The sequence below is a fragment of the Amycolatopsis albidoflavus genome, assembly GCF_039525725.1.
Lineage (GTDB): Bacteria > Actinomycetota > Actinomycetes > Mycobacteriales > Pseudonocardiaceae > Amycolatopsis > Amycolatopsis albidoflava.
The window spans coordinates 279,152-334,995 of the sequence record NZ_BAAAHV010000031.1 but is presented as its reverse complement, the minus strand read 5'-3'; the positions used below and the strand labels follow the sequence as shown (position 1 = coordinate 334,995).

The following is a 55,844-nucleotide window of genomic DNA, read 5'->3' as shown; positions in this document are numbered from 1 at the left end:
CTCACCAGCAGAAGGGCCGCGAGAAGCAGGAACGTGCCGCCGAGCATGGACAACGCGTACGACCGCACGAATCCGGTCTGCATCCGGCGCAGCCGCCCGGACCCGCCGCCGAGTGCCGCGGCGAGGCCGTTCACCGCGCCGTCGACGCCGCGGTTGTCCACGTACACCAGCGCCCGCGCCAGCCAGGTGCCCGGACGGGCGACCAGGGTTTCGTTGAGCGCGTTGCCGTACAGGTCCTTGCGCGCCGCGCGGACCGGCCAGGCCACCCGCTCCGGCCGCTCGACCGGAACATCGCGCGACGGGCGGAACAGCCAGACCGCCAGCAGCACGCCGAGCGCGGCCAGCACCAGCGTGAGCGCCGGGACCGTCCACGAAGGAATCGGAGTGTGCTCGGCCTCCGCGTGCTCGCCGACCACCGGGGCCAGCCAGTCCACGAACCGGTTGCCCAGCGCGAAGAACGCACCGGCGCCGACCGAGCCGACGGCCAGGATCGCCATCGGGACCCACATGATCGGCTTGGACTCGTGCGGGTGGAAGTCGCGTCCGTCGCTGCTCTTGATGTCCTTCCAGCGCTGCTTGCCGAAGAAGGTCAGCATCATCAGCCGCGTCATGTAGAACGCCGTCAGCCCGGCGCCGATCACCGTCGCGAGGCCGAAAGCCCAGCCGCGCCAGCCTTCCTGGCCGAACGCCGCCTCGATGATCGCGTCCTTCGTGTAGTACCCGGTGAGGAACGGGAAGCCGATGATCGCCAGGTAGCCGAGGCCGAAGGTGACGAAGGTGATCGGCATCTTCTTGGCCAGGCCGCCGAACTTGCGCATGTCGACCTCGTCGTTCATGCCGTGCATGACCGAACCGGCCCCGAGGAACAGCCCGGCCTTGAAGAAGCCGTGCGCCACCAGGTGCATGATGCCGAGCGCGTAAATGCCCGGCCCGAGGCCGACCGCCAGCATCATGTAGCCGATCTGGCTGACCGTCGAGTACGCGAGCACCTTCTTGATGTCGTCGTAGGCACAGCCGACGACGCACCCGAGCAGCAGCGTGACCGCGCCGACGAGCGTGACCACCAGCCGTCCGTCCGGCGTCGCGGTGAAGATGACGTTGGAGCGGGCCACCAGGTACACGCCCGCGGTGACCATCGTCGCCGCGTGGATGAGCGCCGACACCGGGGTCGGGCCTTCCATCGCGTCCGGCAGCCACGCCTGCAGCGGGAACTGGCCCGACTTACCGCAGGCGCCCAGCAGCAGCAGGATCGCGATGGCGGTGATCGCGCCCGGCGGGATCTTGCCCTGCGCCACGCCCTCGAAGACCTGCGCGTAGCCGGTCGACCCGACGTACTTGAACATCAGGAAGATCGCCAGCGCGAGCCCGACGTCGCCGACGCGGTTCATCAGGAACGCCTTCTTCGCCGCGGTCGCCGCGGACGGGCGGTTCTGATACCAGCCGATCAGCAGGTACGAGGCGAGACCCACGCCCTCCCAGCCGAGGTACAGCGTCACGAAGCTGTTGCCCAGCACCAGGATCAGCATCGAGGCGACGAACAGGTTCAGGTACGCGAAGAACCGGTACCGGCCCTCGTCGTCGGCCATGTAGCCGATCGAATAGAAGTGGATCAGCATGCCGACGCCGGTGATCAGCAGCACGAACGTCAGCGACAGCGCGTCGATGCGCAGCCCGAAGTCCACTTGCAGCTGGGTCACCGGGATCCAGGAGTAGATCTTGGTGTCGGTGACCGAGTGGCTGTCGGTGGAGAAGAACAGGATCACGGCGTACACGAAGGCGAGCGTGACGGTGGCACAGCCGAGCAGGTGCCCCCACGCCTTCGCGCGTTTTCCGGATAGCAGCAGAACCAGGGCGCCGAGGGCGGGAAGGGCCACCAGCAGCCACGATGATGCGGTCACTCGGTCGTCTCCCTCAGTACTTCAGCAGGTTCGTGTCGTCGACCGAGGCCGAGCGGCGGGTGCGGAAGATCGCCATGATGATCGCCAGCCCCACCACGACCTCGGCGGCCGCGACCACCATCACGAAGAACGCCATCACCTGGCCGTGCAGCCCGCCGTTGATGCGGGCGAAGGTGACCAGGGTCAGGTTCACCGCGTTCAGCATCAGCTCGATGCACATGAACACGACGATCGCGTTGCGGCGGACCAGCACGCCCACCGCGCCGATGCAGAACAGCAGCGCGGACAGCAGCAGGTAGTAGCTCGGGGTCACTTTCCTTCCCCTTCTTCTTCCTCGGCGGGCGCGGCCTTTTCGGCTCCGCCGACCAGTGCGTGCGCGTCGGGCTTGGGGCCCTCGTCCGCGATGAGCTTGCGCTCGCGCATGAGCCGGATCGCCGAGGTGGACTCGATGATCTCCGACAGCGATTCCGGCGCGACCGAACCGTCCGGCAGCAGCGCCGGGGTCGAGACCGAGCTGGCGGTGGCGAACACGCCGGGACCGGGCAGCGGCGACGGACGGTCGTGCTGGCCCTGGAAGCGCAGCTTGACCAGTTCGCGCTGGGAGAGCTTGCTCTTGCCGCTCCGGCCGGTGAAGGCGAGCACCATCGCGCCGAGCGCGGCGGTGATCAGCAGCGCCGAGGTGAGCTCGAACGGGAACAGGTACTGGGTGAAGATCAGCCGGCCGAGGCCGCCGGGGCCGCCGCCGGTCTGCTGGTACGGGTCGAGCGGTTTGGCCGGGGTCACGTTCACCATCGCGCGGAACACGCCCGCGGCGATCAGCGCGGCGAGCCCGATGCCGAGCACCGACGCGGCGAGCCGTTGCCCGCGAAGGACTTCGACCACCGAGTCCGAGCTGTCCCGGCCGACCAGCATCAGCACGAACAGGAACAGCATCATGATCGCGCCGGTGTAGACGATGATCTGGGTGAACCCGAGGAACGGCGCGGACTGCGTCATGTACAGCGCGCCCAGCGTCAGCATCGTGAGCACCAGCCACAGCGCCGAGTGCACGGCGTTGCGGGAGAAGATCATCCCGAGCGCGCCCAGCAGCGAGAGCGGGCCGAGGATCCAGAACGCGATGGCCTCGCCGGTCGTCACGGACGCGTCGACGCCGGACGCCGGCGCCTGCGCGAGAAGGGCGGCGATCACTTCTTCGCCTCCTGCTGCTGCGCGTTCGCGGCCAGCTCGGGACCGTTCACGTAGTAGTCCTGCTCGTTGTCGCCGAGCCGCATCGGGTGCGGCGGCTGCTCCATGCCCGGCAGCAGCGGGGCGAGCAGGTCTTCCTTGGTGTAGATGAGCCGCTGCCGGTCGTCGTCGGCGAGCTCGTAGAAGTTGGTCATGGTGAGCGACCGGGTCGGGCACGCCTCGATGCACAGGCCGCAGCCGATGCAGCGCAGGTAGTTGATCTGGTAGTCCGCGCCGTAGCGCTCGCCCGGCGAGTACCGCTCTTCGTCGGTGTTGTTGCCGCCCTCGACGAAGATCGCGTCCGCCGGGCACGCCCACGCGCACAGCTCGCAGCCGACGCACTTCTCCAGCCCGTCCGGATGCCGGTTGAGCTGGTGGCGGCCGTGGTAACGCGGCGCGGCCGGAGCGCCCGCCTCGGGGTACTCCTCGGTCGCGACCTTCTTGAACATCATCCCGAAGGTGACGCCGAATCCCTTGATGGGATTGAGGAAGTCAGTTGCCGCCATCTTCTGTTCCTTCCTGTGCGGCCGCCGCGGTGACGCCGGCCGGCTTGCGCCGCGCGGCCTTCGCCTCCGCCTTGGCCAGCGCCTTCTGCCGCGGCGTCGCGTCCGGGACCCGCAGGTCCAGCGGCGGCAGCGGGTAGCCGCTTCCGGCCAGGTCCACGTAATCCGATTCGGGCACCTTCTTGTCCGGCAGCGCGAGGCTCAGCAGCACGAGCACCACCAGCACGATGCCGACGCCGACGAGGATCTGCGGCCAGCTCCACTGGATCGTCTTGATCGCGACCACGACCACGATCCACACCAGGTTCACCGGGACCAGGACCTTCCAGCCCAGCCGCATGAACTGGTCGTACCGCAGCCGGGGCAGCGTGCCGCGCAGCCAGATGAAGCCGAACAGCAGGATGAAGGTCTTGGCGAAGAACCAGAGGATCGGCCACCAGTTCTGGTTCAGCGCCGAATCGTCGCCGACGAACGGGAACCGCCAGCCGCCGAGGAACAGCGTGGTGCAGAACGCCGAGACGATCACCATGTTGACGTACTCGGCGAGGAAGAACATCGCGAACTTCATCGAGCTGTACTCGGTGTGGAAGCCGCCGACCAGCTCGGATTCGGCCTCGGGGAGGTCGAACGGCGCGCGGTTCGTCTCGCCGACCATCGAGATCACGTAGATCACGAAGCTCGGGATCAGCATGTAGAAGTACCAGCCGTGCGTCTGCGCCTGCACGATTTCCGAGGTCTGCAGCGATCCGGAGTAGAGGATCACCGCGACGATCGAGAGGCCCATCGCGATCTCGTAGGAGATCACCTGCGCCGCCGAGCGCATGCCGCCGAAGAGCGGGTACGGCGAGCCGGAAGCCCAGCCCGCCAGCACGATGCCGTACACGCCGACCGACGAGCAGGCGAGGATCACCAGCACGCCGACCGGGAGGTCCATCAGCTGCAGCACCGTCCGGTGCCCGAAGATCGAGACGACCGGGCCGAACGGGATGGCCGACAGCGCGATCAGCGCGGGGACCGCGGAGAGCACCGGCGCGAGGAAGTACACCTTGCGGTCGGCGGTGTCCGGGATGATCTGCTCCTTGAACGGGAGCTTGACCGCGTCGGCGAGCGACTGCAGGTAACCGCCGGGGCCGACCCGGTTGGGGCCGGGCCGGTTCTGCATCCGGCCGATCGCCTTGCGCTCCCACACGATCAGGAAGATCGTCAGGACCGGCCCGATCAGCAGGACCACGACCGCCTTGATCAGGACGAGCCACCACGGGTCGTCGGCGAGCAGCCGGGCGCGTTCGGCCGCGTCCGGGTACTCGGCGAGGAACTGCGTGAGCTGCGGGCTCACTGGTCACCTCCGGAGATCTGCACGAGCGCGCCGTGTCCGGCGGCGAGTGCGGCGCGGACGGCCGAGCCGTCGGAGTTGCCGGGCAGCCACACCACGCCGTCCGGCAGGTCGGCGACCTCGACCGGCAGGGTGATCGACCCGCGCTCGTTCGACACCCGGACGGTTCCGCCTAGTCCTTCGGCGGTCTTGGCCGAAAGACGCGCGACCGGCGGCCGCTGGGTGCCCTTGAGGTGCGGTTCGTCGTCCTGCAGCGAGCCGTTGTCGATCAGCTGCCGCCAGGTGGCGAGCACTGCCTGGCCCTCGCCCGGCTCAGAGCGCCCCAATGTGGCATTGGGTGCGTCAGATGCACCGAACGCCACATTGGGTGCGTGGGATGCACCCAATGCCACATTGGGGCGGTTGCCGAGGCGAGCGAAATCGGCGGCCGCGGCGGCCGGGGTCTGGGTGAACAGGTCGGCGTCCATCTCAACGGCCAGGGTGTCGAGCACCCGGCCGTCGGAGAGGGAACCGGTGCCCTCCAGCGTGATGTCGAAGTCGCGGCGGCGGCCTTCCCAGTTGAGGTAGCTGCCGGACTTCTCGACCGCCGGGGCGATCGGCAGGACCACGTCGGCCCGTTCGGTGACCTCGCTCGCCCGCAGTTCCAGGCTGACCACGAACCCGACGTTGTCCAGCGCGCGGCGGGCCAGGTCCGGGTCCGGCAGGTCGTTCGGGTCGACGCCGCCGATCACCAGCGCGTCCAGTTGCCCGCCGGAAGCGGCCTGAAGGATGCCGGTGACGTCGCGGCCCGGCTCGGCCGGAAGCTCGGTGCCCCACTGCTTGCCGACCTCGGCGCGAGCCGCGTCGTCGGCGACCGAGCGGCCGCCGGGCAGAAGCGTTGGGACACAACCGGTTTCGAGTGCACCCCGATCGCCCGCGCGGCGCGGGATCCACGCCAGCCGGGCTCCGGTGCGAGCGGTGAGCCGCAGCAGCGCGGAGAACAGACCGGGGATTTCCGCGGCCCGCTCGCCGACCAGGATCACCGCGCCTTCGCCGCTGAGCGCCGTGTCGACGTCGGCCGCGTGCTGCGCGATGCCGTCTACTGCCGCCGCTTCGCCGCCGGGAACGCAGGCCAGCAGTTCGCCGAAGGTCTTGCGCACCGAGGAGGTCGTCCACTGTCCCAAGTGGACAACGCGGGTGCGGTTCTTGCGGGCCGCCTTGCGCAGCCGCAGGAACACGATCGGCGCTTCGTCCTCGGGCTCGAACGCCACACACAGCACCGTCTTGGCCTGCTCGAGCTCGCCGAACGTCACGCCGGTCTCCGGCGTGGTGCCCACGACAGTCGAGCCGAGGAACGCCAGCTCCTCGTCCGAGTGCGCGCGGGTGCGGAAGTCGATGTCGTTGGTGCGCAAGGCGATCCGGGCGAACTTCGAGTACGCGTAGGCGTCCTCGACGGTCAGCCGGCCGCCGGTGAGCACCGCGGCGCCCTTGCCCTCGCGGGCTTTCAGCAGCCCGGCCGAGGCGATCCGGAGCGCGTCGGTCCAGGACGCTTCCTCCAGCTCGCCGTTCTCATTGCGAACGAGCGGACGGCGGATCCGGTCACCGGCCTGGACGTAGCGGAACGCGAAGCGGCCCTTGTCGCACAGCCATTCCTCGTTCACCTCCGGGTCGTCGCCGGCCAGCTTGCGCTGGACCTTGCCGCGCCGGAAGTCGGTGCGCTCGGCGCAGCCGGACGAGCAGTGCTCGCACACGCTCGGCGACGACACCAGGTCGAACGGCCGCGACCGGAACCGGTACGCCGCGCTGGTGAGCGCGCCGACCGGGCAGATCTGGATCACGTTGCCGGAGAAGTAGCTCTGGAACGGCTCGCCGCCGGTGGTGCGGGAGGCGAGGTCGAGCACGTCGGCGGTTTCCGCGGTGCCGATCTGCTGATGCGCGCCGCGTTCGAGCAGCGCGATGAACGGGTCGCCCGCCACCTGGTCGGAGAACCGGGTGCAGCGCTGGCACAGCACGCAGCGTTCCCGGTCGAGCAGCACCTGCGACGAGATCGGCAGCGGCTTCGGGAACGTGCGCTTCGTGTCGACGAACCGCGATTCCGCGCGGCCGTGCGCGAGCGCCTGGTTCTGCAGCGGGCACTCGCCGCCCTTGTCGCAGATCGGGCAGTCCAGCGGGTGGTTGATGAGCAGCAGCTCCATCACGCCCTGCTGCGCCTTGTCCGCGACCGGCGAGGTGAGCTGGGTCTTGACCACCATGCCGTCGGCGACCGTCATCGTGCACGAGGCCTGCGGCTTCGGCATCGGACGGCCGCCCATTTCGACCTCGACCAGGCACTGGCGGCACGCCCCCGCCGGGTCGAGCAGCGGGTGGTCGCAAAACCGCGGGATGCTCGTGCCGAGCCGCTCGGCGGTGCGGATCAGCAACTCGCCCTTGGGCGCGATGACCTCTTCGCCGTCGATGGTCAGCTTGACGTGGCCCTCGGGGACCGGCGTCTCAGCCGTTTCGGGCTTGTCGGGCGCGATCGTCATGCCTGCGCTCCCACCAGTTCTCGCTTAGCGCTTTCACACAGGGCCAGGAACTCGTCCCGGAAGTACTTGATGCCGCTCTGGATCGGCGACACCGCGCCGTCGCCGAGCGCGCAGAACGAGCGGCCGAAGATGTTGTCGCACACGTCCAAGAGAGTGTCGATGTCCTCTTCGGTGCCGTGCCCCTCGACCATCCGCTCGAGGATCTGCGCCAGCCAGTACGTGCCCTCGCGGCACGGCGTGCACTTGCCGCAGGACTCGTGCTCGTAGAACTGCGTCCACTTCATGACCGCCCACGGCACCGAAACGGTCTCGTTGAAGACCTGGACCGCGGTGGTGCCGAGCATCGAACCGGCCTCGGCCGCGCCCTCGAAGTCGAGCGGGACGTCGAGGTGCTCGGCGGTGAACATCGGCGTCGACGAACCGCCCGGCGTCCAGAACTTGAGCGGGATGCCGTCCTTCATGCCGCCGGCCAGCTCCAGCAGCTCGCGCAGCGTGGTGCCGAGCGGGCATTCGTACTGGCCGGGCTTCTCGACGTGACCGGAGATCGAGTAGATCTTCGGGCCGGGCGACTTCTCGCGGCCCATCTCGCGGAACCACGACGAACCGGCGTTGATGATGTACGACGCGCTCGCGATGGTCTCGACGTTGTTCACCGTCGTCGGCGCCGCGTACAGCCCGGCGGCGGCGGGGAACGGCGGCTTGAGCCGGGGCTGGCCGCGGCGGCCTTCGAGCGAGTCCAGCAGCGCCGTTTCCTCGCCGCAGATGTACGCGCCGGCCCCGGCGTGCACAGTCAGCTCGAGGTCCCAGCCACTGCCGAAGATGTTCTTGCCGAGGTAGCCCTTCGCGTACGCCTCGCGCGCGGCCGCGTTGAGCCGGCGGATGCAGTGCAGCGCCTCGCCCCGGACGTAGATGAAGCAGTGGTGCGACCGCATCGCGTACGAGGCGATGATGCAGCCTTCGAGCAGCGAATGCGGGTCCGCCATCATCAGCGGAATGTCTTTGCAGGTACCGGGTTCGCCCTCGTCGGCGTTGATCACCAGGTAGTGCGGCTTGTCCTCGTTGGGCGGCATGAACGACCACTTCACGCCCGCCGGGAAGCCCGCGCCGCCTCGACCGCGCAGACCGGAATCCTTGACCACCTGCACGAGCTGCTCTGGCGTGGCGGCCAGCGCCTTGCGCGCCGCGGTGTAGCCCTCAAGCGCTTCGTAGGTCTCGATGCGCCAGGATTCCGGGGACAGCCAGCGCTTCGTGAGAACCGGAGTGATGGGATCTGCCATTACTTCTTCTCCACTTCGGGAAGCGGAACATCCTGCGCGCCGGGGGCGGACCAGCCGCGGTCAGCGGCGATCTGCGCGCCGCGCAAGGTCTCGACCGCCTGCGACGGACCGTCCACCGCACTGCGGTAGGCGGCCTCGTCCTCCGGCCAGAACCCGGCGAGCTGCCGCTCCGCGCCCTTGAAGTCAGTCAGCGCCGCACCGCGCGTCGGGGCTGGCTTTTTGCCTGCCTGCAACGCATCGACGAGCGCGACCGCCTGCTCCGGCGTCTGGTTGTCGAAGTACTCGTAGTTGACCTGGAGCACCGGCCCGAGGTCGCACGCGGCGAGACATTCCGCGTGCTCCAAGGTGATCGAGCCTTGTTCGCCCGGAGTGCCCGCGGTTTCCTCGTGCCCCAACGGCTTTTCGGCGGAACCGAGGTGCGCCTGGAGCTTCTTGTAGATGTCGTCGCCGCCCAGCGCCGCGCACAGCGTGTTGGTGCAGACGCTCACCAGGTGCTCGCCGCACGGGCGGCGCTTGTACATGGTGTAGAACGTCGCGACCGCGCTGACCTCGGCGTCGGTCAGGTCGAGGTGCTGCGCGCAGAAGGCGATGCCTTCCTGGCTCACGTAGCCCTGCACCGACTGCACGAGGTGCAGCATCGGCAGCAGCGCCGACCGCGACATCGGGTAGCGGGCGATGATTTCCTTCGCCTCGCGGTGCGTGTCGGCGTCGAACACGTCCACGGCGGGCGCGTCAGCGAGGATGCCCTCGGCGACGGCCGGGTCGGGCGCGATCGCCGCGACGTCGGTGTCCGAGCCCGCCGCGGCGTACGTCTTCGTCGCGTCGTGCGGACCCGGCTCCGGGACTGCGGTCGGGTTCGTCATCGGTCAACTCCCCCCAGAACCGGGTCGATCGAGGCGATCACGACGACGAGGTCGGCGACCAGGCCGCCCTCGGCCATCGCGGGCATCGCCTGCATGTTCACGAAACTCGGCTCCCGCAGGTGCACGCGCAGCGGGCGGGTGCCGCCGTCGGACACCAGGTGCGCGCCGATTTCGCCGCGCGGCGATTCGACCGGGGCGTAGACCTGGCCCGGCGGCACGTGGAAGCCCTCGGTGACGAGCTTGAAGTGGTGGATCAGGGATTCCATCGACTGGCCCATGATCTTCTTGACGTGGCCGAGCGAGTTGCCCATGCCGTCGCTGCCGATGGACAGCTGCGCCGGCCAGGCGATCTTCTTGTCCTCCACCATGACCGGGCCCGGCTCGGCCATCTTCGCGACCTGCTTCATGATCCGCAGGCTCTGGTGGATTTCCTCCAGCCGCAGCAGATACCGCGCCCAGCTGTCCGCGTCGGTCGAGGTCGGGATGTCGAACTCGAGTTCGTCGTAGCGCGAGTACGGCTCGGTCTTGCGCAGGTCCCACGGCAAGCCGGCGGCGCGCAGCACCGGGCCGGTGACGCCGAGTTCGAGGCACGCGTCGAGCGGCAGCACGCCGACGTCCTTGAGCCGGTTGCGCCAGATCGGCTGGCCGGTGAACATCTTGTCGTACAACGGAAGCCGCTTGTCCATGATCTTGCAGAAGTCGAGGACCTTCTCGGCCCAGTCCTCCGGCAGATCCTGGGCGAGCCCGCCGGGCCGGATGAACGCGTGGTTCATCCGCAGGCCGGTCAGGTACTCCAGCAGGTGCATGGCTTCTTCGCGCTCGCGGAAGCCGAGCGTCATCGCCGTGGTGGCGCCGAGATCCATGCCGCCGGTCGCGATGAACACCAGGTGCGAGGTGATCCGGTTGAGCTCGAGGAGAAGCACCCGCAGAATCTCCGCGCGCGGCGGAGCCTTGATGCCGAGCAGCTTCTCGACGGCGAGGCAGTAGGCCATCTCGTTCGACAGCGGCGCGAGGTAGTCCGCGCGCGTCACGAAGGTGACGCCCTGGGTCCAGTTGCGGAACTCCGCGCTCTTCTCGATGCCGGTGTGCAGGTAGCCGACGACTGCGCGCAGCTGCGTGACCGTCTCGCCTTCCAGCTCCAGCACGAGCCGGAGCACGCCGTGCGTCGACGGGTGCTGCGGGCCCATGTTGATGACCATGCGGTCGTCATGCTGGGCGTCGCCGAGAACTTCGTCCCAGTCCCCGCCGGAGACGTGGTAGACGGGGCCTTCGGTGGTGTCGCGGACTTCGGCGTACTCGGCTTCCGTCGCTTCGTCGTTGATGGTCACGAGTACGACCTCCGCTGGTCCGGCGGCGGGATTTCCGCGCCCTTGTATTCGACCGGGATCCCGCCGAGCGGGTAGTCCTTGCGTTGGGGGAAGCCGTCCCAGTCGTCCGGCATGAAGATGCGGGTCAGCCCGGGGTGGCCGTCGAAGACGATGCCGAACATGTCGTAGGCCTCGCGCTCGTGCCAGTCCGCTGTCGCGTAGACCGGGACGAGGGACGGGACGTGCAGGTCGTCCATGTCCATGGTGATCTCGAGCCGGATCCGGCGGCGGTAGGTCATCGACAGGAAGTCGTAGACCGTGTGCATCCGCTGCGGGACGTCCACGCCGTAGTCGACGCCGGTGACCGCCAGCAGCATTTCGAACCGCAGGCCCGGGTCGTTGCGCAGCACCTTCGCGATGTCGGCGAGGTGCTCGCGGCTGACGTAGAAGGTGATCTCGCCGCGGTCCACAGTGGTCTGGAGGATCGCCGACGGCGGGATCTTGTTGTCCGCCAACGCCGCCATGAACTCGTCGGCGAACTCGTCGAACCAGCCGCCGTACGGGCGCTCGGCGGGCGGCGGGCTGTACGCGGGCAGCCGCAGGCCGCCGTAGCCGGAGGTGTCCCCGCTGCCGCGGACACCGAACATGCCCTTGCGCTCGCGCCCGGCGACGACCGGTTCGGCCGCTCCGGGCCCGTGCGCTTCGAGGCCTGCTTCGGGCCGCTCCGCGCTGGACTGCGGGCCGCCGGTTTCGGGAGTCTCTTCGGGGTTCTCAGGCACCGGTGCTCACTTCTTCGCGTACTTGATCGAGGACGGGATCAGCTCGGTACGTGCCCCGCTGGCCGCGCGAATCGCGGCGCGGCGGGCGTTGATCGGCTCGTCCTGGATCTTGGCGTGCAGCTTGAGGATCGCGTCGAGCAGCATCTCCGGCCGAGGCGGGCAACCGGGCAGGTACATGTCGACCGGCACGATGTGGTCGACGCCCTGCACGACGGCGTAGTTGTTGAACATCCCGCCGGACGAGGCGCAGACGCCCATGGAGAGGACCCACTTGGGCTCGGCCATCTGGTCGTAGATCTGGCGCAGCACCGGGGCCATCTTCTGGGTCACCCGGCCGGCCACGATCATCAAGTCGGCCTGACGCGGAGTCGCGGAGAACCGCTCCATGCCGAAGCGCGCGATGTCGTAGCGCGAACCGCCGACCGACATCATCTCGAACGCGCAGCAGGCGAGCCCGAAGGTCGCCGGCCACAGCGAGTTCTTGCGTGCCCAGTTGACCAGTCCCTCGAGGCTGGCCAGCAGGATGCCGTTGGGGAGTTTTTCTTCCAGGCCCATGGGTTCAGTTCCAATCCAGGCCGCCGCGCCGCCACACGTAGGCGTACGCGAACCCGACCGTCACGATGAACAGCACGATCTCCACCAGGCCGAAGACACCGAGGGCGTTGGCGTTCACCGCGAACGGGTAGAGGAACACCATCTCGATGTCGAACAGGATGAAGAGCATGGCCGTGATGTAGTAGGCCACCGGCATCCGGCCGCCGCCGACCAGCGGCTGCGGCGACGGTTCGATGCCGCACTCGTACGCCGCGGTCTTCGCACGGTTGTACCGCTTCGGCCCGACAAGCGGCCCCAGCAGCACGGAGAACACGGCGAACCCCGCCGCGAGCACGAAAAGCAGAACGAGCGGCAGATACACGTTGAGTCCGGGCGCCGCCGGTCCGGGATCGGCCTGCGCCAGCACGGGCACCATCAGCACGGGGTCTTCGCCATCCTTTCCGCGCCGCTGCGGGTTGTTCTCGGGTGGTGGTCCGAGTTCTCGGTTGCGCACCCTAAGGGAGCTGGGTCACACCGCCGAGGGTCAGGGCGCCCTTACGGCCCGTGTCCGACCCACCACCTGCTTGTGAAATAGTTCACAAGCGACGAGTCGCGGTTGTGAAGCGATTCACAAAGCATGGGGGGAGTGTAGGACGTGAGTCACACTCTTGTCCCGAGGGGTTACGGACTAAGGCGGCCCTAACTTGACCGGAGGGTTTCCCAGGCCCACCCCGGCCCGCAATGGCGAGACCAGCGGTAAAGCCCGATTCAAGAACCGCGCCGAGACTCCCGGGCGACTCGATCTTGTGACGTATCACACTGACCGGCCGGACAACCATTGCTCCACCCGGGTAACAGCAAGCACCAGAAACCCGTGCGACAGCACGGATAACGTCCCAACCAACCGCCACCGGTGCACCCGCTATCAGTGCACCCAGCCCCTCCCCCGCACCCCGATACGAAGCTCTCCTGCGGTCTGGGGGTGCTTGTCAAGGCATCTTTCCCGCCTTGACAAGCACCCCCAGACCGTCAGCACAATCAAGCTTCGGGGTGCCCCACGCAACCACCAGCGATGTCGCCGCCAGGCGACGAGCCCTCAACGAGGCCGAGGCGTAACCCGAGCCAACGCCGCGATCAACCGATCCACCCCATCGCCCCCACGAGCGTCGTAACACCCGGAAAGCCCCTTGTACACCAAGGGAAGCAGCCTATTAACCCGCAACCCATACTTAGTAGCCGCGTGCATGATCTTCGGCTTGCCAATCAACTTCGCGAACACATTCCCAAGCCGGTAATACCCGCCCATCAGCTCACCAACAGCCCGCGGATACCCCTCCAACGCCCGCTCCCGAGACGGCCCCTCCGGCCGAGCCAACGCCTGCACCACAGCCTCAGCCGCAAGCTGCGCCGACTCCATAGCCGCGGAAATACCCTCCCCGTTGAACGGACTCACCATGCCGCCGGCATCCCCAAGCAACAGCAGCCCATCGCGGTAATGCGGAGTCCGATTGAACCCCATCGGCAACCCAGCCCCACCGACCTTGCCGATCGCGTTTTCCTCGCGATAACCCCACTCCTCAGGCGTCCCGTCAAGCCACTGCCGCAGCAACGCGCGATAGTCGGTGTTCCGAAACGACGCCGAAGTAGACAACATCCCCAGCCCGACGTTGACCGTCCCGTCCCCCAGCGGGAACGCCCACCCATACCCAGGCAGCAACTTCGGATCCCGAGGATCAGACCGATCCCACAGCTCAAGGTGCCCCTCGATGAACGGATCATCATGCTTCGGGCTCTTGTAATACCGCCGCACAGCGACCCCCATCGGCCGCTTCTCGTTCTTATCAATCCCGACACTCAACGCAAGCCGAGCCGACACCCCGTCACAGGCAAGCACCAACGGAGCCCGATAACTAACGGGCGTCTTCTCCGGCCCGACCTTCGCCTCGACCCCGACCACCCGACCGGAAGCATTGGTAATCGCCCCGGTAACCGTGGTCCGCTCATACAACCGAGCCCCCGCCTTGACCGCGGTCTTAGCGAGCAGGTCATCGAAGTCATGCCGAGTCCGAGACACCCCGTAAGGCGGGTAGTCAGTGAGATCAGGCCAATCGAACTCAAGCGTCAGATCCCCAGTAAGAATCCGCAGCCCCCGGCTACGAACCCACCCGGCTTCCTCACTGGTATCAAGCCCAAGATCGATCAACTGCTTCACACCACGCGGCGTAAGGCCGTCCCCGCACACCTTCTCGCGCGGAAAGACAGTCTTCTCCAGCAGCAACACATCCACCCCGGCCCGAGCGAGGTAGGTGGCCACGGTCGAACCAGCCGGTCCCGCCCCGACCACGATCACTTCGGCGTCGTGGTCTGGGCTGCGGCGGCGCGAAGTCGTCATACGCCTGAGTTTAGGCAGGCTTGCGCGCCCGGTGGATCGCGACGACGCCGAATGTGAGGTTCAGCCACTCGACCTCGGTCCATCCGGCACTCGCGATGATCTCGCCGAGGCCGCGCTGATCGGGCCAGGCGAGCATCGATTCGGCCAGGTAGGAGTAGGCCTCGGGGTTCGTCGAGGACCGGCTGCCGACCCAGGTGAGCAGCTTGAGGATGAACCGCCGGTAGATGAACCGGATCGGGGCGAACGAGGGCGTCGAAACCTCGCAGATCACCAGCCGGCCGCCCGGTTTGACCACGCGCAGGATCTCCGCGAGCGCGCCCTTGGTGTCGACGAAGTTCCGCAGCGCGAGCGAGATCGTGACGGCGTCGAAGCTGTCGTCGGCGAACGGCAGGCACATCGCGTCCGCGGCGACCATCGGCACGTTCCGGTGCAGGCCCGCCTTGAGCATCCCGACGGAGAAGTCGGCGGCGAGGCACCAGGCGCCGCCGCGTGCGTACTCGACGGTGGACACCCCGGTGCCGGCCGCCAGGTCGAGCACCTTCTCGCCCGGCTTGGCGTCGAGCACGCGCGCCGTGGTGGTGCGCCAGCGCCGGTCGAACCCGAACGTCATGAACGAGTTCGCCCGGTCGTAACCGGACGCGACGCCGTCGAACATCGCGGCGACTTCGTGCGGATCCTTGTCCAGGCTCGCTCGGGGCATGGGTCCGAGATTAGTCCGTCCGTGCCGCGCGGTCGCGCGGGAGCAGGACGCTGGCGGCGATCAGCCAGGCGAGCCCGCCGAACCGGCCGACCGGGATCAGCGGATACAGCGCCGGAGTCAGCAACGAGAGCGAGGCGAGCACCGCGGCCGCGGCGACCACCAGCCCGGCGACCGACAGCCAGCGCGGCAAGAGGTTCAGGAACAACGCGGGCACCGCGATCCCGGCGATCAGCAACGCAAGCGGCACCACGAACCCCGGGCCGCCGGACGCGAACGCGAGGCTGGTCAACGCCCTCGCCACCGCGGGTGTGTCACTGGCCTGCGCGGCGGTCCAGGTGATCAGCCCGCTCATCGCGAGCGCCGCCGCGGACAACACGCCGCCGGTGAGTCCGATCACCGCTCCCGGTGCCGCGACTCCGAGCCGCCGCTGTCTGCGATAGGCCGTCGCGGCCCACACCGCGAGCGGAACCGACGCGCCGAACACCGCGAACGCGAGCAGCTGCACGACGCCCTGGTTGCCGCCGAGATACGCCGCGACCTCGGCCGCGCTGGAATCCGGCCGCGTCCCCGCCGCCCCCAGCGCCGCCGACGCGACGGTCAGCGCCCCGAACGCCAGCGCCGGCGCCAGCAACGGCGGGCCGCCCTGCTGTCTGGTCATGGTTGTCATGGAAAACCTCCAGGTCAATTAATTTCACTGCTAGAACGATTACACTGGCGTAATGGATTGTCAAGCGATACGGTTCAGGACATGCAAGGACCCCCCGCGTTCGGCAGCGCCTTCCTGCTGGCCCAGTTGGGCGCACACGCGACCCAGCGCTTCGCCGAACGCATCGCGGACCTGGGCCTGACGCCGCCCCAGACCGGACTGCTCCGCGCGATCGCGCGCCGCCCCGGTGAGAGCCAGCAGGTATTGGCCGCCGAACTGGGCACCCCTCCGACCCGGCTGGTCGCGCTGGTCGACGGCCTTGAGCAACAAGGCCTGATCGAACGCCGCCGCAACCCGCAGGACCGTCGCCTCTACGCGGTTTTCCTCAGCGACAAAGGCCAAGAAACGATGGCCGAACTGGCGAAAGCCGCCGCGGCACACGAAGACGAGATGACGGCGGCACTGTCCACAGAGGAACGTTCAGTGCTGCGCGGACTGCTCGGCCGGGTCGCCGAGGACCGCGGGCTCACCCCAGGCATCCACCCCGGCTACCGCGGCTAGTTGTCCGTGAAGGGCTCCTTGAGGGAATCTGATTCCCTCAAGGAGCCCTTCACGGACCTTTGTCAGCCCAGCGCGGCGAGCATTCCTCGCACCGAGGTCGGCCACGCGAACTCCTCCGCCCGCGCCCGCGCGGCCGCGCGCCGAAGCTCCTCCGGGCTGTCCAGCAACCCGGCTACCGCAGTGGCGAACGCTGGCGCGTGATCGTCCACCGCCGCCCCGCAACCGGGCCGCACGATTTCGCGCAGCGCGGATGACGCCGAAACCACCACCGGCGTACCCGAAGCGAGTGCCTCCAAGGCCGCTAGCCCGAACGTCTCGTGCGGCCCGGGAGCGAGTGAGACATCCGCACTGGCCAGCAATCGAGCCACCTCCCCGCGCCCGGCCAAGAAGCCGAGGAACGTCACCGGCAACCCCCGGGCACGCCGTTCCAACGCCCGCCGCCGCGGCCCGTCCCCCGCGATCACCAACCGCACCCGCGCCCCGGACTCAGTCAGCTCGGCGACCGTATCCACGCTCCGCTCAACGTGTTTCTCCGGCGACAACCGACCACAATGGACAATCAATGCGTCCGCGCCACTGGCCAACGCCGACCGCCACCCGGAATCCCGCATCGACGGCGCGAAGGTAGCCAGATCCACCCCTAACGGCACCCGCCGGACGTTAGGCGCGGCGATCCGTTCGAACTCCGCGTGCGCGAAGGCAGTAGTGCAGACAACCGTGTCGTAGGAGGCGGCCATCCGCCGATTAGCGACATCCGCGACGTGCCGGGCCATCGCCCCCGGCAAGAAAAACTGCTCCAGCAACCGGTCCAGCCGCTCGTGCGAGATCACCATGCTGGGCACGCCGTTCCTCCGGGCCCAGACGCCCATCCCCCGCAACGTCAGCCGGTCCGACACCTCCAGCCGATCCGGCTCCAGCCGCCGCAACACCGTCCGCACCCGCTGCGGATCGACCGCGCGATAGCCGCCGGTGCCGGGAATCTGCAAGGCGGGCAACGAATACCGGCACACCCCGGTCGGCAGGCTTTCCACCGCGTACCGCCGCCCCGGCACGACGAGCGTCACCCGATGCCCGCTGGCGACATACCCCGCACCGAGGTGGTTCAGCGCCGTCCGCAATCCGCCGGACCGCGGTCCGTAGAAGTTCGCCAGCTGGACGATGTGCATGGCTCAAGCCGCACGCGCGACTCGGCCCTGTACCGCTTCGTAGTGCCCAACTAGCTCCCGGCACACCGCGGGCCACGTCCGGCCCAGGACCACTTTCCGCGCCTTCTCGCCCAGCCGCGCCCGCAATGCCGCGTCCCGCAGGTCGTTGACCTTGGACACCAGCGCCGGGCCGAACGACTCGCGATCAGCGGGCAGCAGATACCCGGTCCGGCCAGGCAACACGAGGTCTTTGGGGCCGCCCGCGTCCGGCGCGAGCACCGGCAGCCCGGACGCCATCGCCTCCTGCACCGCCTGACAGAACGTCTCGTGCGGCCCGGTGTGCACGAAAACGTCGAGGCTCGCGTACGCGACCGACAGCTCGTCGCCGTACTTCGCGCCGAGGAAAGCCGCTCCAGGCAACCGTTCCCGCAACGCCGGCAGCTCCGGCCCGTCGCCGATCACGACCACGCGCACGCCCGGCATCCCGGCCAGCACGGTCAGCCGGTCGACCTCCTTCTCCGGAGCGAGCCGTCCGACGAACCCGACCAGCAGTTCGCCGTTCGGCGCGAGCTCCGCGCGCAACGCCGGATCCGCGTGTGCCGGGGAAAAGCGGCTGATGTCGACACCGCGCGCCCAGCGGTGCACGCGCGGAACCCCGTGCAGCTTCAGCTGTTCGATCGAATCCGACGATGGCGCGAGCGTCCGGTCGGCTCGCGAGTGCAGCCGGCGGACCCAGCGCCAGGCCGCCCGCGCGCCGATGCCGAAGCCGTACGACGTGGCGAACCCGGCGATGTCGGTCTGGTAGACCGCGATCGACGGCACCCGCAGCCGCCTGGCCGCGGCGAGCCCGCGCGCGCCGACGACGAACGGCGAGGCCAGGTGCACGACGTCCGGGCCGAAATCGGCCAGCGCGGTCAGCACGGTGCGCGTCGGCAGGCCGATCGGCAGCGAGTTCACGCCGGGGAAGTCCAGTGCCGGAATGCGGACGACCGGAGCGCCGCGGTAGCTCGACGGCCCCGGCCCCGGCGCGACGACCAGCACGTCGTGCGCGGATTCGACCAGGTGCTCGACGACCCGCAGGACGGAATTCGTCACGCCGTTCACCTGGGGCAGGAAACTTTCGGTGACTATGGCGACTCGCACGGCGTCACTGTCGCAAAACCGCAGGCAGGGCGGGCCAATCCCGCGTAACCGACCGGCCAACGGTGGCGAAACACTCCGCAGCGTCCGCGATCCGGCGCCGACCGTCGAAGAATTCGCCACGACATGTCATCTTCCGGTCGTGTCCCGGACACCAGGAACACCCAGACTAAGCAGGCATGACCCTCTTGTCCTCCAGGCCGTCGCGGCCCGTCGAACCCGGGCTGCTCTCCCGAGCGCTCGAGGTCGCGGGGCGGCTGGCGAACGACGCCACCGACGTGATCACCGCGACCGCCGGCCGCGGTGCGCACCCGGCGACGCTGGATTCGCCGTTCGACTGGGTCACCGACACCGATCGGATCCTGGAACGGCACACCCGCCGCGTGCTGACCGCGGAGTTCCCCGGAATCCCGGTGGTGGGCCACGAATTCGGGGCCGACCACGGCGCGGACGTCGCGGAATACCGCTGGGTGGTCGATTCGGTGGACGGCACCGCGAACTACGTCGCCGGAGTGCCTTGGTGCGCTTACAGCCTCGCCCTGGTCGACGCGAGCGGCCCGGTGGTGGGCGTGGTCGCGGATCCGTACCGGGCGCAGATCTACGCCGCCGCCCGCGGACGCGGGGCCCGGGCGAACGGGAAACCGCTGAACCTGGTGGACCGTTCGGGTACGGCGGGGGCGATCGTCTGCACCGAACTGGCGCGCAAGGGGCCGTGGCCGGGGATGGGCGAGTTCATCGAACGAGCGGCGGCCGCGCACGCCGGGGTGCGGGTGCTGGGGTCGGCCGCGCTGTCGATCGCACAGGTCGCGCTGGGGCACGCGGCCGCGGCGGTGTTGCACAGCTACCACGAATGGGACGTCGCGGGGTCGGTCGCGATGGCGATCGAGGCGGGTGCGGTGGTGCTGGACAAACACGGCGAGGACGCCGCGCTGCCTACGGACGGCCTGCTGGTCGCCGCCCCCGGCGTGGCTGATGAGGTCCTCGGCTGGTGGCAGGAAACCGTCGGCACCTGATGCCTGAAGTCCGTGAAGGGAACCCTGAGGGACTCAGAGTCCGTGAAGGTTCCCCTCACGGACCTCGCCGAGCCGCCCGAGCTACGCCTTCGCGGGGATCGGTTCCGGAGCGGCGGCGGACCGGTCCCGATTGATCAGCCTGCGCAGCCACCACAGCAGCGGGCCCGCGACCAGCCACGTGATCAGCACCGTCATCCCCACCGGCAGCAGCGTCAGCGTCGCGGTTCGGCCGGCGACCCGGGTCAGCTCCGGGCTGGTCGCGTCGTACTCGATCGCCACCAGCTGGCCCGCGGCGAGACCCGACGGGTACAACACCCCGGTCGGCGGACTGTGCACGATGCCGTCCGGGGTCTGGTACTGGATGATCGTGCGGTCGAACGCCACCGACTCGACCGTCGCGGTCGCGGTGCCCAGGTGCGATTCGATGGCGTTGTCGTTGCGGAACGCGGCGAAAACCAGGCTCACGCACATCACGGTGAGCAGCACGGCTACGCCCAGCACGGCGAACCACGCGATCCGCCGTGCCTTCACACTCCTGGCTGCCACACCGAGAGTTTAGTCGGGTGCGCCGACCAGCTCGGCACTCGGCAGCCAGTGCGCCCGGTACATCACGTGCAGGTTGTACGCATTCACCAGCAGCCGAGACGTCCAATGCAGCTGAAAACACTTGTGGTGCGGCGATTCCTCGCCCGGTGCCGAACCCGGGGCGCCGAACGCGAGAGCGAAGAAGTCCTCGGCGGTGTGCCGGAAGACCGCCGCGCTGCCGGTCAAGAACATCGTGTCCGCGTGGTACCGGTCGAGCAGCCGGTCCCGCGTCGGCCATTCCGGCCATTCGATCGGGCGCCGATCGGCCGGGATCCGCACCGTATGCGGCCGGGGCGGGCCGAGTGCCGCCCGCAGCCGCGGCCACTGCGAGGGACGCAGGTGCGCGGTGTGCTGGCTCAGCACGAGATCCAGCGGACGACCGGAGAACTCCGGTTCCGCGGGAATCCGTCCGGAGCGCAACGGCAGGTGGATGATCGTGTGCCGGGACCGCGAGGCCAGCAGCCACAGCACGCCGATCCGGTATGCCGCGCTGCGGTCGACGTACATCTCCACGTGCGACATCTCCATGCCCGGCGCGAGCTCGAACAACACCGCGGTATCCAGAGCGGGAGCAGGGCGCAGCACCCGCCACTCCCGGCCGTCGAGCCGAGCGTGGCGGAGCTGCGCCCGCACTTTCATGGCCACCGAATCCTCCTTGCCGAGAGCGGAACTCTCCAGGATCCCGCAGCCAGGCAAGCGAATTTCAGTGCCGGTCGGCCTCCGCCAGCGCACGGTGGTTCGCCTGGATCTGGTCCCACGCCTTCGGCTTCGCCGGAGCAGCGGCGAACGCACGGGCCGCGACCGTCCCATTAGGACCAACCGCGGGCTTGCCCTTGGTGAACAGCCAGGTCTGGAACAGCTCTTGCAACGGCTTGCCCGACACCTTCTCCGCGAGCGCCACGAAGTCCGGGATCACCGCCGCCTTGCCCGCCTTCGCGACCTGCCACTGCTGGAGGATCGAGAAGAACGCGTCGTCGCCGACCGTCTTGCGCAGCGCCTGCACGGCCATCGCGCCCCGGTCGTACACCGCGCGGTCGAACTGCTTCGGCTCGCCTGGGTCGCCCGGCAGGACCTGCCAGAACGGGTCGTCGGCGGCGTAGGAGTCGTACGCGTACTGCGCGAGCTCCGCGGTCGTGCCCTCGCCCTGGTGCTCGGACCACAGGTACTCGGCGTAGGACGCGAAGCCCTCGTTCAGCCAGATGTCGCTCCACTTGCCCAGCGAAACGTTGTCGCCGAACCACTGGTGTGCGTTCTCGTGCGCGATCAGCGTGGTGTTGGCGCCGGCGGCGAAGTTGCGCGCGCCGTAGGTCGGCCGGGTCTGGTTTTCCAGCGAGAAGGTGATCCCGCTGGTCACGACGCCGCCCTCGGCCTCGAACGGGTAAGGCCCGAACTGCGACGCCAGGAACTCGTCGACCTCCGGCGTCCGCTCCACGCTCGCCTTGGCCGCGTCGAGCGAGTCGCCGAGATCCGCGCCGTAGGCGGTGATGAACGGCTTGCCGTCCGGCGTGGTGGACTGGACCACGTCGTACTTGCCGACGATGAACGACGTCAGGTAGGTCGCCTGCGGCTTGGTGCTGCGCCAGTTCCACCGCGTCCAGCCAGCGCGCTTCTTGGTCTTCTTGACCAGCGTGCCGTTCGTGATGGCGGAGAGGCCGTCCGGAGCCTCGATCGACACGTCGTAAGTCGCTTTGTCGGTGGGGTGGTCGTTGGAGGGGAACCACCACTGCGCGCTCTGCGGCTCGTCGACGCCGAGCGCCCCGAAAGCGCCCTTCTTCCACGTGTTCAGGCCGCCGACCTTCTCCGTCGACGGGCTGTCGGAGTAGCTCACGACGACGGTCGCGGACTGGCCCTTCAGCAGCGGCTGCGCCGGGGTGATCACCAGCTCGCCGTCGCCGTTTTGGTTCGTGAACTGCGCCGGCCGGTTGTTCACCAGCACCTTCGACGCCTTGAGCGCGAAGTCCAGATCGAAGCGCGACAGGTCCTGCGTCGCGGTGAGCAGCAGCGTCGTGGTGCCCGACAGGACGTCGGTTTCCGGCTGGTAGCTCACGCGGATGTCGTAGTGCTGCACGTCGGTGCCGCCGTTGCCGGCGTTCGGGTAGTACGGGTCGCCGACGCCGGGCGCGCCCGGTGCCGGCACTGCCGAAGCGGTGCCCGCCAGCAGCACCGTCGCGACTCCAGCCGCAACCGCCCCGATCCCGGCCCGAGTTCTCGATCGCATTGTTCCTCCAAGGTGGCCAATGCGACCGAACGTATCCACGTCAGCACCGCACAGGTACGTCCGAAGGACGGGTTCTTACCCACTGGGAAGATCAACCGGATTCGGCGATCCACCACGCGATGGCGATCGGAATGCCGTACAGGATCGGGCCCGCGTAGAGCCCCGGCCACGGTCCCCAGCCGCGCCGCACGGCCAGCCCGGCCGTCGCGAACGAGCCGGCGATCGCCGCGAACCAGCCGACCCACGGCAGCGAGGCGACCGCCTGCTGCCCGGCCGCGCTGCAGATCGCCCTGCTGTCCCCGGCGAAGCAGTTGTCGCTGGCCATCACCAGAAACGACGAGAAATACGAGCACACCAGCCCGATCAGGGCCAGTGCCGCCACCGCCGCGCTGAACCAGGCCCACCGGCCTCGCGGCCGCAGGTCCGCCTCGGTCAAGAAATCCCCCATTTTTCGCCGGCCCCCCGCCGGTTAAACCGTCCCCACCGCTTCCGCGACCGCGGATTTCAGCCGCGCGTGGAGATTCCGGTGCTGCGCCCGGTCGACCCGGACCTCGACCACTCGCAGGCCCGGCGCCGGCTCCAACGCGGCACGGAACTCTTCGACCGTCTCGGCCAGGACGTGCGGCACCCGGTAGCCCGCGCACAGCGCGCCCAAATCCGCGCCATGCGGCGTGCCGAAGACGCGCTCGAAGCTCGCCGAGTGTTCCGGCGCACCCTGCTCCAGCAGCGAGAAAATGCCGCCGCCGTCGTCGTTCAGCACCACGATCGTCAGATCCGGCAGCTGCTCCGCGGGCCCGGTGAGCAGGCCGGACGCGTCGTGCAGGAAGGTCAGATCGCCGAGCAGCGCGTACGACGGAGCGCGGTGCACAGTGGCCGCGCCGATGGCCGTCGACACCGTGCCGTCGATCCCGGCGACGCCGCGGTTGCGGTGCACCAGGACGTCCGGACGCAGCCGTCCGGCCAGCGCGACATCGCGCGTCGGGTTCGAGGAGCCGACCACCAGCAGCGCGCCTTCCGGCAGCGCGTCGACCAGCTCGGTCGCCACCCGTACGCCGCTCGGCCACGGCTCGGCGGCCAGCGCCGTCGAAACCGCTTGGCTGGCCGCGGCGTCCGCACGCTGCCAGCTCGCCAGCCACTCCGGGTCGGCGGGCTTCGTCGGCTCGGCGAACCACTGCCCGACCTGGCGGACGTTGTGCGCGGGGGCAGGCCAGTCCGAATCCGGACGCACCAGCAGCACCTCGACCTCGGGATCCGACAGCACCTTCTGCACCTGCCGGAACACCGTCGGACGGCCGAGGCACAGCACCTGCTCGGGACGGTGTCGCGAGATGAACTCCTCGACGCCCAGCAGCCAAGCGCCGGACGACATCGCGGTCGCGCCGGACAGGCCCAGCCCGCCGGTCTCCGAAACCACCGGCCAGCCGTGCTGTTCGGCCCATTCGCTGGCCGCCTGCGCGCCGGTGTCGCACGCGATCACCAGGCCGTGCCGCGCCGAGGGCACCACGAACGAGGGCAGCGCGCCGAAGTCCGGCAGCTCGGTCCAGCGTTCGCCGTCCGGACGGCCTTCGAGCGATTCGTACCACTGCCCGTCATCGTCGAGATCCGGCACGAGCGGCTCGCGGAACGGGATGTTCAGGTGCACCGGCCCGCAACGCCATTCGCCGTACGCGGCGTTCCACGCGCGGCAGATCTGGCTGCGCCAGTAGGAGTTCTGCCCGGCCCGGCGCTCGGCCACGGCCAGCTCGTCGAAGTAGCGGACAGCGTCGCCGTACAGCTCGTATTGGTTGATCACCTGGCTCGCGCCCGCCGAACGCAGCTCAGGCGGACGGTCGGCGGTGAGCACGATCAGCGGCACGCCCGCCCGGTCTGCCTCCAGCACGGCCGGGTGGAAGTTCGCCGCCGCGGTGCCGGAGGTGCAGACCACCGCCGCCGGACGGCCGGTGCGCGCCGCGATGCCGAGCGCGAGGAACGCCGCGCCGCGTTCGTCGATGCGGACGTGCAGCTTCAGCCGTCCCGAAGCGGCGGCGTCGTAAAGCGCGATGGACAGCGGCGCGTTGCGAGATCCTGGACACAACACCACGTGCGACACGGTGTTGCGGACGAGTTCGTCGACGATGACCCTGGCCTGCGCGGTGGACGGGTTCACCGGCAAGCCCCTGCTAGGGCGCCGTCCGACGGGCTCTTCCCCGGGGCGGCGTCAGGCACAGCGATCATGTCCACAGGTCCTATTCTCCCAAACGTGGATGACGCCCGAGTTTCCGAGCTGTTCGACCCCGCCGCCTGGTCCGAGGTCGAAGGGTTCTCCTTCACCGACATCACCTACCACCGTTCGCGAGACGCCCGCTCCGGCAAACGGGTGGTCCGGATCGCTTTCGACCGTCCGGAGGTCCGCAACGCCTTCCGCCCGCACACCGTCGACGAGCTCTACCGGGCGCTCGACCACGCCCGGATGAGCTCGGACGTCGGGTGCGTCCTGCTCACCGGCAACGGCCCGTCGCCCAAGGACGGCGGCTGGGCGTTCTGCTCCGGCGGTGACCAGCGTATTCGCGGACGCTCCGGGTATCAGTACGCGAGCGGGGAGACCTCGGACACGGTCGACCCGGCGCGGGCGGGCCGGCTGCACATCCTCGAGGTGCAGCGGTTGATCCGGTTCATGCCGAAACCCGTGGTAGCCGTGGTGCCCGGCTGGGCCGCGGGCGGCGGGCACTCGCTGCACGTCGTGTGCGATCTCACCCTCGCCTCGGCCGAGCACGCGCGGTTCAAGCAGACCGATGCCGACGTCGGCTCGTTCGACGCGGGCTACGGCTCGGCGGGCCTCGCCCGGCAGGTCGGACAGAAGTTCGCGCGGGAGATCTTCTTCCTCGGCCGCGACTACACCGCTGAGCAGATGCACCGGATGGGCGCGGTCAACGAGGTCGTTCCGCACGCCGAGCTGGAGCGGGTCGCGCTCGAATGGGGCTGGACGATCATCGGCAAGTCGCCGACCGCGCAGCGGATGCTGAAGTACGCGTTCAACGCGATCGACGACGGGCTCGTCGGACAGCAGCTGTTCGCCGGCGAAACCACCCGGCTGGCGTACATGCAGGACGAGGCCGTCGAGGGCCGCGACGCGTTCCTGGAGAAGCGCGACCCGGACTGGTCCGACTACCCGTACTACTACTGAGATAGGTCGTTCCTCGTGCACGTGGTGTGGCTCGACGGCAGCGCCGACGCGCTGACCGCCCTCGACGCGGCCCTGGCGGCGGCCCTCGACGGCGGCCCGGCGGTGCTGCCGCTGAACTCGGCGGATCCATCGGCCCCCGCGCTGCTCGAAGCGATGGCCCCGGAGCAGCCGGTCGAGCCGGACACTGCCGTGGTGATCGCCACGTCCGGGTCCACCGGAGCGCCGAAGGGCGTGCTGCTGTCGCCGCGAGCGCTCACCGCGTCCGCGACGGCCACGCACGCCCGGCTCGGCGGCCCCGGGCACTGGCTGCTCGCCACCCCCGCGCACTACATCGGCGGCCTGCAGGTCCTGATCCGGGCGCGCCTGGCGGGCACGAAACCGGCGTTCCTGACCGGCGTCGGCTTCCGTCCGGACGAGTTCGCCGCCGCGGCCGCGCCCGTGCTCGCGGTGAACGGCCCGCGCTACACCGCGCTCGTGCCGACCCAGCTCGTCCGGCTGCTCGACGACGGCGGCGCTGGCCTGGCCGCCGCGAAGGCGTTCGACGGCATCATCCTGGGCGCCGCCGCCACCTCGCCGAAGCTGCGCGCGCAAGCGGCCGAGGAAGGCGTGCGGATCGTCCCCTCGTACGGGATGAGCGAGACCGCCAGCGGCTGCGTCTACGACGGCATTCCGCTCGACGGTGTGCGCGTGGAGCCCGATGCTGACGAGCGGCTGTGGATCTCCGGGCCGGTGCTGTCGCACGGCTACCGTCTCGCGCCGGAATTGACCGCGGAGTCGTTCCGGGACGGCTCTTTCCGGACCTCCGATCGCGGCCGGCTGCTGCCGGACGGCCGGGTCGAGGTGCTCGGGCGCGCGGACGACGTGATCAACACCGGCGGGGTCAAGGTCTCCGCCGCCGCGATCGAACGCCTGCTCGGCGCCCAGCCCGGGGTGCGGGACGCCTGTGTCGTCGGCATTCCCGATCCGCAGTGGGGCGAGGCGGTGGTCGCGATGGTGGTGGCTTCGGCAGACGAGGCCGCGCTGCGAGCCGCCGTCCGCGCTGAGATGGGTGCCGCCGCGACGCCGAAACGCATCGAGTTCACCGACGCGCTCCCCTTGCGCGGCCCGGGAAAGATCGATCGCCAGGCAGTGGTCGCCGCCCTCCGAACGCACTGAGACGCACTGAGCGGGTTCACCGAACGGGTGAAGATCGCATGGCGTTGAATGGACCCCATGGCGACAGTCAGTGAGTGGATCGAAGGCGCGCGGCCGAGGACGCTGCCGAACGCGATCGCGCCGGTCGTGGCCGGGGTCGGAGCGGCGATCGCGCTCGACGCGTTCTCCTGGTGGCGTTCGCTGCTCGCGCTGCTGGTCTCGCTGTCGCTGATCATCGGCGTGAACTTCGCCAACGACTACTCCGACGGCATCCGCGGCACCGACGAACACCGCGTCGGCCCGCTGCGTCTCGTCGGCTCCGGCGCGGCGAACCCGAAGGCCGTGCTGCGCGCCGCGCTCACCTCCCTCGGGCTGGCCGGAGTGCTCGGCCTGACGCTCGTCGCGCTGAGCGGATACTGGTGGCTGCTCGCGATGGGCGCGCTCTGCATCCTCGGCGCGTGGTTTTACACCGGCGGCAAAAAGCCTTACGGCTACTACGGTTTGGGCGAGCTCGCGGTCTTCGTGTTCTTCGGCCTGGCCGGCGTCCTCGGCACGGTTTACGTGCAGGCCGGCCGCGTCAGCTGGGACGCACTGGGCTGCGCCGTGGCCGTCGGCTCGTTCTCGATGGCCGTGCTGGTCGCGAACAACCTGCGCGACATCCCCACCGACATCGAGTCCGGCAAACACACCCTCGCGACCCGCATGGGCGACGGCGGAACGCGCAAGCTTTACCTGACCCTGGTGACGGTGCCGTACGCGCTCACCGTGCTGATGGGCGTCTGGCATCCGCTGCTGTTCATCACCTTCGTGACCGCGCCGCTGCTGCTGAAGCCGATCAAGGCCGTCGGCGGTGGCGGCAAGGGCCGTGAGCTGATCCCGGCCCTGCGCGACACCGGTATGGCGATGCTCGCGTGGGCGGTGCTGAGCGCGGTCGCGCTGGCGCTCTAGCGGCCGCCTCGGTAGCGGCCCGGCGTTGTCCCGATGATGGCGGTGAACGCCGAGATGAAGCCGCTGGGATTGGCCCAGCCGCAGGCGTAAGCGGTGCGGACGGTGTCGTGACCGTCGGCGAGAAGCACCAGCGCGTGGTAGACGCGGAGCTGGGTGCGCCACTCGTAGAAGGTCATGCCGAGTTCGTCGTGGAACAGCCGGCTGAGGGTGCGCGAGCTGGCCCCGATCGCCTTGCCGAGTTCGGCCAGCGTGGCGTTGTCCGCCGGATTCTCGTGCAGCCTCTCGGCAATCGCCCGCAGCCGGTCGTCCTGCGGCGCGGGCAGTTGCAGCGGCGGGTCGGGTGCTTCGCGGAGTTCGTCGACGAGGACCCGGTGGAGGCGAGCACGCGCGGAGCCGCTGTAGCCGGAACCCTCGTAGTTGCGCGGCCCGGTCAGCGCGAGCAGGACCTCGCGAGCCAGGCCGGACGTCCGGAACACCGCTGGCCGATCCGAGACGAGCTGGGCCAGCGACGGCGCGAGAAAGACGATCCGGATGTCGGTGTCGCCGTGGGCACGATGGAAATGCGGGAACCCGGCGGGCGTCCAGGCGACTCGGTTGGCGGGCGCGAGCGACGTGCCGTACTCGGTCTGCACGACAAGAACGCCGCGAGCCGCGTAGACCAGGTGTCCTCGCTCGTGCGACTGCAGCTCGCTGGTTTCGCCGGACGGCCAGAGATGCCTGCCGCCGGACGGCCACAGGTACGAAGTGATGGTTTGGCGGGGAACGGGCATCAGTTGGCATTCTAGCGTTAACAAGCCAGCCGGAGTTCTTGAAAGGCTTTCTCTCGAAGAACCTGTTGCTGTTTAAGGGAGAAATGCAATGTCGACGTTCGTTCTCGTCCCCGGTGCTTGGCACGGCGGCTGGGTTTTCGAGGAGGTAGTGCCGCTGCTGGAGCGCGCCGGGCACAGCGTGCACGCCTTGACCCTGACCGGTCTGCGGCCGGACGACGACGCCGCGACGGTCGCGGGCGCCAACCTCGACACCCACGCCGCCGACGTAGTGGACCTGCTCGATCGCGCCGGCATCACCGACGCGACGCTCGTCGGCCACAGCTACGGCGGGATGGTGATCGCCGCCGCGGCCGACCGGGCAGGCGGCCGGGTCTCCCGGGTGGTGCATCTCGACGGCTACGTGCCCGACGACGGCGATTCGTGCTGGTCATCGACCACCGAGGCGTACCGGCAGGCGTTCGTGGCCGGCGCCGCGGACACCGGGTACGCCGTCCGGCCGCCGGAACGCGATGGCCGGGATGCCCGCCGCCGTCCGCATCCGCTCGCCTCGCTGCTCCAGACGATCCGGCTCACCGGGGAGTTCGCCAAGGTTCCCCGGCGCGAGTTCGTCTACTGCTCCGGATGGGAAGGCACGCCCTTCACCGAACTCCGGAACCGGCTCGAAGCCGACCCGCGGTGGCAGGTCCACGTTCTCCCCACCGCCCACAACGCGATGCGCGAAGACCCGGAAGGCGTCGCGAAACTGCTGAACGACTAACCCGAAAACCGGCCGGTGAGCAGGAACTCGTCGAACCGCGCCCCTGCTCGCCGAGCCGTTCGCGGTCCCTCTAGCGACCGACCGCGATCGCCTGCCACTCCACGAACTCCGCCAACCCGTGCGAGCCGTACTCGCGGCCGATCCCGCTGGCCTTGAACCCGCCGAACGCCGCGTTCCCGTGCCGCGGCGCGCCATTGACGTGGAACGTCCCCGTGCGCACCGCCCGCGCGACCTCGACGCCGTGCTCCGCGTCAGCCGTCCACACGCCGCCGCTGAGGCCGTAGTCGGAGTCGTTCGCGAGCCGGGTCGCCTCCTCCTCGGTGTCGAACGGGATCACCACGAGCACCGGCCCGAAGATCTCCTCGCGCGCGATCCGCATGTCGTTCGTTACGTCGGCGAACACCGTCGGACGCACGTAAAACCCGTTCGCCAGCTCGGGATCCGCGAACGGCTCCGCCCCGCCCGCCGCGATCCGCGCCCCTTCCTCGACGCCTAGCCGCAGGTACGACAGCACGCGCTCGTACTGGTCCTGGCGCACGATCGGCCCGACGAACGTGTCCGGCTTCGCCGGGTCGCCGACCACCAGCCCGTCGGCCATTTCCGCTAGCGCCGCCACAACCTCGGCGTATCGCTCGCGCGCGGCGAGGATGCGGGTGTGGGCCACGCACATTTCGCCGTTGTTGGCGAACGTCGCGGTGCGGATCCCCTCGGCGACGGTTTTCGGGTCCGCGTCCGCGAGCACGATCGCCGCGGACTTGCCGCCCAGCTCCAGCCCGACCCGCTTGAGCTGGGCTCCGGCGAGCGACGCGATCCGCCGCCCGGCGGCCGTCGAGCCGGTGAACGCGATCTTGTCCACGCCGGGGTGCGTCACCAGGTGCTCGCTCACGTCGCGGTCAGCCGCGAACACGCTCACCACGCCCTCGGGGAAACCGGCCTGCTCGAAGATCTCCGCCAGCACCATCGCGTCGAGCGCGGTTTCCGGCGCGGCCTTCAGCAGCACCGGGTTGCCCGCCAGCAACGCCGGGATCAGCTTCACCAGCGCGGCCGAGTGCGGCGAATTCCACGGGATCACCGCCGCGACCACGCCGACCGGCGCGGCGCGCACGATGGTCCGGTTGCCCGCCTCGTCGGTCAGCGTCTCTTCCCAGGAGAACTCGCGCGCGAGCTTGAGCCACGCTGCCGTGCGCTCCGGGAGGTTGCGCTGCGTCCAGCCGGTGAACCAGCTCGGCGAGCCGTTCTCCGCGGTGACTAGTTCGGCGATCTCGTCCGCGCGGGCGGCGTGCAGCTCGTTGAACCGTTCGACCAGGCGTAGCCGCTCGGCCAGCGGAGTTCTGCCCCACGGTTCAAGCGCCCGCCGGGCCGCCGCCACCGCGCGGTCGACGTCAGCCACCGCTGCCTTCGGCGCGATCCCCACCAGCGCCCGGTCGTGCGGCGAGCGGATTTCGAAGGTGTCGGCGGTCGCGGGTTCGGTCCAGCGGCTGCCGAGGAAGAGCTGGTCGTAGGTGCGCATCGGGTTCTCCTGCCCTAGTTAACGGAACACTGCTCTCTTGTTCTCGAAGTTAACAGCGCACTGTTCTTTTATCAAGAGAGCAGTGTCCTGTTACACTTTCCGGCGTGTCCGAGTTCCAGCGCGCCCGCAGTCCTGAGCAGGTGGAAGCCCGCCGCGAGGCGATCCTCGACGTGGCGGAAGAGCTGATGACGGAGTCGTCCGTCGGCGAAATCAGCATGCGCGAACTGGCCCGGCGGGTGGGCTTGTCGGCGTCGAACGTCGCGCGCTACTTCCCCACGCGGGAGGCCGTCTACCTGGAGGTGCTCGACCGCGCCCGCGGCGCGTGGCTCGATTCGCTCACCCTGGACGGCGACCTGTCGGAGGTCGCCGCGACCCTCGCCCGTTCACTCGCGACGCGACCGATCCTGTGCGAACTGATCAGCGTGCTGGCGAACGTGCTGGAACGGAATGTCTCGACGGAGACCGCGCGGGATTACAAGCTGCGGTCGGCGAAGCACAACGCCCGCACCGCTGACCTGCTGCACGCCGCGCTGCCAGGTCTTTCCGCGGAGACCGCGCAAGAACTGTCGTCCGCGATCTTCATGTTCACCGCGGGAATGTGGCCGCTGGCGCACCCGAACGAAGCCGTCCAGGAAGCCATCAAGGATCCGCGCCTGGCCGGCTCCCGCCTCGACTTCGAGGACCGGCTGCGCCGATTGATAGTCGTGCTGACGCTGGGCTACCAGGACGTCAGGCGTCGAACCGGCCAGTGAGCAGGAACTCGTCGAACCGCGCCCGATGCGGCGCGAGATCGATCCCTTGCTCGCCAAGCCATTCGTCGGAGTAGTACGTGTTCGCGTACCGCTCGCCGCCGTCGCACAGCAGCGTCACTACCGAACCCGCCTGGCCTTCCGACAGCATCCGCGAGATCAGCTGGAACGCGCCGTACAGGTTGGTCCCGGTCGAACCGCCCGCCCAGTGCCCAGTGCGGTCGCGCAGCAAGCGGATCGCCGCGAGAGAACCGGCGTCGGGCACCTGGAACATCTCGTCGATCACGCCGGGCACGAACGACGGTTCGCAGCGCGGCCGTCCGATGCCTTCGATCCGCGACGGCATTCCGGTCGCGTAGTCCGCCGCGCCGGTTTCCCACGCGCCGTAGAACGACGAGTTTTCCGGGTCCACCACGCAGATCTTCGTGGTGTGCCGCTTGTACCGGACGTAGCGGCCGAACGTCGCGCTCGTCCCGCCGGTGCCCGCGCCGACGACGATCCACGACGGCACCGGGTGGCGTTCGGCGCGCATCTGCGCGAACACCGATTCGGCGATGTTGTTGTTGCCGCGCCAGTCCGTCGCGCGCTCGGCGTAGGTGAACTGGTCGAGGTAATGCCCGTTGCACTCGGCGGCCAGCCGCTCGGCCTCCGGGTACATCGCCGGCGCCGCGTCGACGTAGTGGCACTCGCCGCCGTAGAACTCGATGAGCGCGATCTTTTCCTTGCTCGTCCGCCGCGGCACGACGGTCACGAACCGCAGGCCGAGCATCCGCGCGAAGTACGCCTCGGACACCGCGGTCGAGCCGCTGGACGCCTCGACCAGCACGGTGTCCGGGCCGATGTGCCCGTTGACCAGGCCGTACAGGATCAGCGAGCGCGCGAGCCGGTGCTTGAGCGAGCCGGTCGGGTGCACCGACTCGTCCTTCAGGTAAAGATCGATGCCCCATTCCGGGGGCAGCGGGAAAACGTGCAGGTGAGTGTCGGCGCTGCGGTTGGCGTCGGCCTCGATGATCCGGACGGCTTCCCGGACCCAGGCGCGGCTGTGCGGTTTGCTCATGCCGCGGAATCGTCGGCCGGGGTCTCGCCGCGCAGCTGCGACCGCAGCTGGGCACGAGCACGCGCGCGGGATTCGTTGCGCTTGGCCAGACCGGCCGTCACGCGCTGGTTCAGGCCGCGCAGCAGCAGCAGGCCGAGGGGAAGGCCGACGACGAGCCCAATCAGCAAAGAGACCAGCAGCGGCACGCCGACCAGCGAAAGCACGACCGCGACCACCGCGACGAGCGCGAACCGCGCGATCAAGTACACCGTCAGGTCACGGGGAAGGTGGTCCGGTGTCTCGCTCACACCGAAACAGGCTACGCCCCGCTTGCCGGGTCTTCGTCCAGGCCCGCGTTGTTGGGGCGGCCCTCGAAGCGGGTGGAGAGCACGACTGTCGTATTGGTGCGGCCGACGCCGGGGATGCGGCGCAGCCGGCCGAGGGTGAGCTCGAGCTCGTCGACCGTCGAAACCCGCACCTTGACTACGAAGGCCTCGTCGCCCGCGACCGCGTAACAGCTCTCCACCTCGGGCAATTCGCCGAGCGAAGCCGCGACGTCCTCGTCGGTGGCGGTGTCGGTGGGATGGATGCCGACCAGCGCGGTGACGCCGAGGCCGACCGTGTTCGGGTCGACCATCGCGTGGTACCCGGTGATCACGCCCGCCGCCTCGAGCTTTCCGACGCGTTCGTGCACCGACGACGCGGAGAGCCCCACCGTCCGGCCGAGGTCGGCGTAGGTGGCCCGGCCGTTGGCCCGCAGCTCGGCGATGATTTTCCGGTCCAGCTGATCCACCGGCCCATTATGCGGCGCGGGCCCGCGACCGGCTCATCCCGGTAGGTCCCGGATTGTCTCCTGCGTCACAGCAACCTCGGCCGCGGATGGCGCCTGCACCCGGCCTTTGCCTGGTCTTTACCCGAATCTCGGCGCACCTGGTGGGAAAATGCCTGGTCAGCGGGACGCGAACGGGCCCTGAGCGATCCTGAGAATCTGCTGAGTTATGTCCCTTTTGCACTTTAAGGGCTCTTTACCCAAGGACAACCGTTCGAGTACCCGACGGGTGAAGTGCCACGATTGCCGCGTTGGCCACCCGGGCGCGACGGGCGAAATCGCCCGATGCCCCCGGTATAGCAAGTTGGGCGTTAAGGAGGCGGAAAATGACCGCAACCATGGGCGGACGGTTGCTCACCCCGGGTGAGGTGGCCGCTCTGTTCCGGGTGGACCCGAAGACCGTGACCCGCTGGGCCACCGCGGGCCGCATCGGCTCGATCCGGACGCCGGGCGGACACCGCCGGTTCCGCGAGTCCGAGGTGAACGACCTGCTGGCCGAACTCACCACGGACGCCAGCGAACCGACCCGCAAGATCTGATTCGCGGGTCACGCAGACGACGAAGGGTCGTGAGTGGCAAGGGGTGCCTCCCGCATCGCTTGCCGGTCACGACCCTTCGCCGCGTTCCGAGCCTGCCGCGCCCGCCGTCCCGTCCCCCCGTTCAGCCGAATTGCGGCTAACCTGGGGGGCCAGCACGACGGAAGGACCTCGGGCATGATTCCTTTGCTCGCAGCGGTGGGCGCTATCACCATCGCCGTTCTGTTGTGGCGGGCACTAGGCGCGCAGCGGATCAGTGTCCCGCAACGCCGTCCTGCCGTCGCTCCTGACGACGATCCCGAATTCCTGCGCAAGCTCTCTGAAGAGCAGCGCAACCGACGTCCGGACGACAGCGACTCCTGACCGCTGGCTCAGGAAGAGAATCCGTCGGCCACAGTCGCCGCCAGTTCCAGCAGCGCCAGCCGAGTGTCTCCGCCCAGGCGCTCCAGCTCGATCTCCGCACCCTCCTCCAGATGCGCGTCGAACGGAATCCGGCACACCGACCGCACCTTCGCCCCGAAGTGCGCGGCCAGCTTGTCCAGATCGACCGAGCTCCCCTTGGGCCGCACCGAGTTGATCACCACGACCGACCGTTTCACCAGGTCGCCGTATCCGTGCGCCTCGAGCCAGTCCAGCGTCGCCGAAGCACTGCGCGCCCCGTCCACCGAGCCCGACGACACCACCACCAGCGAATCCGCGACGTCGAGGACGCCCTTCATCGCCGAGTGCATCAGACCGGTGCCGCAGTCGGTGAGCACGATGTTGTAGAAGTGCTCCAGCAGGTTCACCGTGCGCCGGTAGTCGTTCTCGGAGAACGCCTCCGACACCGCCGGATCCTGTTCGCTCGCCAGGATTTCCAAGCGGCTCGACCCCTGCGACGTGTAGGACCGGACGTCGCTGTAGCGCGTGATCTTGTCCGCGTCCCGCAGCAGGTGCCGCACAGTCGCGGTGGTCTCGATGGCGATCTTCTGCGACAGCGTCCCGCGGTCCGGGTTCGCGTCCACCGCCACCACGCGGTCGCCGCGCAGGGACGCGAAGGTCGCGCCGAGCGTGGTCGTCGTGGTGGTCTTGCCGACGCCGCCCTTGAGGCTCAGCATCGCGATCTTGTAGCACCCGCGCAGCGGCTGGTTGACCCGCGCGATCAGCTCGCGCCGGCGCGTGTCCGCGGGGCTCTCCCCCGGGTTGACCAGCTTGCCGGTGCCCAAGTACACGGCCTTGCGCCAGCCGGACTGCGGCGTTCGCTTCTGCTGCTTCACCAGGTGCGCGGTGGCCAGCTCGTCCGCGCCGGAGGCCGGCTGCGGAAGCCCCTGCCCCGCCGCGGGAACGGCGCCCGGAGCGGGAACCGGCGTGCCGGCCGGAGCGGCGGGCTGCTGCTGGTACCCGCCCGGAGCGGCATACGGCTGCTGCTGAGCGGGAGGCTGCAACGGCGGCAGATTCTGGTCGTAATGCGCCTGGTAGCCGCCCGGCTGCGGCAGCGGCTGGTACGCCCCCTGCGGCGGCGGGTCGACGACCTGCGTCGGCTGCGCGTCGTAAGGCCCGGTGCCGGGGTGCGGCGTCGAGTCGGTGCGTTCTTCGGAGAACATGGCAGCCGGTTCCTGGGCCTGCTCGGACTGCTGTTCCCCGGCAGTCTCTTCACTGGGTCCGGTCACCGTTGCCAACCTCCCGGGTACGTCGAAGGGCCCCTGGCGACGACGGTAGTCGCCCGAGGCCCGGTCCGGGCGGTGGACCCCCGGCTCAGCTCACTCCGGCGTAGGAATGCAGTCCGGCGGTAACCAGGTTGACGAAGAACAGGTTGAAGATCGTCACCGAGAACCCGACGATGTTGATCACCGCCGCCCGCGTCCCGCGCCAGCCCGCGGTGGCCCGGGAGTGCAGGTATGCCGCGTAAACGACCCACGCGATGAACGCGACGGTCTCCTTCGGGTCCCAGCCCCAGAACCGGCCCCACGCGGCCTCGGCCCACACCGCGCCGCACAGGACGCCGAAAGTAAAGATCGGGAACGCGACGATCGTGGCGCGGTAGGCGATCCGGTCGAGCACGTCGGCGGCGGGCAGCTTCGGGCCGAAACCGGCGAACTTGGCCGGGTCGCGGTCGTGCGCGGTGCGGAAGAGGTAGAGCACGCTCGCCACGCCCGGCACCAGGAACACGCCGGAGCCGATGATCGCGGCGGACACGTGGATCACGAGCCAGTACGACTGCAGCGCGGGCACGACCGGCGCGGCCACCGTGTACAGCATCGTGCCGTTGATGAACATCAGGATCACGACGGGCAGCAGCAGGAAGCCGGTGAGGTGGCGGACCGGGAACTTCTTGATCACCACGAGCCACGCGACGACGGTGATGAAAGTGACCGCCATGCCGTACTCGTACATGTTGCCCCACGGCGCGCGGTGCACCGCGAGTCCGCGCAGCACGATCGCCGACAGCTGCAGCAGCGCGCCCAGCACGAGCAGCGCCGCGCCCATCCGGCCGATCCGCTCGGCGCGGCCGACCGCGCGCGGGGCCTCGGGCTCGGCCGGGACGTCGCCGTCCTCGATGCTCGCGTCGTCGGAGTCGTTGGTCTCGGGTCCGCCCGCGCCGACCAGCACGCGCTGGCGGCTGCGCTCGGCGGCGAGACGGCCCTTGGCCCCGAACGCCTGCTCGAAGAGCGTGAACAGCAGCGCCAGCACGTAAATCGCCACTGTCGTCGTGTACAGCAGGTCGCTGTACTGCGAGAGAGTCTCGTTGATTTCCATGCCTCAGCTGCCCTTCCGGCCCGTGACCAGCCGTTCGCTGATCCGCTGGAATTCCTCGCCGTATCCGGCTTGATCCGTGCGCGCGAGCCCCGCGACCTCGATCACGGTACTCGCGCTCTCGTCCTTGCCCGGCCGCACCCGCACCCACACGCGACGCCGCTTGACCAGCAGCGACGCCCCGAGCCCGGCGAACATCACGATCGCGAAGCCGAGCACGAAGCCCTGCGTCGGATCGTGCGAGATCTGCAGATTGACCCACTTGTTGACGCCGTCGAAACGCACCTTCGTGCCGTCGTCGAGCGTCAGTTCCTGGCCGACCGCCAGGTTCTTGCGGGCGACCCGCTTGAGCCGGCCGTCCTGGACGCGGGACTGGTCGACCGAGAACACCGACTGGCCGCGGCCCGCGTCGAGACCGAGGTCGCCGCGCAGCACGTCGACCGCGACCATCGGGTTGTTCAGCTGCGGCGCGGTCGAGGTGAGCACGCCGCCGTGGATGAACGACGACGGCGCGAAGAGGCCGGTGATCGCGAGCTGCTTGGTGCGCCGCTGGACCTCGTCGGTGACGCCGGGCTGGTCGAACTTCGTCGCGCCCTCGGACAGCATCGTCGCCGGGTTGCTGAACATCCACTGGGTGTTCTGGGTGCGCTTCTCGCCGTTCGGGAAGGTCACCGTGAACTGCGGCGAATAACCGTTGCCCAGCAGGTAAACCCGGTCGCCGACGGTCCGCAGCGGCTCGTTGACCTCGAGGTCGTACGGCTTCCACGTGCCGGTCTGCAGGTCTTCGCCGGACTGGTACTCGATGTGCGAGTGGTAGTAATCGGCCTGGTTCGTGGCGGTGTAGCGGGCGGTGAAGTCGTTGACCTTCACGCAGAACGGGTTGAGGTCGGTGCCGTCGACGCGCAGCCCGGCCTCGAACGAGTCGTAGTTGTAGATGCCCGAGTTGCAGAACTGGCCGCCGTTGGCCTGCACGATGACCTGGCCCTCGTAGCTGTAGAGCTTGCCGAGGGCGAAGAAGACGATCAGGCCGAGCATGCCGAAGTGGAACAGCAGGTTCCCGGTCTCGCGCAGGTAGCCGCGTTCGGCCGAGACGCTGAACCCGCCGCCGTCTTCCTCGCGCTCGACGCGCCGCCAGCCGGACAGCTGCTTGCGCACGTCCTCGCGGATCGTCTCCGGCGTGCGCGCGGTGCGGGCGATCCGGTGGTGCGGCATGCGCGCGAGATTGCGCGGCGTCAGCACCGGCTTGGCCCGCATCTGCTTGACGTACTCGAAGCTGCGCGGCGTGAGGCAGCCGATCAGCGAGATCATCAGCAGGATGTAGATCGCGGAGAACCAGACGCTGGAGTAGACGTCGAAGAACTCCAGCTTGTCGAGCAGCGAACCCCACCAGCCGTGCGCGCTGATGTATTCGTCGACCTTCGGCGCGTTCAGCCGCCGCTGCGGCAGCAGCGCGCCGGGCAGCGCGGCGAGCGCCAGCAGGAACAGCAGCACCAGCGCGGTGCGCATGGACGTCAGGCCGCGCCAGGTGTTGCGCAAGAAAGCCAGCGCCTGCTTCGCCGCGGACGGCCGGTACGGCTGAGGGTTCTTCGGGGGCGCTTCGGTCGTGGTCACAACGGCAGCTCGAGATCGGAGGCGACGGAGTTGCGGAGCCAGCCCATGACGTCTCCCCACAGCCCGGTGACCAGCAGGATGCCGACCACCATCAGCAACACCCCGCCGAAGATCTGCACGCGGCGGCCGTTGCGGCGGAGCCAGTCGGTGGCGCGCACGGCCCAGCGGGCGCCGAGCGCGATCAGCAGGAACGGAACGCCGAGGCCGAGGCAGTAAACGAGCACCAGCACGTACCCGCGAACCGCGGCCCCGCCGGTCGCGCTGGCGAGGCTGGTGACGGCGGACAGCGTCGGCCCGATGCACGGCGTCCAGCCGAGCCCGAACACCGCGCCGAGCACCGGAGCGCCCCAGAGGCCGCCGCCGGGCACGCGGTGCGAGCGGACCTCGCGCTGCAGCCCCGGGATCCAGCCGATGAAGACCAGGCTCATGAGGATGGTGAGGATGCCGCCGATGCGCTGCAGCAGATCCTCGTTGACCAGCAAGGTGTTCGCGAGCCAGACCAGCGTGCCCATGGTCGCGACGAACACCACGGTGAACCCGAGCACGAACAGGCCCGCCGCGCCGAGAACGGCGTAGCGGCCCTTTTTGCGCTCCTCGCCGTCGCGCACCGCCGGGGCGTCCGCGCCGACGAGAGCCGCGAGGTAGGCGAGGTACCCGGGCACGAGCGGCACCACGCACGGCGACGCGAACGAGATGGCCCCGGCCAGCAGCGCAACACCCGCGGCGAGCAGCAGCGGCCCGGAGAGCGCCAGCTCGGACACGGAGTTCACGCACTTGAGAGTAGGCAGTGAGCTGGACGTGAGGCGGGCGGGGCCTGCTCACAGGACCTACGCCACAACGGGGGCGGGACCTTGGTCCTGTGGTCCTGTGCCGCCCCAATGTGGCGTTGGGGCGGAACTGGGCGGGCTGAGGCGGAGCGGGCCAGGGCGGAGCGCGGGTGGCGGCTACTTCTCCGCGCTCAGCCGCTGCACCACCGGCACCAGGTCCGAAGCCAGCACCTGCCGCAGGAACACCGCCGCCACGCGGTGCTGTTTGTCCAGCACCAGCGTCGACGGGATGATGTTGCGCGGATATCCGGCCAGCTGCAGCAGCACGCGCCCGGACGGGTCCCAGATCGACGGGTACGTCAGGCCGCGGTCGCGCACGAAATCCTGGGCCACGTCGCGCGCCGGGTCGCGGACGTCGAGTCCGATCACCTGGGCGCCGAGCGGGGCCATCTGCTTGCTCGCGGTCTCCAGCTCGGGCGCTTCGGCGCGGCACGGGCCGCACCACTGGCCCCACAGGTTGATCACCAGTGCCTTGCCGGGGAAGTCCGCGATCGAGAGCTGTTTGCCCTCGTGCATCAGGTCGTCGCCGGCCAGCGTCGGGGCCTGCTGGCGCTCGTTCAGCGGATAGGTGATGTCGACCTTGCCGCCGGGCGAGACGAAGGTGAAGGTGCCGCCCGAGACGACGGCGTCCTTGCCGGTCGAGCAGCCCGTCACGACCAGCGCGACGGCCAGCACCACCCCGAGCAGCCGCCGTTTCATGCGCCGGTCACCTTGGGGTCGGTGGTGCCCGCGGGCTCGCTGTAGACGATCTCCAGCAGCTCCTCGCCGTCGAAGACCAGGCTGGTGAGCGACGCCAGCGAGCACTGCCGCTGCCGCGGGTCGTGCCACAGCCGCTTCGCTTCCAAGAAGCGGCGAAGCGTCCAGATCGGCAGCTGGTGCGACACGCACAGCGCTTCGCGCCCTTCGGCCTTTACGCGCGCACGGTGGACCGCGCCGAGCATGCGGTGTGCGATCTCGACGTACGGCTCGCCCCACGACGGCTTAAAGGGATTCACCAGGTGCGGCCACGCTTTCGGCTGCCGCAGCGCGCCGTCGCCCACTGCCACGCGCTGGCCCTCGAAGACGTTCGCCGCTTCGATGAGACCTTCGTCCGTCGCGATGTCGAGACGGTGGGCGCCCGCGATGGGCGCTGCGGTCTCCTGCGCGCGCTGAAGCGGCGAAGCGACGACGTACGCGAGGTCGTGCCCCGCGACCGCCTCGGCGACAGTGAGCGCCTGGCGCTGCCCGCGCTCCGAAAGCCGGAAGTTCGGCAGCCGCCCGTAGAGGATCTTCTCCGGGTTGTGGACCTCGCCGTGCCGCAGCATGTGGACAACGGTGGTCACGGGCGAACCGCCTCAGCCGCCGCGCGCGCCGCCGCCGGCAGCGCAGCCTCGATGACGCCGAACGCTTCGTCGTCCATCGCGGCGTTCACGAAGTACACCTCGTACGCGCTCGGCGGCGGGTACACGCCCGCTTCGAGCAGTGCGTGGAAGAACGCCGGGAAGCGCCACGTCTCGGAGGCCTGCGCGTCCGCGTAGGTGCGTACGGGCTTGTCGGTGAAGAAGATGCTCAAGAGGTTGCCCGCGTACTGGACAGTGTGCGTGACACCCGCTTCGCTGAGCGCCTTCTCGAAGAGCCCGCCGAGACGCTTCGCGTTGGCGTCGAGCTTCGCGTACACAGGGTCGTCGGCTTCGCGCAGCGCGGTGAGACCGGCGGCGACCGCGACCGGGTTACCGGACAGCGTGCCTGCCTGATAGACGGGACCGCCGGGCGCGAGCTTCGCCATGATGTCCGCGCGACCGCCGAACGCCGCCGCGGGAAGCCCGCCGGACATCACCTTGCCGAAGGTGTAGAGGTCGCCCGCGACGCCTTCGAGGCCGAACCAGCCGGCGCGCGAGACGCGGAAGCCGGTCATCACCTCGTCCATGATCAGCAGCGCGCCGTTTTCGTGCGCGAGGTCACGCAGTGCGGCGTTGAAGCCGGGGTCCGGCGGCACCGCGCCCATGTTGCCCGCGGCGGCTTCGGTGATCACCGCGGCGATCTGGCCCTCGTTCTCCGCGAAGGACTTCCGGAGCGCGTCAAGATCGTTGTACGGCAAGACAATCGTGTCCGCGGCCTGCGCGCCGGTGACACCCGGCGAAGTCGGCAGCCCGAGCGTCGCGACGCCAGAGCCCGCTTCGGCGAGCAGTGCGTCGACGTGGCCGTGGTAGCAACCGGCGAACTTCACGATCTTGGCGCGGCCGGTGAAACCGCGGGCCAGCCGGATGGCGCTCATCGTGGCTTCGGTGCCGGAGTTGACCAGCCGGACCTGCTCGACCGGGCCGACCCGGCCGATGATCTCCTCGGCCAGTTCGACCTCGCCGATGGTCGGCGTGCCGAAGGAGAGCCCGTGCTCCGCGGCCGCGCGGGCGGCGGCCACCACCTTGGGGTGCGCGTGCCCGAGGATCATCGGGCCCCACGAGGAGACGAGGTCGACGTAGCGGTTGCCGTCGGCGTCCCACAGATGCGGGCCCTCGCCGCGGACCATGAACCGCGGCGTGCCGCCGACCGAGTTGAAGGCGCGCACCGGCGAGTTCACCCCGCCCGGAACGGCTGCCTTGGCGCGTGCGAACCATGCTTTGGACTGCTCGGTGCCAGTGCTCACCGCCCCAGTCTTGCAAATCCTCCGTTCGGGTGTCGGCGGCGCCCAAGCTGCCACCCGATTGCCACCCGGCACACCGGCCTTACCCCTCTTAAGATGGGCGCGCATGGACGGGGCGAGCCATGGAGGAGACGTGACGGCGCCCACACACCGCCGGAACCCGTGGCTGATGCTCGCGGTGTTCTTCGGGCTGGTCGGCGTCATCGCACTGGTGGGAGCGCTGGCCGCGACGACCGCGCCGGACGCCTACAACCGGTACGTACTGCCGGAGTGGGCCCCGCCCTCGTCGCTGTTCAGTCCGGTGTGGACGGTGCTGTACGTCGTGCTCGCCTTCGCCGGCTGGGTTTATTGGCGCACCGACGGCGAGAACCAGGGCTTCGCCGCGTACGGCATCGGCCTGCTGTTCAACCTGATGTGGATCTCGCTGTTCTTCGCGGGCGGTTCCACGCAGGTCGCGTGCGTGGACATCGTGCTGCTCGATTTCACCGTGATCGTGACGATCGCGCTGTTCTACCGCCGATCCCGCACCGCAGCACTGCTGCTCGTTCCGTATCTGGCGTGGCTGCTCTACACGACCGCGCTGAACGTCGCGATCATCGCGCTCAACGACGTTCCCTAACGGCCCGGCTGCGCCACGATCGCCTGCGCGGTCACCGAACCGTCCGATCCGGTGCGGCCCTGAACGGTCACCGTCTGGCCCGGTTTGAGGTCGCTGAGCTTGCCCGGCTGGGTCACCCCGACCGTCGTACTGTCCGAAGTGGACACTGTGACTTCGCTGCCCTGCACGGTCTTCAGCGTGACAGTGCTGCCGTCGACCTTCTCCACGGTGCCGACCGTCCCGCGACCGCCTGCCGTGCGCCCGCCGAAGCCTGCCCCCTGTTGCCCGGAACCCGCCCCAGTACCCGGACCGGCGGCCGTTCGGGCGCTGGAAGAGCCGCTCGACGGGCCGAACGCGGCATGCGTCCACGCGCCACCGGCGAACGCCAGCGCCAGCACGAGCAATCCGGCGAGCACGAGCGTCGGCTTGCCGAACGGCCGCGCGACCTGCTTCAGCTCGGCGGTGAGATCGCCCTCGACGGCGGGCTCGGCGATGAGGTCTTCCGGGCGCGGCGCGGCGGGCTCCTCCGGCGGGGTCGGAATGGGCTGGGTGGTCGACGCGGACATGACGCTCCTACTCGTGCCGGAGGGCGTCGATCGGCCGCAGCCGCGAAGCCCGGTTCGCCGGGAAACTGCCGAAGAAAAGCCCGATCAGTGCGGACACCGCGAACGCCAGCGCGATCGACGACGGCACCACCACCGGCTGGATGCCCGCGATGCTGAACCGGCTGCCGACCACCCCGATCAGCACGCCGAGCAGTCCGCCGAACAGGCTCAGCATGGTCGCCTCGGCGAGGAACTGGCCGAGGATCGCCGAACGCGGCGCGCCGATCGCCTTGCGGATGCCGATTTCGCGGATCCGCTCGGTGACCGTGACGAGCATGATGTTCGTGACGCCGATCCCGCCGACCAGCAGCGAGATCGCCGCGACCGCGCCGAGCAGCACGGTGAACGTCTGGATCGCCGACGTGCGGGTCTGCAGCAGCTGCGCGGAGTTCTGGATCTGGAAGTCCGGATTCGCCGAGGCCTGGATGCCGTGCCTGGCGTCGAGAATCGCGGTGACCTCGGCTTGCGCGAGCCCGATCGAATCGGCAGTAGTCGCCTGCACCGCGATCTGGTTCAGCCCGCCGTAGCCGGCGAGCGAGTTCTGCACCGCGCTGATCGGGGCGATCGCGACGTCGTCGGCGTTCTGCAGCCCGGTGCTGCCCTTGGTCTGCAGCACGCCGATCACGGTGAACTGGATGCTGTTGATCAGCACGTTCTTCCCGACTGGTTCGGCCGTGCCGAAGATCGACTGTGCTGTCGTCGGCCCGAGCACCACGACCTTGCGCGCCTGCGTCACGTCTTCGGCGCTGAACAACTGGCCGTCGGCGATCTGGCGGTTCGTGGTGGTGAAGTAGCTGGGTTCGGTGCCGACGACGCTGGACACGTCGTAGGAAGTCTGCCCGTACGTCGCGGTCGCGCTGGTGTTCACCACCGGAGCCGCCGCCTTGACGTCCGGCGCGCCCACCGGGTCGACCAGCGCGTGCGCGTCCTGCACGGTGAGCGGCCGGACCTGGCTGGACTGTCCGCCGCCCCGAAGCGGCGACACGTTGACCACGTCGGTGCCGAGTCCCTGGATGCTCGCGGTGATCGCCGCCGAAGCACCGTTTCCCACTGCTACCAACAAGATCACCGACGCGACGCCGATGGTGATGCCGAGCGTGGTGAGCACCGACCGCAGTTTGTTCGAGGCGAGGCCGCGCACCGCGAACCGCATGATCTCGACGAAGTTCACGCGACCACCCCGGCGCGGACCTCGTCCGACACGATCTGCCCGTCGCTGACCCGGACGACGCGGTGCGCGTGCCGCGCGACTTCGTCCTCGTGCGTGATCACCACGACCGTGCGGCCGAGTGCGTTGAGCCGGTCGAAGACGCCGAGGACGTCGACAGTGCTTGCGTGGTCGAGGTTTCCGGTCGGTTCGTCGGCGAGCAGCATCGCCGGCCCGCCGACCAGCGCCCGTGCCACCGCGACGCGCTGCTGCTGTCCGCCGGACAGTTCGTTCGGCAGATGCTTGGCCCGATCGGTCAGCCCGACCATCTCCAGCGCGGCCAGCGCCCGGCGTCGCCGCTCGCCCCGCTTGAGTCCGCTGTAGACCATCGGCAATTCCACATTGGACAACGCACTGGTGCGCGGCACGAGGTTGAAGGACTGGAAGATGAAGCCGATCTTTCGGTTGCGCAGCAAGGCAAGCTGGCGTTCGTTGAGATCGGCGACGGAGAATCCGTCCAGCAGATACCGGCCGGAGGTAGGCGTGTCGAGACAGCCGAGCATGTTCAGCAGCGTCGATTTCCCGGACCCGGACGCGCCCATGATCGCCACGTACTCGCCCGGCCACACCTGCAGATCGACCCCGCGCAACGCGTGCACCGCGGTTTCCCCGCTGCCGTAAGTCTTGCGCAGTCCGGAGACCGCGATCACCGGCTTCATCCCCGGCCCCCGCCGACGTTGCCTTGGCGGCCGCCGCCGAATCCACCCTGCTGGCCGCCGCCGAACCCGCCGAGACCGCCAGTTCCGCCGGTGCGCTGCTGACCGTTGGAACCGCTCGACGTCGTCGGCGACGCAGCGGTGAGCACCACGCTGTCGCCCTCGTTGAGCCCGGACTTGATCTCCACAGTGGACTCTCCGCGCACGCCCACCTCGACCTGTCGCGTAACCGGCTGCCCGTTCTGCTCCACCGTGACCGCGTTCGTCGTCCCACTGGTCCGCACCGCCGCGGCCGGAACACTCAGCACGCCATCGGCTTCCGCGACCGTGATCACGACGCTCGCCGACTGACCGGGCCGCAGCCCCGAGGGCGGATTCGTCAACGCCAGCTTCGCTCCGTAGCTGACGACATTGCTGCTTGTGGTCGGCGTGAGGTCGATACTGGAAACGGTCGCCTGCAACGGCTGATCCGGCGTCGCGTTCAAAGTGACTGTGGCTTTCTGACCGGTTTTCACCTTGCTCACGTCAATTTCCGCCACCGAGGTGTTGACGACAAGATTTCCCATGTCAGTGATATCGATAAAACCGCTGCTGCTACTGCTGCTGCTTGACGACGACTGCTGGCCGGATTGCCCACCGGAGCCGGAACTGGAACTCGACGAAGACGCACCCGCGGAACTGTTGCTGGAATTGCCCCCGCTGCCCGTTTGCTGCCCGACCGTCCCGTTAATCGCGGTGACCGTTCCCGCCCCCGGCGCGGTCAACGTCGTCGCGGAAACCGCCGTTTCCGCGTTGTCGACGTCCAATTGCGCTTGATCCACTTTGGCCTGAAGCGACGCGGTGCTGGTCTGCGCCTGGGTCGCGGTCTGGTTCGCCGGCGGGTTGTCCTGCGCCGTGGTGAGGTTGTCCTCGGCGACCGCGAGATTGGCCTTGGCGACCTGAAGCTGTTTGCTGGCCTGGGAAGAGTCGATCGTGGCGAGCTTCTGCCCGGCGCTCACGACGTCGCCGACCTTCACGTCGATGCTGGTGACCTTGCCGGAGGTCGTGAAGTTCGCGACGCCGGTGTACGTGCTCGCGATCGTGCCCGCCGCCGAAACGGTCTGGGAAACGTTCGCGCGCCGCACCGGAGTCGTGCGGGTTTGTGCCTGCGCTGTCGAACTCGCCGGCGAAAAGGCCTGGTAAATCCCGAAAGCCGCGCCGCCGAGCAGCACGACAAGGACTCCGTTGATCACCCAGGTTCGTGTGCGCAGCCGCGTCATGGCCGCAAGACTGCGGGGCCTGCTTAGCAGTTAGCTGTTGGTTCCCTGTGGGACAGCTGTGTAAGTCAGTCCTTTTTCTTTTTGTGCCGAGCACGCACCGCGAGCAGCAATTGCCGGACCGCGTCCACGACCAATACCGCCGACAGCGTGCCGAGCCCGAGCGCCCCGGCGATATGCCCGCCGAAGTACCGCTGCGACGTCAATTGAGTGCCGTCGCCCGCCGTGGTGACGACCGTGACGATGCCGGCGTGCCACAGCGCGAACGCCGCCCACAGCACCAATCCGGCCACCACGACCTCGCCGAGCGCGACGAACGCGCGCCACGGCTGGTTCAGCTTCGTCTTCGGCTGCGTTTCCTCCGGCGGCCAAAGCCCGGCTCCGGTCGGCTGGGGCAGATCGATCACGGGGTCCAGCCTTTCAGGTTCGCCGTCGTTCCGCGTCCCTCGTGGGGGTTCAGTTCCGGGAGTCATCGGCCTGCTCCTCGGCATTCGGGTGGTTCTTCGCGGCCAGCTCGGCGAGCGCGGTCTTCAGCGCTTCGACGTCGCGGGCCCAGGCGAGCACCACCGTGCCGTCGTCCAGCTCCACCGGCAACTCGTCGTACTTCCGCGGCACCGACCAGCCACCGCCGAGAACGCGCGCCCCGACCGGCGCCCCGACGTCGCTCACCGAGGCGATCTTCTCGGCGGCCAACGTCTCCCGCCCTTGCCGCAGCCCTTCGGTGGTGACCTCCAGTGAAAGGAACCGCCGCCGCGCGTACACCCACGGCAGCGTCAGCGCGACCAGCGCGACACCGATCAGCACCCAGCCGACGACGTGCGTCGGCCCGGCGGTGGCCAGTTCGGCGAGCGCGCCCAGCAGCGCGAACAGCGGCCCCCAGACCAGGGCCGACCAGCCGACGCCAGGCTCCGAGTACAGCGTCCTTTCCGCCATTACAGGTTCTTGCCGACCTTCGGGAAGTAGCCCGCGACCTTCGGCAGGTACAGCAGGATCAGCATGGCGACGAGCACCAGCGACGCGATGAGCGAGAAGAGGCTGCGGATCACCCCGAGTTCGAACACGATGCCGAGCACCGCCAGCAGCGTCGCGATGCTGCGTGCGGACCGCGTGCCCTCGCGGGCCTTCCAGGCGAACAGCACGAGCAGCGCGCCGAAGCACAGCGCGCCGATCAGCATTGCCCACACGAAGAAATTCACGTTGGTCTGAGCCTGCTCGATGGTGAGCGCGTGGCCAGGCTGCTGCGGCTGCTTCATCGCGGCGTCAACGAGCAGATGCTTGAAAAAAATGATGACGATCTGACTCGCGACGACGACGAGCGCGGCCAGAATGGCGAGCGCGAACGCGGCATGCACCTCCAGCGGCGGCTGAGCCTTCGGCGCGGTCTCCCCCGGCAGCACCGGATCCGGCGCGCGCCCGCGCTTGCGGCGCTCGTCGTCGGTGAGCCCGGAAAGATCGTCCGAGGTCACGCTGGCTGGCTTCGGGGTGTTCTCGTCCTTCTCGGCCACCCGAAAGACCCTACCCGGGCTCAGTCCAGCCAGGCCGCGGCCTCGGCCGCCCAGTAGGTCAGGATGACGTCCGCCCCCGCGCGGCGGATGGAGGTGAGCACCTCGAGCACGGTGCGCTCGCGCTCGATCCAGCCGTTCGCCGCGGCCGCCTCGACCATCGCGTACTCGCCGGAGATGTTGTACGCCGCGACGGGAACCGGCGAAATGTCGGCCGCCGCCTTGATGATGTCCAAATAGGACAGTGCAGGCTTGACCATCACCATGTCCGCGCCCTCGGCGAGGTCGAGTTCGAGCTCCCGCATCGCCTCGCGCGCGTTGCCGAGGTCCTGCTGGTAGGTCTTGCGGTCGCCCTTGAGCTGCGAATCGACGGCCTCGCGGAACGGCCCGTAGAACGCGCTGGCGTACTTGATCGAATAGGCGAGGATCGCGGTCTCGCTGTGCCCGACCTCGTCGAGCGCCCGGCGGATCACGCCGACCTGCCCGTCCATCATCCCGCTCGGCCCGAGCACATGCGCCCCAGCCTCGGCCTGCGCGACACCCATCTCGGCGTACAGCCGAAGCGTGGCGTCGTTGTCGACCACACCGTCCGCGTCAAGAACTCCGCAGTGCCCGTGGTCGGTGAACTCGTCCAGGCAAGTGTCGGCCATCAGCACGGTCGAGTCACCGAGCTCGCTGCGCAGATCCCGCAACGCGACGTTGAGAATGCCCTTCTCGTCAACCGCGCCGGATCCCTCCGGATCCCGCTTCTCCGGAATCCCGAAGAGCATCAGCCCGCCGACCCCAGCGTTGACCGCGTCGACAGCGGCCTTGCGAAGAGTGTCGCGAGTGTGTTGAACGACGCCCGGCATGCTGGCGATCGGCCGCGGCGCGTCGAGCCCTTCGCCGACGAACATCGGCAGGATCAATTGCCGTGGCCGCAACGTGGTCTCACTGACCATCCTGCGCATTGCCGGAGTAGTACGAAGCCTGCGGGGTCGCTGCTCAGGGAACACACATCCAAGGTACTCCCGCGCTCAGACAATCTCTTCGGCGAGGGCGCTGGCCCGCGCCAGCCGACGGTCCGTCGTGAGCACCTTGGCGCCCAGGCTCGCGGCCAATTCGATATACAGCGCATCGACAAGCCGCAGGTCTCCGCGCCGCCCCCAAGCTCCTTTCGCCAATTCGACGACCGGGTGCCGGGTGAGCGGCAGGCTGGCCAACGCCTGGAGCGCGGCGTCCACTGTCGAAGCCGTCAGCACTCCGGCACGGCACAACCGGCCCAGCGCGGAGAGGACTTCAGCGTCCAGATGCGCCGGAGCGTGCAGCACCGTGCCGCGAAGCCGCGTCTTCACCTGGTTGCCGCGGCAGGTACCCGCGAGCACATCCACCAGCGCCGACGCGTCGAGAACCGCGATTTCTCCTGGCGCTTCAGGCATCCGCGCGATCACCGAACTCGTCCTTGGCGGAATCGAGCGCGGCCATGGCGACGACGTGCGGCACCTCTCGGCTCGGCGCGGGAAGCGCGTCGAGCCAAGCGTCCGTGGCCTGCCGCTGCAACGCGTCGGACAGCGCCGACTGCACGAGCGCGCTGACGTTGAGATCAGCTTTTTTCGCTCTGGCGGCCAGCTCATCCGGCACGTAGACGTTCATCCTCGCCATACACACATCATACACACTCGGGCTTGCGGGCCGGGAAAAGCAGTGAAGGGCTCCTTGAGGGAATCTGATTCCCTCAAGGAGCCCTTCACGGACAAAACCTCAGCTGCGTCGGGTGCGCTTGGCCTTCCGCGGCGGCGGCAACGCGCCCTCCGCACGAAGCCGCGCGGCGTGCTCGGCGAGAGCGTCCACCAAATGCGGCACATCAGCCTTCTCCGGCTGAACATCCACCCGCAGACCGAATTCCACCGCGGTCTCGGCGGTCTTCGGCCCGATGCACGCGACCAACGTGCGCGTGTGCGGCTTCCCGGCGATCCCCACCAGGTTCCGCACGGTCGACGACGAGGTGAAGCAGACCGCGTCAAACCCGCCGGTCTTGATCATCTCGCGGGTCTCGGCTGGCGGCGGGGCGGCCCGCACGGTCCGGTAGGCCGTGACGTCGTCCACTTCCCAGCCGCGTTCGACCAGGCCGGCCGACAGGATCTCGGTGGCGATGTCCGCACGCGGCAGCAGGACGCGATTGACCGGGTCCAGCACGTCGTCGTACGGCGGGAACTCGGCCAGCAGGCCCTCGGACGACTGCTCGCCCGTCGGGACCAGCTCCGGGATGATGCCGAACGAGCGCACCTTCGCCGCGGTCGATTCGCCGACGCAGGCGATCTTCACGCCGGAGAACGCGCGCGCGTCCAGGCCGAACTCCTCGAACTTCTCCCACACCGCGCGCACCGCGTTGGTGGAGGTGAAGACGATCCACTGGTAGCGGCCGTCGACCAGGCCCTTGACCGAACGCTCCATCTGCGCCGGGCTGCGGGGCGGCTCGACCGAAATGGTCGGCACCTCGTGCGAGGTCGCGCCGTGGCCGCGAAGCCGCTCGGCCATCTCGCCCGCCTGCTCCTTGGTGCGCGGCACCAGGACCTTCCAGCCGTACAGCGCGCGCGACTCCCACCAGGACAGCTTCGAGCGCTGCCCGGCGGCCTGCCCGACCGTCACGACCAGCGGGCCGACCAGCTCGCCCGCGTCGTTCGCGACCGAGGCGAGGGTGGTGTCCAGCGTGCGCTGGGTGTTGATGGTGCCGTTCGCGGTGACCGCGACCGGGGTGGTGGCGGGCAGCCCCTTCTCGGTGAGCTGGCTGGCCGCCTCGGCGAGGTGCGCCGACGTCGCGTGCAGCACGATCGGGCCGGCGACCGCGGCCAGCGCGCCCCAGTCGACCTCGCCGCGGACGTCCGCCTCGGTGTAGGTGCCGCCGAGCGCGACACCCGCGTACGCCGGCACCGCGGTGCCCGGCGCGACGCCCGGGATGACGTCGAACACGGCGGAGGTGCGGGCGACGGCCTGGACCTCGGCCACGACGGCCGGGCTGGTCAGCGGGTCGCCGGAGACCAGCCGCAGCGCGAGCCGGCCCGCCTTGGCCTCGGCGGTCAGGTCCTTGGCGACGTCGGACGGTTCGCCGACGGCGGGCCGGACCTCGGCACCGGGGGCGGCGAAGGCGAGCACGCTGGCGGGCACGTCCGGGTCCGTCACCACGACCTCGGCCTTGGCCAGGAGTTCCTGGGCGCGGACGGTGAGCAGCCCGGCGTCCCCGGGGCCCGAGCCCACGAAGGCGACGCGCCCGGCGGTCTTGCGAGCAGGGGTCATCGTTGGTGTTCTTCTCCTCTTGGGCGGCCGGTGCTCCGGCCGCGGATGTCGGGCAGGTCGTGCGGGTGCGTGACGGCTGGCGTCACAGGGCGGGGCCGAGCAGCGCCCCGGCTCCCAGGTCAAGCAGTTCGGCGGCCAGTTCCCGGCCGAGCTTCTCCGGCTCGCCGATCCCGGCGATCGCGGAAGCCCGAACCATGTCGACGCCGCCGTTCTCGCCTTCGACGGCAGCGGTGCCGCGCAGCGAGATGCGTTCCACCACCGCGCCCTCGTCGTCGAGGTCCTCGACGATCTCGGCGAGCGCGCCCACCGGCGCGCTGCACCCGGCTTCGAGCGCGGCGAGCAGAGCCCGTTCGGCCGTCACCGCGACCCGCGTGCTCTCGTCGTCCACCGCGGACGCGAGCAGGTGCTCGATGTCCACGTCGGCGGCCCGGCACTCCAGCGCCAGCGCCCCCTGCGCGGGGGCGGGCAGCATCTGGATCGGGTCGAGGGTTTCGGTGATCTCGTCCACCCGGCCGACCCTGGCCAGTCCGGCACGCGCGAGCACCACGGCATCCAGCTCGCCGTCGGTGACCTTGCGCATGCGGGTATCGATATTGCCTCGGATCGGCACGATTTCCAAACCGAGACCCAGCGCGCGCAGCTGAGCCATCCGCCGCGCCGCCCCGGTGCCGACCTTCGCGCCCGGCGGAAGCTCGCCGAGGGTGAGGCCGTCGCGCGCGATCAGCGCGTCGCGCGGGTCCTCGCGCGGCGGCACCGCGGCCAGCACGAGGCCGGCCTCCGGCGCGGTGGGCAGGTCCTTGTACGAGTGCACGGCGACGTCGATCTCGTTGCGCAGCAACGCTTCCCGCAGCGCCGAGGTGAACACGCCGACCCCGATCTGCGAGATCGGGGCGCTGGAGAGGTCGCCGGGCGTGGTGACGGTGACGATCTCCACCTCCGCCCCGGTGGCGCGGATGGTGTCGGCGACGATGCCGGTCTGCGCGAGGGCGAGCTTGCTGCCCCGCGTGCCGATGCGAATGACTCTGGTCACTTACCGCTTCTTCTCGGATTCCGGCGCTGTCGGGCTCGCCACGGCCGCAGGAGCCTGCGGGTCGAGGCAGAACAGTTCCCGCAACGCGTTGGCGTAGTCGGTGTCGGCCGTCTCGGCGGCCAGCTGCTTGACCCGCACCGTCGGCGCGTGCAGCAGCTTGTCGACCACGCGGCGAACCGTGCGGCCGACCTCTTCGCGAACCTGGCTGTCGAGTTCCGGCAGCCGGTTGTCCAGGCGGAGCAACTCCGCGTCCACCACCTCGGCCGCGCGCCTGCGCAGCGCGGTGACCGTGGGCGTCACTTCGGCGCTGCGCTGTCCGGCGAGGTACTCGCGCACCTCGTCGAGCACGATGCCGTTGGCTTTGGCGGTCTGCCGGTCGGTGGTCGGGGCGCCCGCGTCGCGCATGCGGCGCTGGATCGTCTCCAGGTCCACCACGGTGACGTCGGCGAGGTCCGCGACCGCGACGTCGACGTCCTTGGGCAGCCCGAGGTCGCACACGACCAGCGGACGCCCGGCGCGCGCGGGCACGTGCCCGGCGAGGAAGACCGCGTCCTGCGCGCCGGTGCACGCCACGACGAGGTCGACCTGATCGACCGCCTCGGCGAGTTCGGTCAACGGCACCGAGCGCGCCGGGATCCCTTCGGCGACGACCTTCTCGGCCAGCCGGACGGCGTTGGCTTCGGTGCGGTTGGCCACGGTGATCTCGGCGATCCCGGCCTTGCGCAGCTGCGACGCGGTGAGCGCGCCCATCGAACCGGCCCCGACGATCAGCGCGTGCTTGCCCGCGATGTCACCCGCGGCGGCCAGCGCCTCGGACACGACGGACGCGCCGAGCTGGTCGAGCCCGGTCTCGGAGTGCACGCGCTTGCCGACCCGCAGCGTGGTCTGGATCAGCTCGTGCAGCGTGCGGCCGACGGTGCCGGCGTCGCGCGCGGTCGCGTAGGAAGACCGGACCTGACCGAGGATCTGCGTCTCGCCGACCACCATCGAGTCGAGGCCCGAGGCGACGGAGAACAGGTGCTCGACGGCCGCGCCCGCGTAGTGCACGTACAGGCTGTCGTACAGCTCGGCCGGCTCCATCCCGGCCTTGCGGGAGAGCACGTCCGAGACGTCGTTGACGCCGCCGTGGAACGTCTCCACCACGGCGTAGACCTCGATGCGGTTGCACGTCGAGACGAGCATGACCTCGCTGATGTGCTCCGCCTGCTGCAGGTCGTGCAGGACCTTGGTCAGCTCGTCCGCGGGGATCGCCGCACGCTCGAGCGTGCCGAGATCCGCACTGCGATGGGAGAGCCCGACCGCCAACACGCTCATTCAGCGCACCACCATTCCGAGACCGCCGTCCGTACCGGCGCCGTTACGTCCGCCGCTGCCATTGTCGGCGGCCCCGCCGGTTCCGGGTAACCCGGTATTCCCCTGGTTTTCCCCGGCGGACCCCGCGCTCGCCGCGCTGTCGGCGCGCCGGGCCACGTGGAACGAGAGGATCTGCAGTTCGACAGCCAGGTCGACCTTGCGGACCTCGACGTGTGCCGGCACCTGGAGCACTACCGGCGCGAAGTTGAGGATGCACTGGACGCCGCCTGCCACCAGCCTGTCGCACACCGACTGCGCGGCGGTAGGAGGTGTGGCGATGATCCCCACGGAAATCTCCCGTTCGGAGCAAACGCGCGGAATGTCGTCCATGTGCGAGACCGGGAGACCCCCTACGGGGACGCCGATCAGATCGGGGTCGAGATCGAAGAGCGCCTCGACCGGGAAGCCGCGGCCCGGGAAGCCGCCGTAGTTCGCGAGCGCGTGGCCGAGGTTGCCGATCCCGACCACGGCGACGCGGTGCTGCCGGGTGAGGCCGAGGATGCGCTCGATCTGGCTGACGAGCACCTGCACCTCGTAGCCGACGCCGCGCGTGCCGTAAGAGCCAAGGTAGGAGAGGTCTTTGCGGAGCTTGGCGGAGTTCACGCCCGCCGCCGCGGAGAGTTCCTCGCTGGAGACGGTGGTCGCGCCCTGCTCGGCCAAGCCGGAGAGAATCCGCAGGTAGACGGCCAGCCGGGCGACGGCGGCCTCCGGGATCTGCTTCGCGCGGACCGCGGTGTCTTCCGCGTCGGAGACGGCGGGCATCTCGGCGGTCGGCGCGTTGTCGGCGTCCGGCGCGGGACGAGAGGTCCGGGCGGCGCGGCGGGTGCGGGGCTTGGCGTCGTTCTCGGCGGGGGTTTCGGCTGAGGTCTGGGCTGCCGCGGCGGCTCGGGAGGTCGCGCGACTGCCTTCGGCTGACGCTGCGGCTCGGCTGGTCGCCCGGGTGGCGCGGCCGTTGCCATTGCTGGACGCGGCGCGGCTCGCTTCGGCTGATGCGGCGGTCGCGCGGTCTTCGGCGGCGGCCCGTGCGGTCGCCCGGCTCGCGCGGCCGTTGCCACTGCCGGAGGCTGCCCGGCCGTTGCCCGCGGCGTGCTCGCCGCCGCCGGCGACCTGGTCGTGCCCGGCCTGCCCGTTCTCGTGTGCGGCTTCCGCCGAATTCCCGTTGCGCGCCAAGCCGTTCTCGCTCACCGTGGCTCGACGGCGGCTGCCCGCGGCGTGCCGTCCACCGCTCCGGCGTGCGGGCGGGGCGGCTTCGGCGGCGTCGGATTCGTCGCGGGGAGGCGTGGCCGGCGGTTCGGCACCGCCGCGCCCGCCCCGCTGTGTCACCACGCTGACTTCTCCTCAAATCCGGCTTCGTGCCCGCGCTGTCCCCCACCTGCCTGTCCGGCAGTGGAAAACCAACCCTTGACCCCACGGCTTCCGTCCGGTTCGATGCCGGTCCTCGCGGGGACGGGTTCCTACGGTAGTCCACTTGTGAACGCATGCACAAAGTCACTGGTCACCCGCATGACCAGAAGCACAACCCCGCCCGCCGCGCGGCTTCCCTCGCTGTCCGTGAGGGGAACCCCGAGGGACTCTGAGTCCGTCAGGGTTCCCCTCACGGACAGCGAAGCCGGCGGCCGCGGCGGGGGGCCGGGCAGCGAAGCCCCGGAGTTGTTCAGGCCGCGGTGAACGGCACGGTGTGCCAGCCGGTCGCACCGTCCGGAACCGGGTCCGCGGTCCGGTCCGTCTGCGTGTAGCCGGACTGATCCGTCGCCCGCACCGTCACCGTGTGGCTGCCCGGCGGCACCGGCACCTCGGCCCACCACATCCGCCAGGTGTCCTTGCTGACCTCGGCCGAAAGCGTCGCCGGAGTCCACGCGCCCTGGTCCACCCGCACCTCGACCTTCGCGATCCCGACGTGCTGCGCCCACGCCGTCCCCGCCACCCGGACCTTGCCCGCGCGCACCGACGTCCCGCTGGCCGGTGCGTCGATCCGCGATTCGGTCTTGATCGGGGCCTGCTCCGCCCAGCCGCGCTGCAGCCAGTACGCCTGCCGCGCGTCCCAGGTCGTGAATTCCAGGTCGGTGACCCATTTGGTCGCCGACACGTAGCCGTAGAGCCCGGGGATCACGATCCGTGCCGGGAACCCGTGCTCGACCGGCAGCGCCTCGCCGTTCATGCCGATCGCGAGCATCGCGCCGCGCGCCGGGTCCAGCGCGACGTTGGCCGGGGTGCCGCAGGTGAACCCGTCGACGCTGGTCGCGTACATCTGCTGCGCGCCCGGGCGCACGCCCGCCGCGTTCAGCAGGTCGACCAAGTCCACCCCGATGAAGTTGGCGGTGGAGATCAGGTCGCCGCCGACGTCGTTGGAGACGCAGGTGAGCGTCACGGTCCGTTCCACCAGCGGGCGGTTCCGGATGTCCGCGTAGGAGAAGCTCACCTCGCGGTCGACCATGCCGTGGATCTTCAAGGCCCAGTCCTCGGCCCGCACCTGAGGCACGACGAACGCGGTGTCGATCCGGTAGAAGCTCCCGTTCGGC

Annotated in this window: 59 protein-coding genes (2 of these 59 running past the window's edge); 10 read left to right on the top strand and 49 right to left on the bottom strand. The window is 69.5% G+C overall.

The features are described from left to right. The 15 genes from nuoL to ABD156_RS46075 form a co-directional block, all read right to left on the bottom strand. Positions 1–1,898, bottom strand: partial view of an NADH-quinone oxidoreductase subunit L gene (gene nuoL, locus ABD156_RS46145; RefSeq protein WP_344288283.1) — the 5' portion only. 10 nt of this gene lie to the left of the window's left edge; 1,898 of the gene's 1,908 nt are visible here — the first part of the coding sequence; it begins with the start codon at positions 1,896–1,898; its stop codon lies beyond the left edge, outside the window. 13 nt (positions 1,899–1,911) lie between these two features. Continuing rightward, positions 1,912–2,211: an NADH-quinone oxidoreductase subunit NuoK gene (gene nuoK / locus ABD156_RS46140; protein ID WP_033291119.1), complete on the bottom strand. Its 300-nt coding sequence runs from the start codon at positions 2,209–2,211 to the stop codon at positions 1,912–1,914. Then, complete coding sequence (locus ABD156_RS46135) at positions 2,208–3,086, bottom strand: NADH-quinone oxidoreductase subunit J (RefSeq protein WP_344288280.1); 879 nt, start codon at positions 3,084–3,086, stop codon at positions 2,208–2,210. The genes nuoK and ABD156_RS46135 overlap by 4 nt, the downstream gene beginning before the upstream one ends. Then, complete coding sequence (gene nuoI, locus ABD156_RS46130; protein WP_182890363.1) at positions 3,083–3,628, bottom strand: NADH-quinone oxidoreductase subunit NuoI; 546 nt, start codon at positions 3,626–3,628, stop codon at positions 3,083–3,085. The genes ABD156_RS46135 and nuoI overlap by 4 nt, the downstream gene beginning before the upstream one ends. After that, positions 3,615–4,961 carry an NADH-quinone oxidoreductase subunit NuoH gene (gene nuoH, locus ABD156_RS46125; protein WP_344288277.1) on the bottom strand — a complete coding sequence of 449 codons (1,347 nt, stop codon included), beginning with the start codon at positions 4,959–4,961 and terminating at the stop codon, positions 3,615–3,617. The genes nuoI and nuoH overlap by 14 nt, the downstream gene beginning before the upstream one ends. After that, positions 4,958–7,462 carry an NADH-quinone oxidoreductase subunit G gene (locus ABD156_RS46120; RefSeq protein WP_344288275.1) on the bottom strand — a complete coding sequence of 835 codons (2,505 nt, stop codon included), beginning with the start codon at positions 7,460–7,462 and terminating at the stop codon, positions 4,958–4,960. The genes nuoH and ABD156_RS46120 overlap by 4 nt, the downstream gene beginning before the upstream one ends. Next, a complete protein-coding gene (gene nuoF / locus ABD156_RS46115; protein ID WP_116202057.1) occupies positions 7,459–8,739 on the bottom strand; it encodes an NADH-quinone oxidoreductase subunit NuoF in 1,281 nt (426 codons plus the stop codon). The genes ABD156_RS46120 and nuoF overlap by 4 nt, the downstream gene beginning before the upstream one ends. Next, positions 8,739–9,602, bottom strand: coding sequence for an NADH-quinone oxidoreductase subunit NuoE (gene nuoE / locus ABD156_RS46110; RefSeq protein ID WP_344288272.1), 864 nt, complete (start codon positions 9,600–9,602; stop codon positions 8,739–8,741). The genes nuoF and nuoE overlap by 1 nt, the downstream gene beginning before the upstream one ends. After that, a complete protein-coding gene (locus tag ABD156_RS46105) occupies positions 9,599–10,930 on the bottom strand; it encodes an NADH-quinone oxidoreductase subunit D (protein WP_344288270.1) in 1,332 nt (443 codons plus the stop codon). The genes nuoE and ABD156_RS46105 overlap by 4 nt, the downstream gene beginning before the upstream one ends. Then, positions 10,927–11,688, bottom strand: coding sequence for an NADH-quinone oxidoreductase subunit C (locus tag ABD156_RS46100; RefSeq protein WP_344288268.1), 762 nt, complete (start codon positions 11,686–11,688; stop codon positions 10,927–10,929). The genes ABD156_RS46105 and ABD156_RS46100 overlap by 4 nt, the downstream gene beginning before the upstream one ends. A gap of 6 nt (positions 11,689–11,694) precedes the next feature. Next, the gene (locus ABD156_RS46095) at positions 11,695–12,243 is read right to left on the bottom strand and encodes a NuoB/complex I 20 kDa subunit family protein (RefSeq protein ID WP_009072052.1); all 549 of its coding nucleotides are present in this window, start codon (positions 12,241–12,243) and stop codon (positions 11,695–11,697) included. Between the two features lie 4 nt (positions 12,244–12,247). After that, on the bottom strand, positions 12,248–12,658 hold the full coding sequence (locus tag ABD156_RS46090; RefSeq protein WP_037818926.1) for an NADH-quinone oxidoreductase subunit A: 411 nt from the start codon (positions 12,656–12,658) through the stop codon (positions 12,248–12,250). 660 nt (positions 12,659–13,318) lie between these two features. Next, complete coding sequence (locus tag ABD156_RS46085) at positions 13,319–14,614, bottom strand: geranylgeranyl reductase family protein (protein ID WP_344288265.1); 1,296 nt, start codon at positions 14,612–14,614, stop codon at positions 13,319–13,321. A gap of 10 nt (positions 14,615–14,624) precedes the next feature. Further along, a complete protein-coding gene (locus tag ABD156_RS46080) occupies positions 14,625–15,314 on the bottom strand; it encodes a demethylmenaquinone methyltransferase (protein ID WP_344288263.1) in 690 nt (229 codons plus the stop codon). 10 nt (positions 15,315–15,324) lie between these two features. Next, complete coding sequence (locus ABD156_RS46075; protein WP_344288261.1) at positions 15,325–15,972, bottom strand: DUF4386 domain-containing protein; 648 nt, start codon at positions 15,970–15,972, stop codon at positions 15,325–15,327. 90 nt (positions 15,973–16,062) lie between these two features. Between ABD156_RS46075 and ABD156_RS46070 the strand changes: the two genes are divergently transcribed. After that, positions 16,063–16,521, top strand: a complete 459-nt coding sequence (locus ABD156_RS46070; RefSeq protein ID WP_344288259.1) for a MarR family winged helix-turn-helix transcriptional regulator — start codon at positions 16,063–16,065, stop codon at positions 16,519–16,521. A 62-nt stretch (positions 16,522–16,583) separates the two neighbouring features. Here ABD156_RS46070 and ABD156_RS46065 read toward each other — a convergent pair whose 3' ends face one another. Together ABD156_RS46065 and ABD156_RS46060 are read right to left on the bottom strand one after the other, a co-directional pair. Next, positions 16,584–17,687 carry a glycosyltransferase gene (locus ABD156_RS46065; RefSeq protein WP_344288256.1) on the bottom strand — a complete coding sequence of 368 codons (1,104 nt, stop codon included), beginning with the start codon at positions 17,685–17,687 and terminating at the stop codon, positions 16,584–16,586. 3 nt (positions 17,688–17,690) lie between these two features. Then, positions 17,691–18,761: a glycosyltransferase family 4 protein gene (locus ABD156_RS46060; protein WP_344288254.1), complete on the bottom strand. Its 1,071-nt coding sequence runs from the start codon at positions 18,759–18,761 to the stop codon at positions 17,691–17,693. A gap of 224 nt (positions 18,762–18,985) precedes the next feature. Between ABD156_RS46060 and ABD156_RS46055 the strand changes: the two genes are divergently transcribed. Next, the gene (locus ABD156_RS46055) at positions 18,986–19,819 is read left to right on the top strand and encodes an inositol monophosphatase family protein (protein ID WP_344288252.1); all 834 of its coding nucleotides are present in this window, start codon (positions 18,986–18,988) and stop codon (positions 19,817–19,819) included. 81 nt (positions 19,820–19,900) lie between these two features. Here the strand turns inward: ABD156_RS46055 and ABD156_RS46050 are convergent, their stop codons facing one another. From ABD156_RS46050 to menD, 5 genes are all read right to left on the bottom strand, one after another. Beyond that, positions 19,901–20,290, bottom strand: a complete 390-nt coding sequence (locus tag ABD156_RS46050) for a DUF3592 domain-containing protein (protein ID WP_425546132.1) — start codon at positions 20,288–20,290, stop codon at positions 19,901–19,903. Positions 20,291–20,374: 84 nt separating this feature from the next. Next, complete coding sequence (locus ABD156_RS46045) at positions 20,375–21,049, bottom strand: hypothetical protein (RefSeq protein ID WP_344288248.1); 675 nt, start codon at positions 21,047–21,049, stop codon at positions 20,375–20,377. 58 nt (positions 21,050–21,107) lie between these two features. After that, positions 21,108–22,622 carry a M1 family metallopeptidase gene (locus tag ABD156_RS46040; protein ID WP_344288246.1) on the bottom strand — a complete coding sequence of 505 codons (1,515 nt, stop codon included), beginning with the start codon at positions 22,620–22,622 and terminating at the stop codon, positions 21,108–21,110. A 91-nt stretch (positions 22,623–22,713) separates the two neighbouring features. Beyond that, a complete protein-coding gene (locus ABD156_RS46035; RefSeq protein WP_344288243.1) occupies positions 22,714–23,058 on the bottom strand; it encodes a hypothetical protein in 345 nt (114 codons plus the stop codon). A 33-nt stretch (positions 23,059–23,091) separates the two neighbouring features. After that, a complete protein-coding gene (menD, locus tag ABD156_RS46030) occupies positions 23,092–24,768 on the bottom strand; it encodes a 2-succinyl-5-enolpyruvyl-6-hydroxy-3-cyclohexene-1-carboxylic-acid synthase (protein ID WP_344288242.1) in 1,677 nt (558 codons plus the stop codon). A 93-nt stretch (positions 24,769–24,861) separates the two neighbouring features. Between menD and ABD156_RS46025 the strand changes: the two genes are divergently transcribed. From ABD156_RS46025 to ABD156_RS46015, 3 genes are read left to right on the top strand one after another with little or no spacing between them, the layout of a single operon-like run. Next, a complete protein-coding gene (locus ABD156_RS46025; RefSeq protein WP_037818864.1) occupies positions 24,862–25,785 on the top strand; it encodes a 1,4-dihydroxy-2-naphthoyl-CoA synthase in 924 nt (307 codons plus the stop codon). Positions 25,786–25,800: 15 nt separating this feature from the next. Beyond that, entirely contained in the window at positions 25,801–26,940 is a 1,140-nt protein-coding gene (gene menE, locus ABD156_RS46020; RefSeq protein ID WP_344288241.1) for an o-succinylbenzoate--CoA ligase, read from the top strand. Between the two features lie 57 nt (positions 26,941–26,997). Continuing rightward, positions 26,998–27,867, top strand: coding sequence for a 1,4-dihydroxy-2-naphthoate polyprenyltransferase (locus tag ABD156_RS46015; protein WP_344288239.1), 870 nt, complete (start codon positions 26,998–27,000; stop codon positions 27,865–27,867). Here the strand turns inward: ABD156_RS46015 and ABD156_RS46010 are convergent. Then, a complete protein-coding gene (locus ABD156_RS46010) occupies positions 27,864–28,637 on the bottom strand; it encodes a helix-turn-helix domain-containing protein (RefSeq protein ID WP_344288237.1) in 774 nt (257 codons plus the stop codon). The two genes, ABD156_RS46015 and ABD156_RS46010, sit on opposite strands and share 4 nt — an antisense overlap. Before the next feature lie 88 nt (positions 28,638–28,725). Between ABD156_RS46010 and ABD156_RS46005 the strand changes: the two genes are divergently transcribed. Continuing rightward, positions 28,726–29,394 carry an alpha/beta fold hydrolase gene (locus ABD156_RS46005; RefSeq protein WP_344288236.1) on the top strand — a complete coding sequence of 223 codons (669 nt, stop codon included), beginning with the start codon at positions 28,726–28,728 and terminating at the stop codon, positions 29,392–29,394. A gap of 70 nt (positions 29,395–29,464) precedes the next feature. Here ABD156_RS46005 and ABD156_RS46000 read toward each other — a convergent pair whose 3' ends face one another. Continuing rightward, positions 29,465–30,904 carry an aldehyde dehydrogenase family protein gene (locus ABD156_RS46000; RefSeq protein ID WP_344288234.1) on the bottom strand — a complete coding sequence of 480 codons (1,440 nt, stop codon included), beginning with the start codon at positions 30,902–30,904 and terminating at the stop codon, positions 29,465–29,467. Positions 30,905–31,008: 104 nt separating this feature from the next. Here ABD156_RS46000 and ABD156_RS45995 point away from each other — a divergent pair, with 104 nt between their 5' ends. Next, positions 31,009–31,656 (top strand): TetR family transcriptional regulator, encoded by a 648-nt coding sequence (locus tag ABD156_RS45995; RefSeq protein ID WP_344288232.1) that lies wholly within the window; start codon positions 31,009–31,011, stop codon positions 31,654–31,656. Here the strand turns inward: ABD156_RS45995 and cds1 are convergent. The 3 genes from cds1 to ABD156_RS45980 are packed head-to-tail and all read right to left on the bottom strand — an operon-like array spanning position 31,634 to position 33,482. Next, positions 31,634–32,710 (bottom strand): L-cysteine desulfhydrase Cds1, encoded by a 1,077-nt coding sequence (gene cds1 / locus ABD156_RS45990; protein ID WP_344288230.1) that lies wholly within the window; start codon positions 32,708–32,710, stop codon positions 31,634–31,636. The two genes, ABD156_RS45995 and cds1, sit on opposite strands and share 23 nt — an antisense overlap. Beyond that, positions 32,707–32,997: a DUF4229 domain-containing protein gene (locus tag ABD156_RS45985; protein WP_275294506.1), complete on the bottom strand. Its 291-nt coding sequence runs from the start codon at positions 32,995–32,997 to the stop codon at positions 32,707–32,709. Before ABD156_RS45985 ends, cds1 begins: the two co-directional genes overlap by 4 nt. A gap of 11 nt (positions 32,998–33,008) precedes the next feature. After that, a complete protein-coding gene (locus tag ABD156_RS45980; protein WP_009072012.1) occupies positions 33,009–33,482 on the bottom strand; it encodes an Lrp/AsnC family transcriptional regulator in 474 nt (157 codons plus the stop codon). Between the two features lie 362 nt (positions 33,483–33,844). Between ABD156_RS45980 and ABD156_RS45975 the strand changes: the two genes are divergently transcribed. Both ABD156_RS45975 and ABD156_RS45970 read left to right on the top strand, forming a co-directional pair. Beyond that, positions 33,845–34,057: a BldC family transcriptional regulator gene (locus tag ABD156_RS45975; RefSeq protein WP_009072010.1), complete on the top strand. Its 213-nt coding sequence runs from the start codon at positions 33,845–33,847 to the stop codon at positions 34,055–34,057. 174 nt (positions 34,058–34,231) lie between these two features. After that, positions 34,232–34,417, top strand: a complete 186-nt coding sequence (locus ABD156_RS45970; RefSeq protein WP_344288226.1) for a hypothetical protein — start codon at positions 34,232–34,234, stop codon at positions 34,415–34,417. Between the two features lie 8 nt (positions 34,418–34,425). Here the strand turns inward: ABD156_RS45970 and ABD156_RS45965 are convergent, their stop codons facing one another. The 7 genes from ABD156_RS45965 to hemL all read right to left on the bottom strand — a co-directional run bounded on the left by ABD156_RS45965 (position 34,426) and on the right by hemL (position 41,848). Continuing rightward, the gene (locus ABD156_RS45965; RefSeq protein WP_344288224.1) at positions 34,426–35,703 is read right to left on the bottom strand and encodes a MinD/ParA family ATP-binding protein; all 1,278 of its coding nucleotides are present in this window, start codon (positions 35,701–35,703) and stop codon (positions 34,426–34,428) included. Positions 35,704–35,788: 85 nt separating this feature from the next. Next, positions 35,789–36,790, bottom strand: a complete 1,002-nt coding sequence (gene ccsB, locus ABD156_RS45960) for a c-type cytochrome biogenesis protein CcsB (RefSeq protein WP_344288222.1) — start codon at positions 36,788–36,790, stop codon at positions 35,789–35,791. Positions 36,791–36,793: 3 nt separating this feature from the next. Continuing rightward, entirely contained in the window at positions 36,794–38,398 is a 1,605-nt protein-coding gene (gene resB / locus ABD156_RS45955) for a cytochrome c biogenesis protein ResB (RefSeq protein WP_344288220.1), read from the bottom strand. After that, on the bottom strand, positions 38,395–39,168 hold the full coding sequence (locus ABD156_RS45950) for a cytochrome c biogenesis CcdA family protein (RefSeq protein WP_344288218.1): 774 nt from the start codon (positions 39,166–39,168) through the stop codon (positions 38,395–38,397). Before ABD156_RS45950 ends, resB begins: the two co-directional genes overlap by 4 nt. Positions 39,169–39,342: 174 nt before the next feature. Beyond that, the gene (locus tag ABD156_RS45945) at positions 39,343–39,924 is read right to left on the bottom strand and encodes a TlpA family protein disulfide reductase (RefSeq protein ID WP_344288216.1); all 582 of its coding nucleotides are present in this window, start codon (positions 39,922–39,924) and stop codon (positions 39,343–39,345) included. Next, positions 39,921–40,547 carry a histidine phosphatase family protein gene (locus tag ABD156_RS45940; RefSeq protein WP_009071997.1) on the bottom strand — a complete coding sequence of 209 codons (627 nt, stop codon included), beginning with the start codon at positions 40,545–40,547 and terminating at the stop codon, positions 39,921–39,923. The genes ABD156_RS45945 and ABD156_RS45940 overlap by 4 nt, the downstream gene beginning before the upstream one ends. Next, positions 40,544–41,848, bottom strand: coding sequence for a glutamate-1-semialdehyde 2,1-aminomutase (gene hemL, locus ABD156_RS45935; protein WP_344288214.1), 1,305 nt, complete (start codon positions 41,846–41,848; stop codon positions 40,544–40,546). Before hemL ends, ABD156_RS45940 begins: the two co-directional genes overlap by 4 nt. Positions 41,849–41,978: 130 nt before the next feature. Between hemL and ABD156_RS45930 the strand changes: the two genes are divergently transcribed. After that, the gene (locus ABD156_RS45930) at positions 41,979–42,464 is read left to right on the top strand and encodes a TspO/MBR family protein (RefSeq protein ID WP_377928354.1); all 486 of its coding nucleotides are present in this window, start codon (positions 41,979–41,981) and stop codon (positions 42,462–42,464) included. On the opposite strand, the gene ABD156_RS45925 is transcribed toward ABD156_RS45930, so the two are convergent. From ABD156_RS45925 to ABD156_RS45855, 15 genes are all read right to left on the bottom strand, one after another. Next, complete coding sequence (locus ABD156_RS45925) at positions 42,461–43,009, bottom strand: DUF5666 domain-containing protein (protein WP_344288212.1); 549 nt, start codon at positions 43,007–43,009, stop codon at positions 42,461–42,463. The two genes, ABD156_RS45930 and ABD156_RS45925, sit on opposite strands and share 4 nt — an antisense overlap. A gap of 7 nt (positions 43,010–43,016) precedes the next feature. Further along, positions 43,017–44,219 carry an ABC transporter permease gene (locus tag ABD156_RS45920; protein ID WP_344288211.1) on the bottom strand — a complete coding sequence of 401 codons (1,203 nt, stop codon included), beginning with the start codon at positions 44,217–44,219 and terminating at the stop codon, positions 43,017–43,019. Then, positions 44,216–44,914, bottom strand: a complete 699-nt coding sequence (locus tag ABD156_RS45915; protein WP_344288210.1) for an ABC transporter ATP-binding protein — start codon at positions 44,912–44,914, stop codon at positions 44,216–44,218. The genes ABD156_RS45920 and ABD156_RS45915 overlap by 4 nt, the downstream gene beginning before the upstream one ends. Then, positions 44,911–46,170 carry an efflux RND transporter periplasmic adaptor subunit gene (locus ABD156_RS45910; RefSeq protein ID WP_344288209.1) on the bottom strand — a complete coding sequence of 420 codons (1,260 nt, stop codon included), beginning with the start codon at positions 46,168–46,170 and terminating at the stop codon, positions 44,911–44,913. The genes ABD156_RS45915 and ABD156_RS45910 overlap by 4 nt, the downstream gene beginning before the upstream one ends. Before the next feature lie 65 nt (positions 46,171–46,235). Beyond that, a complete protein-coding gene (locus ABD156_RS45905; protein WP_344288207.1) occupies positions 46,236–46,574 on the bottom strand; it encodes a hypothetical protein in 339 nt (112 codons plus the stop codon). Positions 46,575–46,623: 49 nt separating this feature from the next. Further along, on the bottom strand, positions 46,624–47,100 hold the full coding sequence (locus ABD156_RS45900) for a hypothetical protein (RefSeq protein WP_344288206.1): 477 nt from the start codon (positions 47,098–47,100) through the stop codon (positions 46,624–46,626). Continuing rightward, positions 47,100–47,672 carry a hypothetical protein gene (locus tag ABD156_RS45895; protein ID WP_344288205.1) on the bottom strand — a complete coding sequence of 191 codons (573 nt, stop codon included), beginning with the start codon at positions 47,670–47,672 and terminating at the stop codon, positions 47,100–47,102. Before ABD156_RS45895 ends, ABD156_RS45900 begins: the two co-directional genes overlap by 1 nt. 20 nt (positions 47,673–47,692) lie before the next feature. After that, positions 47,693–48,664 carry a porphobilinogen synthase gene (gene hemB, locus ABD156_RS45890; protein WP_344288203.1) on the bottom strand — a complete coding sequence of 324 codons (972 nt, stop codon included), beginning with the start codon at positions 48,662–48,664 and terminating at the stop codon, positions 47,693–47,695. A gap of 21 nt (positions 48,665–48,685) precedes the next feature. Beyond that, positions 48,686–49,099 carry a type II toxin-antitoxin system VapC family toxin gene (locus ABD156_RS45885; RefSeq protein WP_344288201.1) on the bottom strand — a complete coding sequence of 138 codons (414 nt, stop codon included), beginning with the start codon at positions 49,097–49,099 and terminating at the stop codon, positions 48,686–48,688. Continuing rightward, a complete protein-coding gene (locus ABD156_RS45880; RefSeq protein WP_344288199.1) occupies positions 49,080–49,310 on the bottom strand; it encodes a type II toxin-antitoxin system CcdA family antitoxin in 231 nt (76 codons plus the stop codon). Before ABD156_RS45880 ends, ABD156_RS45885 begins: the two co-directional genes overlap by 20 nt. 99 nt (positions 49,311–49,409) lie before the next feature. Continuing rightward, the gene (locus ABD156_RS45875) at positions 49,410–50,942 is read right to left on the bottom strand and encodes a bifunctional uroporphyrinogen-III C-methyltransferase/uroporphyrinogen-III synthase (RefSeq protein WP_344288197.1); all 1,533 of its coding nucleotides are present in this window, start codon (positions 50,940–50,942) and stop codon (positions 49,410–49,412) included. A gap of 82 nt (positions 50,943–51,024) precedes the next feature. Then, on the bottom strand, positions 51,025–51,972 hold the full coding sequence (gene hemC, locus ABD156_RS45870) for a hydroxymethylbilane synthase (RefSeq protein ID WP_344288195.1): 948 nt from the start codon (positions 51,970–51,972) through the stop codon (positions 51,025–51,027). After that, positions 51,973–53,286, bottom strand: a complete 1,314-nt coding sequence (locus tag ABD156_RS45865; protein ID WP_344288193.1) for a glutamyl-tRNA reductase — start codon at positions 53,284–53,286, stop codon at positions 51,973–51,975. Further along, positions 53,287–54,087: a redox-sensing transcriptional repressor Rex gene (locus ABD156_RS45860; RefSeq protein WP_344288314.1), complete on the bottom strand. Its 801-nt coding sequence runs from the start codon at positions 54,085–54,087 to the stop codon at positions 53,287–53,289. An 892-nt stretch (positions 54,088–54,979) separates the two neighbouring features. Continuing rightward, positions 54,980–55,844: the 3' portion of a molybdopterin-dependent oxidoreductase gene (locus ABD156_RS45855; protein WP_344288191.1), read on the bottom strand. The gene runs 692 nt beyond the window's last position; the window shows 865 of its 1,557 coding nt (coding positions 693–1,557); the start codon falls outside the window, past its right edge; the stop codon is at positions 54,980–54,982.

Excerpts from the sequence above, each read along its gene's own strand:
- nuoI (WP_182890363.1), bottom strand. The coding sequence starts at position 3,628 with ATGGCGGCAACTGACTTCCTCAATCCCATCAAGGGATTCGGCGTCACC.
- ABD156_RS46120 (WP_344288275.1), bottom strand. The coding sequence starts at position 7,462 with ATGACGATCGCGCCCGACAAGCCCGAAACGGCTGAGACGCCGGTCCCC.
- nuoF (WP_116202057.1), bottom strand. The coding sequence starts at position 8,739 with ATGGCAGATCCCATCACTCCGGTTCTCACGAAGCGCTGGCTGTCCCCG.
- nuoE (WP_344288272.1), bottom strand. The coding sequence starts at position 9,602 with ATGACGAACCCGACCGCAGTCCCGGAGCCGGGTCCGCACGACGCGACG.
- ABD156_RS46095 (WP_009072052.1), bottom strand. The coding sequence starts at position 12,243 with ATGGGCCTGGAAGAAAAACTCCCCAACGGCATCCTGCTGGCCAGCCTC.
- ABD156_RS46090 (WP_037818926.1), bottom strand. The coding sequence starts at position 12,658 with ATGGTGCCCGTGCTGGCGCAGGCCGATCCCGGACCGGCGGCGCCCGGA.
- ABD156_RS46085 (WP_344288265.1), bottom strand. The coding sequence starts at position 14,614 with ATGACGACTTCGCGCCGCCGCAGCCCAGACCACGACGCCGAAGTGATC.
- ABD156_RS46080 (WP_344288263.1), bottom strand. The coding sequence starts at position 15,314 with ATGCCCCGAGCGAGCCTGGACAAGGATCCGCACGAAGTCGCCGCGATG.
- ABD156_RS46075 (WP_344288261.1), bottom strand. The coding sequence starts at position 15,972 with ATGACCAGACAGCAGGGCGGCCCGCCGTTGCTGGCGCCGGCGCTGGCG.
- ABD156_RS46070 (WP_344288259.1), top strand. The coding sequence starts at position 16,063 with ATGCAAGGACCCCCCGCGTTCGGCAGCGCCTTCCTGCTGGCCCAGTTG.
- ABD156_RS46065 (WP_344288256.1), bottom strand. The coding sequence starts at position 17,687 with ATGCACATCGTCCAGCTGGCGAACTTCTACGGACCGCGGTCCGGCGGA.
- ABD156_RS46055 (WP_344288252.1), top strand. The coding sequence starts at position 18,986 with ATGACCCTCTTGTCCTCCAGGCCGTCGCGGCCCGTCGAACCCGGGCTG.
- ABD156_RS46050 (WP_425546132.1), bottom strand. The coding sequence starts at position 20,290 with ATGTGCGTGAGCCTGGTTTTCGCCGCGTTCCGCAACGACAACGCCATC.
- ABD156_RS46040 (WP_344288246.1), bottom strand. The coding sequence starts at position 22,622 with ATGCGATCGAGAACTCGGGCCGGGATCGGGGCGGTTGCGGCTGGAGTC.
- ABD156_RS46015 (WP_344288239.1), top strand. The coding sequence starts at position 26,998 with ATGGCGACAGTCAGTGAGTGGATCGAAGGCGCGCGGCCGAGGACGCTG.
- ABD156_RS46010 (WP_344288237.1), bottom strand. The coding sequence starts at position 28,637 with ATGCCCGTTCCCCGCCAAACCATCACTTCGTACCTGTGGCCGTCCGGC.
- ABD156_RS46005 (WP_344288236.1), top strand. The coding sequence starts at position 28,726 with ATGTCGACGTTCGTTCTCGTCCCCGGTGCTTGGCACGGCGGCTGGGTT.
- ABD156_RS46000 (WP_344288234.1), bottom strand. The coding sequence starts at position 30,904 with ATGCGCACCTACGACCAGCTCTTCCTCGGCAGCCGCTGGACCGAACCC.
- cds1 (WP_344288230.1), bottom strand. The coding sequence starts at position 32,710 with ATGAGCAAACCGCACAGCCGCGCCTGGGTCCGGGAAGCCGTCCGGATC.
- ABD156_RS45975 (WP_009072010.1), top strand. The coding sequence starts at position 33,845 with ATGACCGCAACCATGGGCGGACGGTTGCTCACCCCGGGTGAGGTGGCC.
- ABD156_RS45970 (WP_344288226.1), top strand. The coding sequence starts at position 34,232 with ATGATTCCTTTGCTCGCAGCGGTGGGCGCTATCACCATCGCCGTTCTG.
- ccsB (WP_344288222.1), bottom strand. The coding sequence starts at position 36,790 with ATGGAAATCAACGAGACTCTCTCGCAGTACAGCGACCTGCTGTACACG.
- ABD156_RS45945 (WP_344288216.1), bottom strand. The coding sequence starts at position 39,924 with ATGAAACGGCGGCTGCTCGGGGTGGTGCTGGCCGTCGCGCTGGTCGTG.
- ABD156_RS45925 (WP_344288212.1), bottom strand. The coding sequence starts at position 43,009 with ATGTCCGCGTCGACCACCCAGCCCATTCCGACCCCGCCGGAGGAGCCC.
- ABD156_RS45915 (WP_344288210.1), bottom strand. The coding sequence starts at position 44,914 with ATGAAGCCGGTGATCGCGGTCTCCGGACTGCGCAAGACTTACGGCAGC.
- ABD156_RS45910 (WP_344288209.1), bottom strand. The coding sequence starts at position 46,170 with ATGACGCGGCTGCGCACACGAACCTGGGTGATCAACGGAGTCCTTGTC.
- ABD156_RS45900 (WP_344288206.1), bottom strand. The coding sequence starts at position 47,100 with ATGGCGGAAAGGACGCTGTACTCGGAGCCTGGCGTCGGCTGGTCGGCC.
- ABD156_RS45880 (WP_344288199.1), bottom strand. The coding sequence starts at position 49,310 with ATGGCGAGGATGAACGTCTACGTGCCGGATGAGCTGGCCGCCAGAGCG.
- ABD156_RS45875 (WP_344288197.1), bottom strand. The coding sequence starts at position 50,942 with ATGACCCCTGCTCGCAAGACCGCCGGGCGCGTCGCCTTCGTGGGCTCG.
- ABD156_RS45865 (WP_344288193.1), bottom strand. The coding sequence starts at position 53,286 with ATGAGCGTGTTGGCGGTCGGGCTCTCCCATCGCAGTGCGGATCTCGGC.
- ABD156_RS45860 (WP_344288314.1), bottom strand. The coding sequence starts at position 54,087 with ATGCCCGCCGTCTCCGACGCGGAAGACACCGCGGTCCGCGCGAAGCAG.